Source organism: Alteromonas sp. 07-89-2 (genome assembly GCF_013113925.1).
In the GTDB taxonomy this organism is placed as follows: domain Bacteria; phylum Pseudomonadota; class Gammaproteobacteria; order Enterobacterales; family Alteromonadaceae; genus Alteromonas; species Alteromonas macleodii.
In genome coordinates this window covers 1-57,671 of the sequence record NZ_VTYM01000014.1, presented here as the reverse complement: position 1 = coordinate 57,671, position 57,671 = coordinate 1, and the positions used below count along the sequence as shown (strand labels likewise).

Genomic DNA, 57,671 nt, shown 5'->3' with positions numbered 1-57,671 from the left:
GGTTCGCTTGCACATGTGAATGGCCGTCTTGGTGCTGTAGACCTTCACCGTTAAGTGTGGTTCTACCCGCAGTTGCGCCTAAAAGGAAACCACGTGCTTGGCTATCGCCTGCTGCCCACGCCAAGTCACCAACACGTTGGAAACCAAACATCGAGTAGTAGATGTAGAACGGAATAGTGGTAGCGTTACACGTTGAGTAAGACGTACCCGACGCAACCCACGATGCCATTGCACCTAGCTCGTTAATACCTTCTTGTAATACCTGACCTTTCTTATCTTCGCGATAGTAAGCGACTTGGTCGGCATCTTGAGGTACGTATTTCTGGCCTTCATTAGCGTAAATACCTACCTGACGGAATAAGCCTTCCATACCGAATGTACGGGCTTCATCAGGAATAATTGGCACAATACGCTTACCAATTTTCTTATCTTTCAATAGCGCGTTAAGTACACGTACAAACGTCATGGTTGACGATACTTGACGGTCACCTGAACCTTTTAAGATGGCGTCGAATGCACTTAGCTCAGGAATTTCAAGCTGTTCTTCAGCCTGTTCACGGCGAGAAGGCAAGTAACCGCCTAGAGCTTCACGACGCTCGCGAAGGTACTTCATTTCTTCGCTGTCTTCGTCGAACTTGAAGTATGGCAGGTCAGCAATTTTCTCGTCTGCTACAGGAATATTGAAACGATCGCGGAACGCTTTGATTGAATCAACGTCCATTTTCTTAACGTTGTGCGCTACGTTTTGTGCTTCGCCTGATGCACCTAGACCGAAACCTTTAACCGTTTTAGCAAGGATTACCGTTGGACGACCTTTCGTATCAATGGCTTTTTGGTAAGCCGCGAATACTTTAACTGGATCGTGACCACCACGGTTCAAGCGCCAGATGTCGTCGTCAGACATGTTCGCAACAAGTGCCGCTGTTTCAGGATACTTGTTGAAGAAGTTTTCACGGGTGTACTTGCCGCCTTTGGCTTTACAGTTCTGGTATTCACCGTCTACCGTTTCACCCATAAGCTGAATTAGCTTGCCAGATTTATCACGAGCTAATAGCTCATCCCAGTAGCTACCCCAAATAACTTTCACTACTTCCCAGCCAGCGCCGCGGAACGTACCTTCAAGTTCTTGGATAATTTTGCCGTTACCACGTACAGGTCCGTCTAGACGCTGAAGGTTACAGTTGATAACAAACGTTAGGTTGTCTAGGCCTTCACGAGAAGCAAGACCAATTGCACCCAAGCTCTCTGGCTCATCACACTCACCGTCACCCATGTAGCAGTAAACGCGCTGACCTGAACAGTCTTTGATACCACGGTTAGTTAGGTACTTAAGGAAGCGCGCTGTGTAGATAGCTTGAAGTGGACCAAGACCCATAGATACGGTTGGGAACTGCCAGTAGTCTTTCATCAAGTGAGGGTGTGGGTAAGACGACAGACCATCGCCCGCACACTCTTGACGGAAGTTGTTTAACTGCTCTTCAGTTAGGTTGCCTTCCATATATGAGCGCGCATAAATACCTGGAGAAATATGGCCCTGTGCGAAAATAAAGTCGCCGCCTTGGTTCTCGTTAGGCGCTTTGAAGAAGTGGTTAAAGCCAACATCGTAAAGCATAGCTGATGATGCGAAGCTACCAATATGGCCACCAAGCTCTAGGTCTTTCTTAGATGCACGCAATACAATCATCAATGCGTTCCAACGAATCGCCGCACGGATGCGCGCTTCGATGGTCAAGTCACCAGGCATTTTTGGCTCTTGCGCTGCTGGGATAGTATTGATGTAGGCAGTAGTAGCGTCATACGGTAAATGCGCTCCGCTGCGACGGGCTTTATCAATAAGTTTTTCGAGTAAATAGTGGGCGCGTTCTACGCCTTCCTCTTCTAAAACCGACTCAAGCGCATCAATCCACTCTTTAGTTTCTTGAGGATCTACATCTTGGTGCATCATATCAGACATGGTGCCATCCTATTTTTTGCTTATATAGAAAATCCTCCCTTAGCATTGCCTCTACTCTTAAAGGCGCTAAAAGAAGGAAAACTAAATTACGTTGTACTCACAGTGACCCAATCTGGCTCACCTGCTTTTGCAGTGGCACAGGAAAAACCTGACCGGCCTCTGCGAATGAATAGCTATCTAGCCCTTATCTCAAAAAAGTCAGACTAGTAACTAAATCTCTAATCGTCGCAATGCGCGCTGTACGCGGGTATCGCGTTGATTAATGGTTAATAGCGTTTTTTCAATAAACGCCAAATGCGTATTACATGCCTGACGCGCAGCTTCAGGGTCGCGAGAAGCAATGGCTTCTACAATTTCACGACGCTGCTTAGCAATGTCTTCCACCGCTTCAGGGTGCGCTGCCAACATGTCAAAGTTTCGTTCAATATTGTCCACCAGCATGCTTTGCATGGTGCTCATTACGTGCAACAACACCATATTGTGTGATGCTCTTGCCATAATGATATAAAACTGTCCTAGCGCCTCAGCTTGGGCACGCTTGCTTTCGTGCGCTTTGGGCGTAGGTACGTCGTTCAATGCTTGCTTCAATGCGTTATAATCTTCAGGTTGACCACGAAGTGCCGCATAGTACGCCGCCATCCCTTCAAGCGCATGACGAAATTCAAGCAAATCAAATTGAGTTTCAGGACGCTGGCTGACTAAGTCCATTAGGGGGTCTGTCATGGCAGAATTAAGGTTGCGGTTAACAAACGTACCGCCGCCTTGCTTACGTTCTACCAACCCACGTGCCTGTAAATTACCAATGGCTTCCCTAAGCGAAGGTCGCGATACATCAAATTCAAGCGCAAGCTCTCTCTCTGGCGGTAATTTCTGACCAGCCAATAACGTACCGTCGAGTATCATTGACTCGAGTTGCTCGGTAATCACATCAGAGAGTTTTTTTCGCTGCTGACGCATGCGCGCTTATAATCCTTTTAATTAAACCAGTGCTGCTATAACAGCGGTGAATGTAAAAAATAATCGTGGAAAATTTAATCACAGACACAATTGGTAATACCATTTTACCTATCTAGTTTAAGGCAGATCGATTTCGAGGTAAATACTCCCAAGCATAGCAAAGCCAGAGCAATTTGCTGGGTGTTAAGCTTTATTATTGAAATTGTTAAGAAAAGTAGAAGAACAGCAACTGGTCTGATGAGGGAGAGACTAAGCCAAATACCTAGCGAAGCGTCTGATCTACATACAATTAATTAGTAGACCAAACGCACCATCAACATGAAATGTTAAAAATAATGATTATGCCAAGCTTCCAATAAGGGTCAGCGCCGACGTTATTACAAGCAGAAAAATAACATTACGTTTTGCTAACTTTACAAGCACTTTAGGTTCAACTGCTGCATTTTCAGTCTGCTGCTGTTGTTCATCAGGCGTCAGCACTTCTGCTTTTGCTGAAATTCGAGTCAATACGTCATAGGCAGGAATGTCGAATTGTAAGGCGTGCATTATCCATTCAGGCAATGCACGCGAGAAATGCCCCATCATCAACATACCAAATGCGGTAATGCGAACTGGAATATAATCAAGGGCAAACATCAGCCTGCCTGCCGCGCCTTTCAGTGGATGATTTCCCTCGCATAGTGCTTCAGTGGTGCTTCTACTTAGGCTGTAAAACAACGCACCAGGTGCACCAAATGCAATAAACCACAACATAACAGCTGCATAATGTTGGTAGTTCAGCCACGTAAGATGCTGGCCGAAGCTTTTACCTTCTGCACCCGCAGAACCGTCACTATCAGACTGACTGGCGCAATGACCAAGCTGGTCGGTATACATGCTGCACGCCTGAAGATCGCCCCGCTCTGCAGCGTTTAGAAAGCTTTTATAAATAGCCCTTAATACAGGACAACCTATACAAATGAATAGCACAACACTCTGTTCAATAAACGTTAGAAAGGCACCAAGCAGCCAATATTCAATAACACCTAGCAGAACCGCAGGAAGCAAAAGATAAAAATAGAGCGCCGTCGATGAAGCTTTGCTTCCCTCGTGTTCGCTTTCGCGAAGACTAATAAAACCTTTATCGTGCAAAAAGTCGCGATACACAGCCGCATACTTCTCAATATGCCACTTCGAATCTTTTGTGATCAGCCGCTCTAAGCTGAGAACTAGTAACAAGCTCATTAACATCATAGGCGTTAGGCTTCCTTTTGGTGATGCAGTTTTAAAAGCGAATATTTATTACTACGGCAGTCTGAATTACAGCGTTCCTATAACAAAGGTAAGTGAGATACTCAGCTTTGTATTCAGGCTACTTAATTTTAGGTTATTTAAATACATCAAGCGTACTTACAACGCCCGGCTTCTGGTAGAAAGTCTAAAACTAGCTAACCCCAGATACGTGGTTTCTGTATCTTGCCCAATCAAAGGCTTCGCCTGGGTCGGTTTTACGTCCAGGTGCAATATCATTATGACCTACGATACGCCCTAAAGTGATCCGAGGATAGCAACTTATAATAAAATCAGTGAGTTTCTTCAGTGCTTCATACTGAGCATCGGTGAAAGGCAAGGTGTCGGTTCCCTCCAGTTCAATACCAATTGAATAATCGTTGCAACGATGCTTGCCTTGAAATGACGACAACCCCGCATGCCAAGCGCGCTGATCAAAGGGCACAAATTGCTCAATTTCACCTGTTCGATAAATAACACAGTGAGCAGAAACGCGTAAACCTTCAATTTCTTTATAAAAAGGATGCTCGTCTGGGTTAAGTGTACCGGTAAACAATTGACGAATACCCGACGTACCAAACTGAGATGGCGGCAGCGAAATATTATGAATGACTAAAAGATTAATATCTGTGTCGACAGGGCGTGCATCAAAATGCGGACTGGGGGTGTAGCTAGCGTGATTGTAAAGCACCATAGTGTTTGCTTCGAGAATTGATTTTTTGCGTAAACGCCTACATTGTATAGAACAGTAAGTGTGGCATTGTAGCACTTAAAAAATCAAGCTACCCGTGAGTGTATTGATATTAAAAGGCGATACCACAAGCTATACAAAGCCTGAAAAAGCGGGCTTCATAAAAAGCGCATTGTCACATCACGTTTTAAAAAGGTTTATGCATGAATGAACAACAAGACCCGACAACGTCGACGGGCAAATGGATGGTTGCACTTGCATGGATTTGCGGCTTCGGTTTATTAGTGTTTGTTTTTTCCGATTTATTAGAAAAACAAATAAACCCAAATAGCGAACCCAGCTCAAAGCGAATAGGGTCACAAACCGAAGTTCGCCTTAAGCAAAATCGTCAAGGGCACTTTGTTACAACGGGATACATAAATGGCGAGGAAGTGGTGTTTCTGGTAGATACAGGCGCTACTGATGTCGCGGTGCCAGCACACCTTGCTAACAGACTTCAACTAAAAGCAGGGCGCGAGGGACTAGCCAGCACCGCCAATGGCGTTGTGAGAGTAGCTGAATCTACTATTAATACACTGCGAATTGGTGAAATAGTGGTTCGCGATGTTAAAGCAAACTTAAACCCCGGTATGCAAGATGACCACATACTCTTAGGAATGAGTGTTCTTCGCCAATTAGAGTTTACTCAGCGCGGAGATTGGTTAATATTGCGTACCCTCTAAATAGACAATAGTACAGACCATAGCGATGAAGATGACATCACCAGATATGCAAGCGATACGAGAACAAGTATCTAACGCGCTTATCGAAGATCTTGGCGGCGAACTGAATGCCGCAAACGATATTACCGCAAACCTCATAGATGATAGTGTTAATGCAAAAGCCACAATAATTACACGCGAACCTTGCGTTGTTTGCGGAATTGCTTGGGCTAATCAGGCATTTGCCCTTATTGACGAGTCGGTATCGCTGACATGGCATGTAAAAGACGGCGACAACGTTGAAGCTGACACTGTACTGGTAAGTTTAGAAGGCTCAGCCAAAGCTATTTTAACTGCCGAGCGTACCGCACTTAACTTCTTACAGACGCTTTCAGGAACGGCAACGGTTACTGCATTTTATGCCAAATTTTTAGAAGGCTCTAACACCAAAATTCTTGATACGCGCAAAACACTACCTGGCCTGCGCTACGCGCAAAAATATGCCGTGCGTTGTGGTGGCGGTCAAAACCACCGCGTTGGCCTTTTCGACGCTTTCCTTATTAAAGAAAACCATATTTTTTCATGTGGCAACATAGAAAAAGCAGTAAGCCGAGCCAAATCCATGATGCCGGGCAAACCTGTTGAAGTGGAAGTTGAAAATATAGCTGAACTTGAACAGGCACTTTCAGCTGGTGCGGATATTGTGATGCTTGACAATTTTTCCAACGAACAGATCCAACAGGCAGTAGCGCTTAATAAAGGGCAATGTAAACTAGAAGTATCAGGAAACATTACTGATGAAAGACTGGCATCGCTTGCTCAACTAGGCGTAGATTACATTTCATCTGGCGCGTTAACCAAACACGTTCAGGCTATTGACTTGTCTCTACGTATTAGTTTGTCTTAGTAAACAAACGCGTGAAACGTAACGCGATTACTGCTGTGATTAACACAATGGACGTTTATTCACGCCACAAGGCATTGAACTAAAGCAACGCCAAAAAGTGAACTATTATGCGCGAGTTGATTTTTACTTTTGAGAAAATCAACTCGTTTCAGGCCTTTCGTTTTCCTAAATATTCCTCGGAATCATTGGGTTTCAAGGTAAAGATTAAGAAGCATATTGGCTGTATGATTTGCAATACGGTTACCGCTTCAGTTCGTCGGTCATTTCTCAAAAATACTTTCTGTAAGCGCTTAGCTCCTCGTACATAAGTCATTAACTTTTATACGAAAGTTCAAGCAATAAAGCATGCAAAGGCAAGACTATCCATGTCATACTGAAAAAGCTAGACATAGGTATATTTGCCTATACTTGTCAGCAACAAATAAAATTCTATACTGAGTATCAAGTACCAGGGGCGTTAAAAGGACGACTCGGGTATAAACGTCAATTTGAATTAGATTTAAACTTTACGTGTTATACACGTCCCGGAGAAAAACCATGATGAACATGAATACTAAAAACCAAAAAGGTTTCACCTTAATCGAACTAATGATTGTTGTTGCAATCATCGGTATCCTTGCAGCAATCGCGCTTCCTGCTTATCAGAACTACACGCAAAAAGCGAAATTTACAGAAGTAACTAACGCGACAGCAGCAGCGAAAACTGCAGTAGAAATTTGCGCACAAACTGTTGACGCTACACTAGCAGCGTGTGACGGCGGTACAAGCGGTGTACCGGCAGACGTAACACAATCTGCAACAGTTGTTGGTGTTACAACACTAAACGGTGTAATCGAAGCTGAAGCGTCTGGTAACTCTGGTGTTACTGACGGTACAAACCCTGCTACTTATACACTTACTCCTACAGTAACCGACGGCCGCGTTACTTGGGCTGCAGCATGTGTACCAACAACGCTTTGCTAATCAAAAGCGCATAGACCAATAAAAGAAAAACCCAGTGTTGTAACTGGGTTTTTTTGTTTAACTTCACTTTGGATATTACAAAATGGCTAAGGCGGCTTCGGTATTCACATGGCAAGGAAAAGATCGGCACGGTCAAGCCCGTAAAGGCGAAATTTCCGCTACATCGCTTTCAGAAGCAAAAAACCTACTGCGACGCCAAGGCATTTCCGCAAATAAGGTAAAGAAGCTTGCTAAGCCTTTATTCGGCGGTGCCCAGAAGATTAAACCTGGAGATATTTCCGTCATATCTCGGCAAATCGCTACAATGCTTGCGGCTGGCGTTACGCTAATTCAATCTTTAGAGATGATTTCTCAAGGCCACGCGAACTCTTCGATGCGAAAACTTCTCGGGGAAATAACCGATGAAGTAAAAGCTGGTAACCCACTTTCATCAGCCTTAAGAAAGCACCCTCTTTACTTTGATGATTTGTATTGCGATTTGGTTTACACGGGCGAGCAATCTGGTGCGCTTGAAACCATTTACGACCGTATTGCGACCTACAAAGAGAAAGCCGAAGCACTAAAATCAAAAATCAAAAAAGCGATGTTTTACCCTATCGCGGTTTTGGTTGTTGCTTTTATTGTTACGACCATCCTTCTTATATTTGTTGTGCCACAGTTTGAGGAAATTTTCAGTAGCTTTGGCGCAGAACTCCCCGCTTTCACCCAGTTCGTGTTAGCTATTTCCCGGTTTGTGCAAGACTACGGTATTTTTATCGCCATCGGTATTGGCGGTGCAGGCTTTATGTTTATGCGTACTTACAAGCGAAGCCAAAAGCTGCGTGATTCGGTAGACCGCAAAATCCTAAAGATTCCTGTTATTGGTGAAATTCTTAAGAAAGCCAGTATCGCCCGATTTACCCGAACGTTAGCAACTACTTTTGCAGCAGGTGTTCCGCTAATAGGTGCACTTGAATCTGCGGCCGGAGCCTCGGGTAATGCGGTATATCGCGATGCCATATTATATATGCGCAAAGAGGTGGCAGGCGGTATGCCTATGCATGTTGCTATGCGCGCAACACAAGTCTTTCCTGACATGGTTACGCAAATGATTGCCATTGGTGAAGAGTCTGGAGCCGTCGATGAAATGCTAAGTAAAATTGCTACTATTTACGAAGCTGAAGTTGACGATATGGTAGATGGCCTCACCAGCCTACTTGAACCTATGATCATGGCCGTACTTGGTGTGGTGATTGGTGGCCTTATTGTGGCTATGTATCTTCCTATATTCCAAATGGGTAACGTGGTATAACGTGCCCATTACTTAAAAAGAAACGCTATATAAAAATTAAAAGAACCACACCTAATGGACGCTATAATTTCGCTTAGCCAGCTATACCCCGCTGTTTTTTACTCTCTCATTTTTCTTGTCAGCTTAATGATAGGCAGTTTTTTAAACGTTGTAATTTACCGTTTACCTATCATGATGGAGCGCAGTTGGCAGCAAGAGTATCAAAACTATTTTAGTGAAAGCGATGTTGCTGGAAAAGCGGATGACGATTCAGCTGTGACACAAGAAGTGTTCAACCTTGTAAAGCCTGATAGCACCTGTCCAAGCTGCGGTCACAAAATTCGAGCATGGGAAAACATCCCAGTTATTAGCTACTTATTTCTTAAAGGCAAGTGTGCCAAGTGTAAAGTAGGCATTTCTATTCGCTACCCTCTTGTAGAGCTTTTCACTGCAATTGCGTGTACATTCGCTGCCTATCAATTTGGTGTCACATCGCAAGCACTGTGGGCTGTAGCATTTACCTATGTATTAGTTGCCTTACTGTTCATTGACTTAGACAAAATGTTATTGCCCGACCAGCTAACGCTACCACTTCTTTGGTTAGGTTTGTTGTTAAGTACTCAGCACGTGTTCGTAGGTACGACAGACGCCATTATTGGAGCAGCTGCGGGATACCTAAGTTTATGGTCGGTTTACTGGCTATTTAAATTAGCAACAGGAAAAGAAGGCATGGGCTACGGCGATTTTAAACTACTCGCTGCGCTTGGTGCATATACTGGTTGGCAAGGCCTGCCCGTCATTATTTTGCTATCCTCTTTCGTTGGCGCTGTGGCTGGTGTGTTAATTATGGTATTTCAAAACAAAGGCAAATCGCTGGCAATTCCATTTGGCCCCTATCTTGCCGTAGCAGGATGGCTAACCCTTCTGTTTAAAGACGAAATCATCACCACCTATCTCGAGTATGTGCTGTAATGAGTAAGGTAGCTTCAAATATGAAAAAACAACGCCAAGTTTTTGTAGTGGGTTTAACGGGTGGTATTGGCAGTGGAAAATCTGCTGCAACTGCAATGTTTGAACGCCTCGGAATTGATGTTGTTGATGCAGATGAAGTAGCTAGAGATGTGGTAGCAGTTGGCTCTGAAGGACTAAACCAAATACAAGCGCACTTTGGAAACGGCATCTTGCTTCAAGACGGTAGCTTAAATCGCGCAGCGTTACGTGAAAAAGTCTTCGCTGATAATGAAGAAAAAAAATGGCTTAACGAATTACTTCACCCACTTATTCGGATGCGTATGCAACAGCTTATTGCTGAATCTACTAGTGCGTACACAATCTTGTCTGTGCCCCTTTTGGTGGAAAACAAGCTTGCTGAAATGTGTAACCACGTAGTGGTAGTAGATTGCCCTGAAAGTGTACAGCTAGAACGTGCACTTAAACGCGATGGCAGCGCAGAAGCTACAATAAGAAGTATCATGGCTTCGCAGGCCTCACGTAAAGAAAGAATACATGCTGCTGACGATGTTCTAGATAACAGTACTACGTTACAAGCGTTAGAGTCGCAAGTGTCTGCTCTTCATGAACGATTGTTGGCGCTTTCTACAGCATCATCTTAACTCACCTACAAGGTGCAACCTCGCCTACTGCGTAAAAAGCATAAAGCCTCTCAAAACACTGTTCTTCAACGTTTCATTCGTTTTTTGAAACTTTTTTGACCAATTAACGTCAAAGTATTAATTTGTCGAACAAGTATACTTGGCTTAAACGCTTTGATGCTTTAGGCTTATTGCCATTCGCTGGTCTATAATATTTCAACCGCAAGCTTTCTAAGTCTATGTGTTTTAAGGGGTTCCATGGGTAACGCTGTATTCGAATTTCCACTTAAGGAAAAAGTACGTAATTATTTACGTGTAGAGCAGCTGCTTGGGCAACTTAAAATTACCGCTAAATCAGAGCATACACACCTTCAGCTTGTATTTTTTGAGCAGCTATTCGAATTACTCGACCTCATTGAACGATTAGATCTTCGCTCTGACTTAACTAAAGATCTCGAAGCTCACGAAAAGAATTTAGTGTATTGGTCTAAACACCCCAAAATCGATAGCACTGCGTTAGACCAAGCACTTAAAACGGTACTTAGGTTGAAAGAAAAGCTTAAAACCGATCGTCGATTTGGTAGTGCACTAAAAGACGACAAATTGCTAAGCGCTATTCGCCAGCGTTTTGCTATTCCCGGTGGCGCATGTAGTTTTGATTTACCCAATTTACATTTTTGGCTACAGCAACCATTAGAACAGCGCCAAGAAGAAATTACTCAATGGCTTGAAACGTTGGGTTTACTTGACGATGCTATCGCGGTCAGTCTTTCGTTTATTCGTGAACGTGGACAGTTTGTTAATGTTGTAGCTGACAACGGTTTTTATCAGGGCGCAGCCGAAGATAAAAACGAGCTAATTCGCGTTAAATGTAGTGTAGATGAAGGTTATTACCCTACGCTCAGTGGCAACAAGTATCGCTACGCGCTTCGCTTTATGCAGTTCACACCGAAAGAAGGGCATACCGGTGCAATTGAAAGTAGTATTCAGTTTCACCTAGCCGCCTGTTAAACTATACGCATAAATCTTATTTTCCTGTCTAGAATGAACATTTCGCAATAGCGAGATGTTATGTACGACGTATTTCACTGGAGTAAATAATGGAAGTGAAATGTCCTATTTGTGCCAAGCAAGTTGTTTGGTCACCCGCTAGCGAATTTCGCCCTTTTTGCAGCAAGAAATGTCAGCTTATCGATTTAGGTGAGTGGGCAGCAGAAGATAGAAAAATTGCCGGTAAGCCAGCAGAAGACGCTACGCCAAAACATATAGATGTAGAAGAAATTGAGGCCATGTTGGCGCAGCAGTCAGATGACTTTTTTAAGCACTAAACATTAAACCACTGAGTTTAAACAAAGGTTAAGCTCAGTGGGTGTTTTTGATAAAACAATAGGTTTTGATGAGCCTTAACGCTTTCTAAGTAATCCGGCCGCACCCAAAAGCAACAACCAGAATGCAGCTCCACCACCGCCATTTTCACTGCTGCCGTCATCGCCACCATTGTCGTTCCCGGGCTGCTGATCAATCAGGGTGTTAGGTGTTTTATTCAGCTCACTGTCTGTTACTTCATTACTATCAAGAATATTGATAGCGTAGACGGTAACAAAGTTCTCGTACCCCGGCATAGCGCCACTTGTGCACTGCTCGCTGGTAAAGTTAACCATGGGCGTTCTGCCAAAGTCGTTTAGGCAGCGCGGCAACGCTTGCATGTCTTCCAAAATAGCCATGTCTTCTGTAAACACTTGCCCAAAAACAGTGAAGCCACCGTTTTGAACGTCGAGATTGGCGCTGTTGTCGTTGATATTGAAAAACCATTGATTGGTAGCACTATCGGGGTTACCACCAACCTTAGCCATGGCGATTGTCCCTCTGACATTTGACAGTTCCGGTTCATTTCCCACCGCTGGCTCTGATTCAACAGCAGCATGGCTAAAACCATTTTCGTATTTAAAGCCACCACCTTGCACAACAAAGTCGGTTTCTAGACGGTGAATAATAGTGTCTGTATACGCACCCTCATTAACGTAGCTAAGAAAGTTTTCGACTGTTTTGGGTGTAGTGGTGTCATGCAAGTTAACGCGTATATTGCCTTGCGAGGTAACAAACTCAACGATGGTAGCCTGCGCACAAAAAGAAAAAAGTGCAGTACATGATGCAATTTTTATTAGCTTTTTTATTGGGAATTTCATAGTGTCACTTTGTTAATTGATAATCACAAAGCGCAACATAATAGAGTGGTAAATATGGTAATACTAGTTAGTTTGTTCAAATAACATGTATCGTTTCGCAAAACCCATCATCTTGGGCAATTGCCCAGTATCGCATTTTGCTACAGTCGTTAAATACAGGGTTAGCACTTTATGCAACACGTCTTAATTCACTGGCTTAAATTAATAAGTATCCTTTCTTGCGCCTAGCTCGTAGCTAACCTCCTCGGTAAAAACTTCAGCGGTGAAAGCCGAAATAATGTGTGCCTGAGCAGCATCGCGCCATCAAACAGTAGAGCTTTAGTCGTGTTGCAAGCCAATGTTATGGCTAGTTCATGCGATTTGAAATCTCTTTGAGTCGTATGAGCTGCTGAATAAAAAACGGTAAGGTAACAACTTTCTCACTGTAATCATAAACGTATATCAAGATAGCCAGAATAGTACCAACCTCTGGTACGCTGTCAGTACCGTTAATCGCCAGTAACGGTGTCGCTACTAATAGCGATATAGTGCCAAACCAAATGACACCAAAATTCAATGTCTCCACATCAGACAGCTTTACGTTCCAGCGCATCAGCTTGAGAAAATGACTGCGAACGGCCGTATTCGTTCTTTGTGTCAAAATGTCTACACGTTGCTCAAGTATTTGATTGTACTGAGTATGATACTGGTATTGTTTCTCCCCAGTTATTAGGTACATGGCTATCATCAATAACAATAGACCAAGGCAGGCAAAGAATATCTCAATATTCAGGGTCGCAATAATTGCAAGAGTGCCCACCACACCAATTAAGCTAAGAAAGATACCTGGAATTGAGTGTTCAAAAAACTCGACAAGTTCGGTAAGCAAACTACTTCGTGCGCTGATTTTAGAGACTGATAGCCCCTTTTTACGACCATTGGACACCATTTTTGACGCCGTATCGCTGTATATTCCGCTGTAAACACGGGTGTCATAGAATCGTCTGGCAGAGCCCATAAGCAAGCTGGTTAAACCTAAACCACCTAGCATAGCCAGTCCGTGATATTCGCCTTTAACCAGATCATTGACGGCCCAACCGATTACCAAAGGAAACAGCAAATCTAACAAGGATTCAAACACCACTAAAAGCATTGTGAGTGAGATACGAAACGGGTAGCGCCTATAGATTGCGGTTAATGAGAACAAAGCATTAGTCCTTGCTAGCCACGCCAGCACAAAAACTCTCGAACGCCATTTTGGCAGCATCAGCGTGAGATACATCGTGCTTAGCGACCATTTGCCAAGCAGCAATAAACAGGCCGTCTAACAATGCCATTAGCCAGTCGATAGAAAGATCTTTTCGAATACTTTTTTCTTTTTGACATTGAATGAGCAGATCACGAAGCTCTTCGTCTTGCTTATGATAGAGCTCGTCAAGGCTGGCAATGTCTTCGATGATTGCATCGAGCTTCATGATAAATGTGAGCTCTTTGTGCATAGGCATTACCTTCACGAACATTAAGCGAATGGCATCAAGATAAGATGAAGCCATCTTATCTATTGAAGCGGTGGCCTCGTCGAAAGATTCGACACACTGCTTGGCAACCGCCTCAATCAACTGCTCGCGCGTTTCAAAGTGGCGATACAGCGTTGCTCGACCAACACCTGCTACCTGCGCTACGTCAGAAAGGCTAGCGTTTTTGTTTTCGGCAAGAAGCACCATACCCGCTTGAATCAATGCAATTCTTGAGCGTTCTGAGCGCGCATCTGTGGTTGAAGCCATGAAATCACCTCCGCAATAAAAAATAATTTATGAGACACACTTGTTTCATAAAAACAATACACTTATGATACACATATGTCTCAAAAAGTGTAAAGCAATTTATTTTGGAGAAGGCTGTGATTACAAAGCGTAGATTAGTTCAAGTTTGCGTAGCGGCGTTGTTTATAACGACAGTACTCTGGGTGGTGACAGAAGAACGTGTTGAATCGAGTGAGTCAGCTGGCCAGCAACCCGTATTGAAAGTCAGCACACTTGAATTAACACCGACAGTTTATGGTGTAAAAGAATCCGTTGTTGGCATTACTCAAGCCCGATGGAAAGTTGACTTAATTTCTGCAGTAGAGGGGCGTGTCTTAAATTTAAACAACGATTCGGAACCAGGTAATCAGGTTACACCTGAAACCCTGCTGGTCGCGATTGACGACACAAGCTACAAAGCTCAGTTAGCCAATTCCGATGCTCAGGTAAAGCAAGCACAGTTAGAGTTGGCTCGTTATCAACATGAGCAAACGGTCACTGAGCAAGTCTCTGCTGGTAATAAGCTTACTGCTTTTGGCCGTTTTGAACCTCACATTGAAGCTGCCAAAGCCAACCTGAAAGCAGCAACAAATGCTCGAAACCAAGCCCAACAACGCTTGCTTGAAACCAACATATACCCGTCATTTAACGCAGTTGTATTTGAACGCTGGGTTGTGCCTGGGCAGTGGGTAAATTCCGGAGACAGACTTTTTACACTTATCGCCAGTGACAGTATTGATATCTATGTGGAGCTATCCCCTAGCCAGAAACAGAAATTAGGCGCCCTAGACAAAAAAACTAACATTATTGTTGCCGACCAAAAAGGCCAAGAATGGGATGCCAGTTTGCGCTATGAAATTCCTGCTCATTCAGCGCAAACGAAGCAATCACAGCTGGTGTTATATATTGAAAACCCATACATGAAAGACAAGTCGCTGCTTCCCAATAGTATGGTTTCCGTTACTCTTATCGGCCAGCAAATAGACCATGTTGTGTGTGCACCTTCAACCGTTATGACTCCAGATGGCTACGTATGGATAGTGGAGAACGAGCGTCTGAACAAAGCCCAAATTCAGATCCACGAAGAGTTTGATGGCCGGGTTTGTTTTCAATTTATGCAACAGCCGGAAGTAACTCGAGAGCTAGTGCGTTTTCCGATTAGTACAATGCTGGTGGGTCAGCAAGTCGAGCCAGTGGTTGTCGATAGTCAGGGAATTACGTTATGAAGTGGTTAACCAGCTGGTTTCTCGACAATCCAGTCGCAGCCAACCTTCTAATGGCTTTCATCCTCGTTGCTGGATATTTGACGACGAGTAATATCCGTGTTGAAAGCTTTCCTCAAATTGAGCCTTCGCAGCTTAGCATAACGGTGGTTTACCCAGGGGGAACACCAGAACAAATCGATAGCAGTATAACCCAGCGAATTGAAAACGCCATTAGTGGCGTGGCGGGGATCAAAAGTGTAATGAGCGCGTCCTACGCCGGTTATGCGGAAATTACCGTACGTAAATCGGCAGGAACCGATCTAGACAAACTAGTCGACAATGTGCGGAATCAAGTAGAATCTATTGTAGGATTTCCAGAAAAAGCTGAGCGTCCAAGGATAGTTCCCGACGAATTTGGCAACTTGGCTTCATTTATTATTGTGCATGGTGATGTGGATGAAAGCACTTTGCAACAAGCCACGAATCAAGTGCAGAAGGCGCTGAAAAATCACCCTCAGATCTCAAAAATTACAAATCTGGGCAAGAAGAAAAGCCAACTGTCGATTCGTCCAGACCCACAAAAGCTGCAACACTATGGAGTGTCACCGCATTCATTAGCAGAACAAATCACACAGTGGTCACTTGAATATCGAAGTGGTGAACTAAACACAGAAAGTGGCAGGATCACTTTAAGGGGTGATGGTTTCGCTGATGATCTGACGCGCTTGGCTAACCTACCCATCATCACTTCTGCACAAGGAACGCTAACGCTCCATGATATTGCAGAGGTCACACGTACTCACGAAAAAGATGACAGTATTGTTCGCTTTGCTGGTAAACAAGCCGTAGCGCTAATGATATCGACCAGCAAAAAAGACAACTTACTTAACGTCAGTGATGCGACAAAAGACGTGCTTAGAGATATTCAGCCGCTTTTACCCGACAGCATTGAAACCACTGTGATGGCAGATATGGCACCTTACATCACTGAACAACTAGACCTACTCAGCAATAACGCCATTCAAGGTTTGCTCATCGTATTGGTCATACTAGGTATTTTCTTGGATTTACGTTTGGCTTTCTGGGTTGCGTTAGGCATCCCCGTGTCTCTTGCAGGTGCAGTTTGGTTAATGGACTTACCACAGTTTAATTCCAGCATTAACGACATCACTTTGTTCGGCATGATCTTAGTCCTTGGCATTCTCGTCGATGATGCAGTAGTCGTTGGTGAGAGTATTCACAATGCCCGAAAGACTTACCGCGATCCCAAACAAGCGGCATGGCAGGGCGTTAATGCCGTATCAACGGCAACTACATTCGGTGTGTTAACTACTATTGCCGCTTTTTCGCCGATGCTATGGATAGAAAATGAGCTGGCGAAAACACTCGCTGGATTTTCTGCGGTAGTTATATTTGCGCTAATTTTCTCACTCATTGAAAGCAAGCTGATACTGCCCTCACACCTGAGTTTTGCTTCTCAAGAAAAATCAGCCTCGAATTTGATCAGCCGGTTGTTTGCTGGATTACGCGAATACTGTCAGCAGGGATTGCAGTTGTTTTCACAAAACGTATTTGAACCCACGTTAAAGCTTTCCCTAAGGCATCAATTTACTACTCTGTTACTGTTTAGCTCAATTATGTTGATTGCTTGGGGAGGCCTAGCTAAAGGAACAATTCCAGCGGTCTTTTTTCCTGAGATACCGGGACGGTATGGTACCGCTACTGTCACCATGGACCAAGATGCTTCACCGACGCTAACCAACCGCAATGCAATGCAAATGGAATTAGCGATTACTGCGACCAATGAGAGATTGCAAAACGAGTTTGCATTTGATCAGCCTGTGGTGACCAAAAGTTTGGTTGCCGTGGATGGTGGTAAGAAAATCGAAGCAACTATCGAATTGTCTAAAGCTGCTTTGCAAGGTATCCCAAGTCAATCAATACTCGACGTTTGGAAGCAAGAGACGGGCTACTTAGAAGGTCACTACTCACTTAATTTCACCTTGGCCGATGAACCTGCGGGTGGAACAGCACTAGCCATATCGGCTAATTCAAGAGATATCGCTAAGCAAGTTGCTGACCACCTAATTGAACATCTTAAACCTTTGCCAGGTGTTGAAAATCCTTTCGATGACAGTCAAGCCGGTCATCGACAACTTTCCGTTACCTTAAATGAAAGAGGTCAGCAGCTTGGACTGACTCAAAGGGATCTTGCTGTTCTAGTAGGAGGTGCTTTCGGCGAAATAGAATTACATCGCCTATTGGACGACACAGAAGAAATTTCAGTTGTGGTTGTGTTACCAGAACAGCAACGCAAATCCATTTCGCAGCTTAAGAGCACAGGAGTTGTTTTACCGAACGGTGGATTTGCCAGTTTGGGTGAAGTGAGTGACATACAATACAGTCGCACTCCAGAGGTGCTTTATCGTCGCAATCGCGATGAAGTTATTACCATTCAATGGCGACACAATCGAGATATCAGTTCTCCTGAATCAGTTTGGCAAGCCTTGCAAACTAATGTGGTGCCGGCTCTATTGCTGCAATATCCGGGCGTTAAAGTGACTCCTGTCGGCGAATTCTCAGAGATCACCGAAGTACAGTCTGGTTTCAAAGAAGCGCTATTGATGACTCTATTTCTTATTTATGTATTGTTAGCTATTCCGCTTAAATCGTATTTTCAGCCGTTGATAATTATGTCGGTTATTCCCTTTGGTTTTGCTGGTGCGGTTTTAGGGCATGCGGTAATGGATGTTAGCGTTAGTATTTTGTCTTTATTTGGCATGATGGCGATGACAGGCGTAGTAGTAAATGACTCTCTGGTACTGATGACGCGCTTTAACCAATTACATCGTAAAGGAATGCCACTGTTTGATGCACTTTTTGAGGCTGGCAAAAGCAGAATGAAAGCCATTTTCCTTACCACCGTAACTACCGTGTGTGGTTTACTACCCCTGCTGATGGAAACTTCAGAAACGGCTCAATACCTCAAACCCGCCGCTATATCCTTGGTATTTGGCGAGTTGTTGGCTACACCAATAACGCTTATTCTGATACCCGTATTGCTTGGTTTAGGTAAGAAACTTAAGCTAACTACATCCACCAAACTAACCAATTGAACCCTTAGCGTATTCATGCAGAATAAATGACTTTGTTATCGGTAACCCCAGCATACCTACAAAGCTTGAGTTTAGGGGCTAGAAACGCCAGCGTGTAACACACACGCTGGCCATGACTGGCATAGCGTTGTTACGCTTTTGCCGTGGATAATGCGTTGGCCTCCCAGGCAACGAGCTCTTTTTCTACCTCTGCCATCTTGCTTCGCATGCCGCCCATTGCATCACCAACTAATGCAGCGTGAACTGGCGGGTTATCGGTTTCAATTAGTGCCAAAATGGCATCGGCCCCTTTTGCTGGGTCGTTTGGCTGTTTGCCCTGCAGGTTGCCTATAAAATTGCGAAACTGACCTGCAGGTGTTGACGCATAGTCGTCTATTATCGCGTCGGTGTAGTTTAGTGAACCGCCTGCAAATTCAGTGTGGAATACACCTATTGTTAACACCGTTGTGTAAATATTAAAAGGCTGCAGCTCTTTCGCTAGCGTTTCCCCTAAAATGTCGGTGGCAGCCTTCGCAGCGGTGTACACACCTAAACCGGGAACGCCAATGAATCCGCCTATGGCTGAGAACTGAAGAATGCGACCCGAGCGCTGTTTTCGCATGAGTGGCAACACTGCACGAATAAGGCTTAATCCACCGAAAAAGTTAACGTCGAATACCTTTCTTGCCTCGTCGTCAGAGGTTTCCTCTATGGCACCAACTGTGCCTACCCCAGCATTATTTGCCAATACATCAATACGGCCAAATTTTGCTATCACTTTATCTACTCCCGTTTGAATTGCGGCATTGCTGGTAATGTCCATCACAATGCCCAACGCCTTCCCGGGGTACGTTTTTTCAAAGTCAGCGGCCTGCTCAGGCTTTCTGAATGTACCTGCAACACGTGCTCCCGCATTCAATAAACGCTCGGCCAACACCTTACCTAAACCTGAAGATACGCCCGTAACCAGTACTACTTTGTCTTGAATTGAATATGTCATCATTATTTCCTCATGTCGTTTTAGAAGCGTCGTGCTTTGCTGCTTCGCTAAGTTCATATTCAGTGTATGTGTTGCAAATCTCTTTGTGCAGATGTAAAAATAGCCAATTAGTGTTGCATAATTAGCAACGCACGTAGTGGTGTTAGGAGCGCAAACATGAGCAGTCACAACCCGTTCGGTGATATTGCATTGTTTCTTCGGGTAGTAGAGCTAGGGTCCATTCGCGCCGCTGCTCGCGAGGCAGGGCTTGAGCCATCTAGCGTATCGCGTAAAGTAGCGGCACTGGAGCGCCGACTTAAAAGCCAGCTTTTAGATCGAACACAGGCTAAAAGCCATCCTACCGACGCAGGCGAGCGTTATTACCAGCAAATGCGGCTGCTACTTCCGCAAATCGAAGCCGTCGAGCTGGGGGTGTCGGGTGAAGCCGCAGTACCTAAGGGCTTACTGCGTATAAATGCACCTATCGACTTTGGGCAGCGGTATGTCACCCAGTGGCTATTAGAATTTCGCAAACGTTATCCCAAGGTTGATGTTCAGCTTACGCTGTCGAGCCAGTTTGTTGACCTCATCACAGAAGGCATTGATGTAGCAATTCGTGTGGGGCAATTAAAAGACTCTGCTTTAAAAGCGAGGAAGTTGGCAGATGTACCTCGCGTACTGGTAGCTTCCCCCGACTATCTTGCTTCTCGCGGCACACCCATGAGCCCCTCTGAGCTGACGCAACACGAGCATATCTTCTTTTCGCCAGCCAATCGCCAGCAGCCTTTACATTTAACAGGGCCAAATGGCAGCACTCATCAAATTGAACGTTACGGCGGCGTTACTATCAACGCTGTACATTCTGTGGTGCGCGCAGTTGAAGATGGTTTTGGAATTCATGCAGGGCCGCGCTGGGCCTTTTACGATGCGCTGCAACGTGGGACCGTGGTGGAGTTGCTCCCAAACTACCAGCAACTTGTCATGCCAATGCATGCGCTGTGGAGCCCGGCAGTTATGCAGCCTGCACGGGTGCGAGCATTTATCGATTTTATAAAAGACGCAGCACTTGATGTTAAAGGGCTGTCATTTCAGTGAGTCGCCACTTTAACTTAACGGTTACTTCGCTTTTATTGAAAGCTCTGATAGTAAGCCATCTAATTCGCAAGCACTCATACAGTGTCCTTGCTCCCACAGTTCGCCCAGGCGCTGCATTAAATGCTCCATCTGCGCTTTTTGGTGCGACAGTGTTTTTAGCAAATGATTAATTTCAGCAGCACGATCTCTTAAGTGAGACATAACTTGCTGATGATCTAACCCTTCGCCACTTGCAAACAACCCAGGCAAATCATCAAGTGAAAAGCCAAGGCTTGTTGCAAACTTTATCATCTTCAGGCGCTCTACCGATTGGGAATCGTATTTGCGATACCCTTTCGCCGTCCTATCAGCCGCCGGCATAAGCCCTTTTTGCTCGTAAAACCGGATGGTGCTTGTTGGAAGACCAACCGTCTCAGCAAGTTGACCAATACGCATAATCTGTTCTTTTCAAATTTAACCTTGACCTTAAAGTTAACTTAAAGCTTATAGTAATTACAACATTATTTAAGTCTTTCGGAGAGCACCCTATGGCATCTGTTGTTTTTACACCGTTTACGTTACCGAACGGTAACACTATAAAAAATCGTCTTGCCAAAGCAGCAATGGAAGAAAACATGGCTCAAACAAACCAACTACCAGGGCAAGCATTACGCACCCTCTACCGTACATGGGCTGAGGGTGGCGTTGGCTTAATTATCACTGGCAACGTGATGGTAGACCACATGGCCATGACAGGTCCTGGAGGCCTTGCTTTAGAATCATCTACGCCATTAGCGCCATTCGAAGAACTTGCCAATGAAGCGAAAAGAAACAACACTCGCTTATGGATGCAAATAAACCATCCAGGACGTCAGGTGTTCAGAAAAATGGGTGGTAAAGTACTTTCACCGTCTGATATACCGTTAGATATGGGAAAGCACTCTGGCTTATTCGGGCAACCGAAAGCGATGTCAGAAGATGAAATAAACGATGTGATAACGCGCTTCGTAACAACAGCGAGGCTAGCGCAAAAGGCAGGTTACCACGGTGTACAGATACATGCTGCTCATGGGTATTTATTGGCTCAGTTTTTATCACCTCTTACCAATAAACGAACAGACAAGTGGGGAGGTACGTTAGAAAACAGAGCACGCTTGCTTCTTGAAATTACTGAACAAATACAGCAACACTGCGGTAACGACTTTGACATTGCTGTAAAGCTTAATTCTGCTGACTTTCAACGAGGCGGATTCGATGTACAAGATGCCCTGCAGGTGGTCAGGTTACTCGAAACGTTACACGTTGACATGATTGAACTGTCCGGAGGGAGTTATGAGTCCCCTGCCATGCAAGGTCGAACCGCAGACAATAGAACGCTTTCTCGTGAAGCGTACTTTCTTGAATTTGCCGCGCAAATTGCAGATGCAACCACACTTCCAATAATGACAACAGGCGGCATAAGAAGACTACCCATTGCTGAGAATGTAATTAATAGTGGGGTTCAAATGGTTGGCATTGCTAGCGCATTGGCTATAACACCCGACCTTCCAAACCAATGGCAAAGAATACCTCTTTTAGAAGGTGTCATTCCCATTGTTAATTGGAAAGACAAAACGCTAGCGGGTTTAGCGACAATGGCACAGGTGAAACGCCAGCTACGCAGAATTGGTAAAGGAAAAAAACCTGTTTCAAGTGCCAGCCCGATACTTTCGCTGATAATAGATCAATTCAGGTCCGCAAAATTGACCAAGCGTTATCGCCAACAATATTCGAGCGAAGTTTCTGAATAATAGTGTGAAATACCCTTTAAAGCTATTTGCGCCAACCGCAGTCTAATGTAGTATTTCTTCATCAATCAATGACTGCAGCACATCAGCATAGCCTTCGCATGGTTTAGCAATGTGTCTGGTTAACGATTTCATTTTCAGTGCATATCAATATTGATGTGCACTCGCTTCGAAGGGAAACCCAATGTTTGAATCAATCGCGCTTTTTGGTGGTACTCACGGTAATGAAACCAGTGGCATTCAGCTAATCAGAAACTGGCAACAATATGGAATGCCTGCGCGATTTAACACTTTGAACATATCGTTAAATATTGCAAACGAAGCGGCGCTCGCTGCCAATGTTCGTTTTGTTGAAGAAGACTTAAACCGACAATTTACATTAGAACGCCTAGAAAGTTCAGCGGCTTCCAAAGAAGCCATACTCGCTAAATCAATAAACGATAAGTTCGGACCAAAAGGCAATTCACAGACAGATTTTGTCATTGATATTCACAACACTACTAGCGAGATGGGCGCTACCCTTATCATTCTTGAAGCCGATGAATTTCATATTCAATTAGCTCGATACGTTAAGCAGCAAATGCCAGAAGCGAATATTTTGGTAGAAGATGAAAAAGCTTTTCTAGAACATGGCTATCTTTGCACCACAGGTAAAAAAGGCGTAATGATAGAAGTGGGTGGCCAGCCACAAGGCGTGTTGCGAGAAGATGTTTATCTGTTAACCCAGACTATGGCTGAAGCCATTTTGGATTTCTGTATGGCCTATAACAATGGTCAAATCGACGCTGAAACATTGCCAAAGTGTGAAGCGTTTCGCTTAGGCGACAATGTGTCTTTTCCATTAAATGAAAATGGCCATCGAACCGCAATGATTCACCACGCACTTCAGGACAGCGACTTCAAACCGCTGTTACCAGGCATGCCTGTTTTTAGAACATTTGATGGTAAAGATATTTTGTGGGAAGGCGAAAGCGAAACCTACCCGCACTTTATTAATGAGGCGGCGTACTTCAAGCTAGATGTGGCGTTTGCAACGTCTGAGCGCATTGAACTATAGCGAGGCTCAAGACGCGGGAAAGCGTGAATTAAAAAAAATGGCCACATGTAATGTGGCCATTTTTTATTGCTGTAATGCTTTAATTATTGGGACATTTGCCTCTGGAAAATCTGACGCATTAAGTGCATCAACATTTACCCAGCGAGACTGTTGCCCCTCTTTGCCATGAGGTTCGCCAGTAAAATCGTTCACTCGATGAACGTCTAGCTTAACTTGCTTGTCGCCATAGTCGTGAGTAATGACTATAACGGGTTCGCTGTGGTTGGCGTTAATCCCCACCTCTTCAGCAAGCTCTCGCTTTAATGCTTGAAGAACAGTTTCACCGCTTTCCACCTTTCCACCTGGAAATTCCCACTTCCCGCCTTGATGAACGTCATCAGGGCGAAGGGTGATGAAAATTTCATTGCCGCGGGCGATAACACCCACAGCAACATGTACGACTTTCATTACTTAAGCTTACCGTGACACTGCTTATACTTTTTGCCCGAACCACAAGGACATGGGTCGTTACGGCCTACTTTAGCGCCTTCACGAACCTGAGGGCGTACTGCATCGCTTGCGGTTTCTGGCGCAGCATTCGCCTCTTCATGTTCAAAGTTTTTAGGCACGTCATCCGCTTGACGACGCTGCTCTTCTACTTTTTGAACATCTTCTTCGGCTTGTACTTTAACGCGTGCAAGAATAGTAATTACTTCAACCTTCAGCGCTTCAAGCATTTGCGAGAACAAGGCAAATGACTCACGCTTGTACTCTTGCTTAGGGTTTTTCTGAGCATAACCGCGTAAGTGAATACCTTGGCGTAGATGATCCATCGCTGCCAAATGCTCTTTCCAATGGCTGTCTAGGTTTTGAAGCATCACCGCCTTTTCGAACTGACGTAATACCTGCTCGCCAACGACTGCTTCTTTTTCTTTATAGGCAGAGATCACTTCATTTAAAATACGTTCACGAAGCTTTTCTTCATACAGCTTATCGTCGTTTTCAAGCCACGTTTTAATAGGCATGTCTACCGCGAAGTCTGCGCGCATACGCTCTTCTAGGCCACTTACGTCCCACATTTCTTCCAGAGACTGTGGCGGAATGTATTCGTCAACAACACTTGAAATAACGTCTTCACGAATAGCGGCGATAGTTTCGCTAATATCCCCTTCATCAAGAAGTTCGTTACGCTGTTCGTAAATAACTTTACGCTGATCGTTAGCCACGTCATCGTATTCAAGCAACTGCTTACGAATATCGAAGTTGCGACCTTCCACCTTGCGCTGCGCGTTTTCAATGGCACGTGTAACCCATGGATGCTCGATGGCTTCACCGCGTTCCATACCCAAACGCTTCATCATGTTGCCCATTTTTTCAGAAGCGAAAATGCGCATAAGTGCATCGTCTAACGACAGATAGAAACGGCTGGAACCCGGGTCACCTTGACGACCAGAACGGCCGCGAAGCTGGTTATCAATACGGCGAGATTCGTGACGCTCAGTACCAATGATATGTAAACCACCTGAGGCAAGCACAGCGTCATGGCTTTCTTTCCATTCAGCTTTGATCTTCTCGATTTGCGCTTCAGTTGGATTTTCAATCTTCTCTACTTCTGCCTGCCAGTTACCACCTAACACGATATCGGTACCACGACCTGCCATGTTAGTCGCAATCGTAACCGCGCCTGGCTTACCAGCCTGAGCGACGATATCTGCTTCGTGTTCGTGGAACTTAGCGTTAAGCACTTTATGAGGAATTTTCGACTTCTTAAGAATGCGAGAAATGAGTTCTGAATTCTCGATAGACACAGTACCCACAAGCGTAGGTTGACCGCGTTTAACGCACTCTTTAATGTCTTCAACAATGGCTTCGTATTTTTCTTCTGCCGTTAGGTAGATGAGGTCAGCCATATCTTTACGCTGCATGGGACGGTTTGTTGGGATAACTACCGTTTCTAAGCCGTAAATATGGTTAAATTCGAAGGCTTCTGTATCTGCTGTACCTGTCATACCCGCAAGCTTGTTATACAAGCGGAAATAATTCTGGAAGGTAATTGACGCAAGGGTTTGGTTTTCGTTTTGAATACGTACCCCTTCTTTCGCTTCTACAGCTTGGTGTAAACCTTCGGACCAGCGACGGCCTTCCATCGTACGACCCGTATGCTCGTCAACAATAACGATTTGGTCTTCTTTAACGATGTAGTCTACGTCTTTAGCAAATAACTTGTGTGCACGAAGCGCAGCGTTAATATGATGAAGCAGTGAAATATTACCTGCAGCAAACAGCGACTCGCCTTCAGGTAGCATGCCCTCTTGTTGAAGAATTTCCTCAACGTGAATTTGACCTCGCTCGGTAAGATGAATTTGTTTTGCCTTAAGGTCAATCGTGTAGTCACCATCGCCCTCTTGACCTTCTTCATCTTCTTTTTCTTGCTGAACAAGTTTAGGAATAATGGTGTTGATGCGGCGATACAGCTCTGAGCTATCTTCGGCCTGACCAGAAATAATAAGTGGTGTACGGGCTTCGTCGATAAGAATTGAGTCTACCTCATCCACTACCGCATAGTTAAGCGGGCGCTGTACGCGGTCTTGTGGGCTAAATGCCATATTGTCACGAAGGTAGTCAAAACCAAATTCGTTGTTCGTACCATAGGTTACGTCAGCTTGATAAGCTTCACGCTTTTGCTGCGGCGACATACCAGGCACGTTACAGCCCACACGCATACCTAGGTAAGTAAATAACTGGTTACTCCACTCAGCATCACGACGAGCAAGGTAATCGTTCACAGTAACAACGTGAACCCCTTTGCCAGACAAAGCATTAAGGTAAGTTGGCAAGGTAGCAGTAAGCGTCTTACCTTCACCCGTGCGCATTTCTGAAATTTTACCTTGGTGAAGTACTTGACCACCTAGCATCTGAACGTCGAAGTGACGCATGCCGTATACGCGTTTACTTGCTTCACGCACAGTAGCGAAGGCTTCTACAAGAATATCGTCAAGGGTTTCACCCTTTTCAATACGCGCTTTAAATTCGTCTGTCTTAGCCTTTAGCGCCTCATCGGAAAGCTTTTCAAATTCTGCTTCCAGTGCATTGATGGCATCTACGTTTTTGCGTAATTTTTTTAATAGTCGGTCGTTTCTACTACCGAATACTTTTCGAAGGATGCTTGAAAACATTAGCTTTATTATTCCACTACTTGTCGAGGCGCCGCACAATGTGCACAGCTAAATTAAACGTATAAAACACAACGGTAACCACGTTGTGTTTTGCGATGTTCTAAAATTATGCTTCTTCGTTTTTGATGACTTTTAATAAGTAAAGACACCGTCTACGAGAATTACCTGGCTGCTACCTACGCTACTTTTTGTAGACAAAAGGCAGAGGATCGACTTGTTTTCCGTTTCTTATTACTTCGTAGTGAACATGAACGCCAGTTGAGCGCCCAGTATTGCCCATTTTAGCGATAGGTTCCCCTTTGGTTACCACGTCGCCTATTGAGACAGTAAGGGTGTCGTTATGCCCATAGCGGGTAACAAAACCATCACCGTGATCAATTTCTACAAGTTGGCCATAGCCGTAGCGATCACCAGCCCAGGTCACAATACCTGCGGCAGTTGCCACTACGTTTTCCCCTGCCTTACCAGCGAAATCTAGCCCTTTGTGCATAGTTGGTTCGCCGGTAAACGGGTCGGCCCGCATACCATAATAAGAAGACAACCACCCTGACTCTATCGGACGACCAGATAATTGGCTCTGTTCGTGGATATGGTGACCCCTGACCAAACTTTCAAGCATAGACAACTGTTGAGACTTCAAATCGAGTGATTGCTCTAGTTTGGCTATTTCGTGAAGGATGGGATCGTCTTGAAGGTTATCCGGTATCGATACCGGTACGAAAGCGTCCAGGTCAGCCGCTGACATACCTAATTCTGTTGCGATTTGCTTACCTTTCTCGTCCAGCAATGTAGCCTGCGCAGATAACTCTGCGACGTGAGAAAGCAAAGCTTGTAATTTGACCGTTGTTTGCTGTTTTAACGCTTCAACGTCTTTTTGTCGTTCGTTGACTTCAGTCTGTGCCAAACGAACTCGTGCAATATCTTCTGATACCGATTCTGTTGAACGGCTCGACACTAGCATAAAAATAGACGAGAGCACGGTTGCGCTCACAAGCGTACGGACACTAATACTGTGCCTATAGCGTTTATTTTTACCAGCGAGTGTAATTGTTAGTTTCATACCACGAAGAAAATTGCTGTTTCACGCCACTCTTTTCATACCACTTCATACCACGATGAATGTGTTTTTAGCCAAAGGCGACAACCTTCGACCTATCGTTTTTATGTCACATGGGTGAAATTTATATTAATTATTCGGCTACTGTATCATTTATTTCAGTAATTGCCATACGAAAAAAAGCCGCCCGTAAGGCGGCTTTTTAAAATTCTTACGCTAATGCGGGCTGAGCATAACGAATTGGTGCTGTTTCCTGCGAGTCGTAGGTTACGAACTCCCAACACTCTTTTTGCGCAAGTACTGCATTTAATAGCTTGTTATTCAGACCATGGCCTGTTTTGTACGCACGCAATTCACCAATTAGACTATGGCCACCAAGGTATAAGTCACCGATAGCATCCAAAATCTTATGCTTTAAGAACTCATCGTCGTAGCGCAATCCTTCAGGGTTGAGTACGCGGAATTCGTCCAACGCCACTGCGTTTTCCATGCTGCCACCCAACGCTAGGTTGTTAGCATTCATGTACTCTAAGTCGCGCATAAAACCAAAAGTTCGTGCACGGCTAACTTCGCTTACATATGAGCATGAATCAAAATCCATCACCATATGCTGACGAGTCTGACTGATCACTGGGTGATCGAAGTCAATTTGGAAATCAACGCGGAAACCGTCATAAGGCACTAATTCGGCCCACTTATCGCCATCTTCTACACGAACTGGCTTTTTAATACGAATAAATTGCTTAGGCGCGTTTAGCTCTTCGATACCGGCAGATTGAAGCAAGAATACGAACGGGCTAGCACTTCCGTCCATAATTGGCAGCTCGTTACTGTCTACTTCAACAATAATATTGTCGATACCTAAACCTGCAAGCGCAGACGCTAAGTGTTCTACCGTTTGGATAGTCACACCGTCTTCGTTATTCAGGCACGTACACAGCATGGTATTACCTACCGCGTTCGCACGCGAAGGTATGTCAACATGTGGTTCAAGGTCAACACGCCTAAACACGATACCCGTGTTTGCTGGCGCAGGTCGGAGAGTCATTGTGACCTTTTCCCCTTTATGAAGCCCAATTCCGGTCTCTTGTACCGATTGCTTGATTGTACGTTGTCTAATCATCTGCTTAAGCTTTTACCTATTAAAAAAAGCGGGCGCGAATTATAGTGAGTTATTACTCACATGTCAAAAAACACCCGTTCTGACGGATTTAACTCTGTCAGATTACGTATTTAATCAACCTATCCACGCGAAATTTTTCACGTTGTATAAATACACCTTACTAGGTGAGACATCACAAACGCGAAATAATTCCCTTCCGTTTCAGGCAGCTAAATTAGTCTGCCTGCTTACGAAGAAATGCAGGAATATCTAAATATTCCAAATCATTTTCTGGCTGTGCACTGTCGTCGGCCTTCAGCGCCTGATTGCCCTCTGTACCGCCTACTGCAGAACGTGGTTCACTTGATTGCGTGTTACCGTATTCTTTTGCAGGCTGTGTTAGACGAGAGCCTTCAGAGCTTACTAGCGAAATGTCAGGCTTGCGCTCTGCGCCAATACCGGTTGCAACAACCGTTACGCGAAGCTCGTCTGTCATTTCCATATCGATCACTGTACCCACAACCACTGTGGCATTCTCTGAGGCAAACGCTTTAACGGCGTTACCAACAGTCTCAAACTCGTCGATGGCGAAATCTGGACCCGCAGTGATATTTACAAGAATACCGCGCGCGCCTGACAAGTCGATATCTTCAAGAAGCGGACTGGCAATCGCGGCTTCAGCAGCTTCTTCAGCACGGTCTGGACCGCTTGCAGCGCCACTACCCATCATCGCTTTACCCATCTCAGACATAACGGTACGTACGTCTGCGAAGTCAACGTTGATTAGACCAGGACGGGTAATCAGTTCAGCAATACCTTGAACTGCACCGCGTAATACGTCATTTGCAGCGCTAAACGCTTGAAGAAGCGGCGTGCCTGGACCCATTACTTTTAACAGCTTTTCATTAGGAATGGTAATTAGCGAGTCAACGTTGTTAGACAACTCAACAATGCCCTGTTCCGCAAACGAGGTGCGTTTTTTACCTTCAAATGGAAATGGCTTGGTAACTACCGCTACCGTAAGAATGCCCATTTCACGAGCAATTTTTGCCACTTCTGGCGCTGCGCCCGTTCCTGTACCACCGCCCATACCGGCAGTAATGAAAACCATGTCTGCACCGTCTAGCGCCTGACGAATGGTTTCTCTATCTTCTTGTGCTGCTTCTCGACCAATGTTCGGATCAGCACCCGCACCTAACCCTTTTGTTACACTTGAGCCAATTTGAAGTGTAACGTCTGCACTTGAGCTGCGAAGCACCTGTGCATCGGTGTTAACTGCAATAAATTCTACGCCTTCAATGCTTTGAGACACCATGTGCTCAACGGCATTGCCGCCGCCGCCACCGACACCGATGACTTTGATTACGGCTTCTTCGCCGTGACTATCCATTAATTCGAACATACTTACTCTCCGGTTGTACGTCTTTTAAACACTACGCCAGGTCATTCCCTTAGGCTAATTGCTTCCTGCTAGCCTTGATGCCGTAGCTATAGCGCCCCCAAAATAAAATTAAAATTCACCTTTAAACCAGCTTTGCACTCGATGAAATAAGCTTTCACCGGTCTTCTGCGTACTGGACTTCTTATTGTCAGATTGTACTTTGCCATATTGCAGCAGTCCTACGACTGTCGCAAATCCAGCGTCATCAACATATTCGGACAAGCCTTTTACGTTGATGGGTTTGCCCACGCGCACGGGCATCTGGAAAAGTTCTTCGGCAAATTCCACGGCACCTTCCATCTTAGCGGTACCGCCTGTAAGCACAAGGCCTGCAGCGATTTGCTCTTCCAGACCGCTGGCACGAATTTCATCATGTACCAGCTCAAAAAGCTCTTGATAGCGAGGTTCAATCACCTCAGCTAACGTATGACGAGACATCACTCTAGCTGGGCGTCCGCCCACGCTAGGCACTTCAATGCTGTCTTCCATACTCACCATATCCTTCAATGCACAGGCGTAATTCACCTTAATTTCTTCTGCATTGCTGATAGGCGTTCTAAATATTTTAGCAATGTCGCTGGTAATTTGATTACCCGCAACCGGTATTACCGCCGTGTGACGAATAGCGCCATCGGTGTAGATAACCATATCCATAGTACCACCACCGATATCAACCACACATACGCCAAGCTCGCGCTCGTCGTCAGTCAGTACCGCATAACTTGATGCCAACGCTGAAAAGATCAGCTGATCGGCATTAAGTTCACAACGCTCAACACATTTCACCATGTTTTTCGCCATATCGTCGGCACAGGTAATAATGTGAGCATCCGCTTCCATTCTTACTCCTGACATACCAATAGGGTTCTTAATCCCTTCCTGCACATCAATAGTAAATTCTTGTGGTAACACGTGTAGTAGACGACGTTCCGCTGCAATAGGCACACTGCGCGCTGCATGAATAACGTTATCTACGTCTTCTTGTGTTACTTCCTGATTGTTAATCGGTACCATGCCATTTTCATTTTGGCACTTAACGTGTCGTCCCGAGATAGACATAAAAACTGAAGACACACGGCAATCTGCCATTAACTCCATCTCGTTTACTGCACGCTGGACCGATTTCACCACCAGGTTCAAATCGTTAACGCCGCCCTTATCCATGCCTTTCGATGCATGGGTGCCCACGCCAACAATACTGATTTGATCATCTTCTAGTAATTCACCCACAACAGCTTTTACTTGGCTGGTGCCGATATCTAGTCCTACAATCAAATTGCGTTCAGCAGGTTTTGACATGGTTTCCTTAACTCTCTTCATCTGTGGCGCTGTCGTCTTTCCATCCGACTGCTACGCCCGTGTCATAGCGAAGGTCGACGTATTTCACCGCCTTCTCTTGTTGCGCCAGAAGTGGATAAACATCAATAAAGCGTTGTAGCCTATCGATAAACTCCTGGCGTCCTAAATTCAATTTAATGCCGTTTTTCAACTGCACTTGCCATGCAAATCGCTCGCTTAAGGACAGCTCGTCTAACGTCATATCCGTCGTCGCAATCAACGCGTGCATGGCGTTGTAGCCTTCAAGGGCGGTTTTTTCGCTGCCACCCGGGCCGTAAAGACGCGGTAAGTCTAACTTCACGCCTTCGTCGTTAAACGTATCGCCATAAGGGTTTAACAACAAATCTTCATTCCATTGCGCAACTGGCTGCTGCTCAACCAAATAAATTTTTAACGTATTTGGCCACTTCTTTCTTACTGACGCGCGATAAACCCAAGGCTGCGCTTCAACAAGCTCAAATACTTCGTTGACGTCAAGCGCGAAAAAGCTTCCAGGCTGCGCCTTACGTATTAACCGCTCTAGCTTGGTAATATCGATGTGCTGATAATCACCAGAAAAATCGATAACCTGTACCGGCATTTGCTGTTCGTCTTGCAAATACTGGTTTGCTTTAAGCCCACCAAACACTAATCCTGCAATAACAAACAGTAAGAAAGCGACGCCGCCCCACACTGCCGTTTTACTTTTGCCGCTCTTTGCAGAAGCGGGCTTACCTTGATTAGTGTTGGTATCAGCCACGTTTACGCCTTGTTTGCAACGTCATCAAAACTGGTAGAAAGAATACTTAATACCAGTTCATCAAAAGTTAATCCTGCAACTTTGGCTGCCTTAGGCACCAAACTTTTTTCTGTCATGCCAGGCACTGTGTTCGCCTCTAGCAAATAAAACTGCCTTTGGTTGTCCTGCATAACGTCAATTCTACCCCAGCCGCTGCCAGAAATAGCATCAAAAGCACGGGATGCTAGTTTTGCTAGCTGTGCTTCTTGCTCTTCAGACAAGCCGCTTGGGCAATAATATTCTGTTGTATTATCCTGATATTTCGCAGCATAATCATAGAATGTATGTGGAGTGGACATGCGAATAGACGGCAACGCCTGTCCCTGCAATACAGAAACAGTGAATTCGGGGCCATCTATATACTGCTCTAACAGGACTTGATTATCATATTTAAAGGCGTCCTGAATGGCAGTTTCGAGCTGTTTAGCGCTTGTCACTCTCGCCATGCCAATACTCGACCCTTCTCTGGCCGGTTTTACCATGACTTCATTCCCCAATTTATCCATTATAGCGCTGCACTTACCAGCTTCAAAGTGCCTTTTATCAGCAATTTCATATTTTGCAGTGGGTAAGCCTAAACTTTGCCACACTTGCTTAGTATGAATTTTGTCCATTGCCAGCGCAGAACCTAAAACTCGGCTTCCCGTGTAGGGGATTTTTAGGAACTGAAGGGCTCCTTGCATAGAGCCATCTTCACCACCGCGACCGTGCAGCATAATGAGCGCTCTATCGACGTTAAGGTCGATAAGGTCGGTCAGAGGTCGCTCTGCTGGGTCAAACGCAAACGCATCTACGCCTTGTCGTAACAATGCATTTAACACCGCATTGCCCGAATTAAGCGATACTTCCCGTTCAGCAGAGTCACCGCCGAGCAGCACAGCTACTTTGCCATACTCGTTCGGCGAGTGGGTTTTCTGTGAGTGAATACTTACTGAAGGTGTAAACATCTTATTTCCCTTCCTTTGCAAGTGTGATCGGCTCTAGCGCGTGACGAGCTAAGAGCTTAGCAATTTGTCCGATGTTGCCCGCCCCTTGGGTCATAACGATGTCGCCATCTTGCATGATATTCGCCAAAATAGCTGGTAAGGCGTCTTTGTCACCTACGTACACAGGCTCTATTTGACCGCGCTGACGAATGGAACGGCATAGCGCTTTACTGTCAGCACCTTCAATAGGTTGTTCACTGGCAGCATATACATCCAGAAGCAACAGTGCATCAACGCTCGACAGTACCTCAACAAAGTCTTCGTAAAGGTCGCGGGTGCGCGTAAAGCGATGTGGCTGGTAAACCATAACCAAGCGCTTATCAGGCCAGTTTGCACGAGCCGCAGCGATAGTCGCCCTTACTTCGGTTGGGTGGTGACCATAGTCATCGACTAAACACACCTCTCCCTTACTGGTAGTAAACGTACCTAGCTGCTCGAAACGACGACCTATGCCGCCAAAACTAGCTAGTGCGCGAATGATAGCGTCGTCATCTACACCTTCATCCGTTGCTACAGCGATAGCGGCAAGGGCATTAAGCACGTTGTGGTTACCGGTGAGGTTCAGCGTTATATCTAACGGTTCGCGTTCTGGGCGAATAACCGTAAAATTCGCTTTACCGAATGACAGTGAAACATTTTCTGCGCGATAGTCATTGTGAGATTCAAAACCGTAGGTCAGAATACTTCGGCCTATACGAGGGCGAATCTCTTGAATATTTGCATCGTCACCGCACACGATGGCCTGCCCGTAAAAGGGAAGGTTCGACAAGAAATCAACAAAGGTATCTTTCACCTTTGAGAAATCGCCACCATAAGTATCCATATGGTCGGCTTCAATATTGGTCACCACGGAAACCATCGGCTGCAAATGAAGGAAGGACGCATCGCTCTCGTCAGCCTCTGCGATTAGATAACGGCTTTTGCCTAGTCGCGCATTCGTACCAGCGCTGTTAAGCAAACCACCGATAACAAACGTAGGATCATACTCCGCTTCTGCGAAAATCGTTGAAATCAAACTGGTTGTAGTCGTTTTGCCGTGGGTACCCGCCACCGCAATACCGTGGCGGAATCGCATCAATTCTGCCAGCATTTCTGCACGGCGAATAATCGGAATGCGCTTTTCACGAGCCACGATAATCTCTGGGTTTTGCTCGTTGATGGCGCTAGACACCACAATAACGTCCATGCCTTCAACATTTTCCGCACGGTGGCCTATTTTCACATCAGCACCTAATTCGCTTAGCCGCTGTGTCATTGGCCCTTCTTGAATGTCAGAGCCAGCAATGGCATAACCTTCGTTTAATAATACTTCGGCAATACCACCCATACCGGCACCGCCGATACCAATAAAGAATATATTTTTAACCCTGCGCATTTGCGGGCTTTCAAATGGGGTTTTAAAAACCATTAGTCCCCTACTCCTACCACGCTTTTAACGTGGCTTACTACATTTTCCGTGGCATGAGTGCTTGCACATGTTTTCGCTACCGCACCCATTCTTAAGCAGTCTTCAGGGTGTTTTAACCACTGACGCACCGCCTGCCCCAAATTTTCTTTCAATACAGATTGAGCAATCATTAGTGCCGCATTTTGCTTAACTAACGATTGCGCATTTTTTGTTTGGTGATCGTCTACCGCAAAAGGTAGCGGTACGAAAATCGCCGCGCGTCCGGCAGCCGCAACTTCACTTACCGTAAGCGCTCCGGCTCTGCAGACAATAAAATTTGCCCATTCGTACGCTGCCGCCATATCATCGATAAAGTCGCTGACATCGATTTTCGACATATCTGCGCCCACCGACGAGTAGGCTTTAATGACACCTTCACTGTTGCCTTTACCGCACTGGTGTTTTATTGATAAACCTTCTAGCACCCCGCAAGTCTCCGGCACGGTTTCATTGAGAATTTGTGCGCCTAAACTGCCGCCTACAACAAGTAAATTAAGGCCTTGTTTATGCTCTGTGGTGTTTTCACGAGCGTCTGCGTCAATGTCTACAGATTTGGGCTTCACCTGCCAAATTTCATCACGAACAGGATTGCCCACAGTATGCACCTTAGTAGCGCCACCTGAAAATTGTTCTTTGGCATCGTCAAAGCCCAGAAGCACGCGACTTGCGAATTTACTAAGAAGCTTATTGGTCATGCCTGCCGCTGCATTTTGTTCATGCACAATAACGGGAATACCTAAGCTTTTTGCAGCAACCCCACCAGGGCCGCTAGCGTAACCGCCAAACCCAACAACGATATCAGGTTGAAGGCGCTTTATAATTCGCCTTGCAGAAAATAAGCTTTTAACTAACGCAACAGCACCTTGAAGACGTGCCGTAACACCTTTGCCACGAAGCCCTTTTACCGGAATAAAGTGAATAGGTATGTCGTGCTTAGGCACAACTTGCGCTTCCATCCGCTCGGCGGTGCCTAGCCAATGAATGTCCCAACCTTCCTTTCGAAGCGCGTTTGCCACTGCAAGGCCTGGGAAAACATGCCCGCCTGTACCGCCAGCCATAATTAAGCAACGCTTAGCCATTATCAGCCTCCTGCGCTACCCGCGCGAGTATAGCTTTAATGCCAGCTTTTCCTTCGTCTTCTGCACTTGATGTTTTGGCGCTAGGTTTAGCTTCAACCGTCGCTGTAGAAAAATCCGCTTCATCGGCCCCGCTCTCTACACTTGCCTCACCTTCAGCTTGTGACGCTTTAGTTTGCGACTCGCTTGTAGGAATAGGCTTTTTACGGCGGGCCTTGCTCTTACCGGATTTGCTGTCGCACCGGCCAATCGCCTGTACGCCATCAACCCGTAATTCAAAATCGATACGAAGTAATATGGCTACTGCTACTGACATGATGATAAGTGACGAGCCGCCGTAGCTAACTAACGGCAGTGTTAACCCTTTGGTTGGCAGGATACCCGCGCTTGCACCAATATTTACCGCCGTCTGGAAACTGAACCAGATGCCTATGCTGTAAGCCATGTAACCATCAAACGCTCGCCCTTTTTCAAGTGCCTTATTTCCAATGCTCAGCGCACGCAACACCATCCACAAAATTAGGCCGAGTACGGCAAGCACACCAACAAAGCCTAACTCTTCCGCTAAGATGGCCATAACAAAGTCAGTGTGTGCTTCGGGTAAGAATTCCAGTTTTTGCAAACTATTGCCTAGGCCTTGCCCAAACCAGTTACCGCGGCCATAGGCCATTAAAGACTGGGTTAGCTGATAACCAGCGCCAAACGGATCAGCCCAAGGGTCTAAAAAGGAGGTAACCCGTTTCATTCGGTATTCTTCAAACACGATAAGCGCTACAACCGCCAATATGCCTGCAAACACCAGTGCGAAGAACTGCCAAAGTCGTGCACCCGCTAAAAACAGCAAGCCAATCGTGGTTGCAAACATCACAACGACGGTACCTAAGTCTGGCTGTAGCAGTAATAGCATCGCTAACGCAAAGAACACGACAAGGGGTTTAATAAATCCTTTTAGATTTTCGGTCACTTCTTCGTAGCGGCGAACCAGATAACCCGCCAAATAGGCAAAGAAAAAGAGCTTAGCAGGCTCGGCAGCTTGAATGGTTATAGGCCCAATCGCCAACCAACGGGTACTCCCGTTCACCGTTCGACCGACAAGCAATACTGCTACGAGCAGCGCAATCGCCGCGAGTAACAGGTACGGGTTAGTGGTACGCCAAAACTGCATCGGCAGTTGAAGGGTTATCATTGCAGCCGTCAAGGCACACGCAATATAAATACCGTGGCGAATAGCAAAATAGAAGGGGTTGTCGTGCAGCCTATCGGCCACCGGCATCGACGCCGAGGTGACGATAATAATGCCAATACTCATTAGCGCGAGCGCAATTAAGATAAGCGTCACGTCATAGGGGTGCGTTGCCGAAGGTTGTCCGTCGTGCTTCGCGGCAAATAACGCGCTAAGTTTGGTAGAGGCAGCAATCATGATGTGGCCTCCACAGCATCGTCGCTCTTACTGTGTAGATTAAGTAGGTCGTGTACATCTTGTTTAAACACGTCACCGCGATGCATATAGTTCTTAAACATATCTAAACTTGCACACGCAGGCGAAAGCAGCACAACATCACCAGGGGCAGCAAGTCTTGTTGCTGCTTTTACGGCGTCTTTCATCGTTGCCACACGAGTTGTATGCGCAAAACTCTTTTCAAACAGGTGTGCATCTTTGCCCAAAGCAAACACGTGCGATACATATTTAGTTAGATAAGGCGAGAGGCTGGCTATATCAGCGCCTTTAGCGTCACCACCTGCAATAAGAATGAGCTTCCCTTGTATAGTCGGGGCTAACCCTTCAAGGGCAGCTACCGTGGCGCCAATGTTGGTTGCTTTAGAATCGTCGATATAGCGGATGTCGTTTACACGGGCTATTTCCACACAACGATGTGGTGCAGCTTTAAAACTGTGTAGATGTTTAACAGCGAGCGCTGGCGAAACACCTAGCTGAAGGCAGATACCCAATGCAGCCATGATGTTTAGTACGTTGTGCATGCCCGCCAAATGAATATCGCTAAGGGCAATAAGCTTTTCGTCTTTAAACGTTATATATAGACTTTGTTCATTGTCACGAGCACTATCGTCACCGTCAAAAGACGCAATCGCAAACCCTGTGGTCGACTCTCCCAGTCCATATTCAACGATATTTTTTGACGCTAGCGACTCTTCATTAGACGCGGCATTAGATTCGCCATCAGATACTGCATTTGATGCAGCAATCCCCTTAGCATCGGTAATAAGCTGCTCGTAAGGTGCTACAAACTCACCGTCTCGCCACACAACCGCAGATTTCGCGTTATCAAAAATGCGATGCTTGGCATCGATATAGGCTTCAAGGGTACCGTGACGGTCTAGGTGATCATCGGAAATATTAAGGACAGTAGCAGCTTCGAGCACCAAGCTAGACGTTGTTTCAAGTTGAAAACTTGATAACTCCATCACCACTACATCTGCATCACTTTGAAGCGCTTCAAGCACAGGGCGACCTACGTTACCCGCTTCAATACTTTTTACGCCGCACTTTTTGAGCAGATGGTTCACTAATAAAGTAACCGTGGTTTTACCGTTAGAGCCGGTGATACCTACTACGCGCTTAGCTGGCGTAGCATCACTCGTGGAGGCATTTAAACGGGCAAACAATTCCACGTCGCCGATCACCTCAACACCACACTTTTGCGCTAAAGCCACTTGTTCAATATCAAGAGCAAGCCCCGGGCTTAACACCAAGGTGTCTACACCATCAAAGTAATCCTCGCTTAGAGCAGTGCAAGTGACCTTCTCTGCCATAAACGCGTGCATGTCAGTATCAATATCAGAATCAGGGTCGGTAACTAGAGTAAAATTAGCACGGGTATCAAATGCTTTAACCGTTGCCTGCTTTTGCAACAAAAAGCGCACGCAAGCCTGACCTGTAACACCTAGGCCACCGACTACATAACTATGCTCACGTACGTTATACGACATTACGATTTATCTCTTTACCACTTATCTAAGTTTAAGGGTAGCTAAACCCACTAAAACCAAAATGATTGAAATGATCCAAAAACGCACTATTACGCGCGGCTCTGGCCAGCCCTTCAATTCATAGTGATGGTGAATAGGCGCCATACGAAAAATACGCTGGCCACGCAATTTGTAAGAACCTACCTGAAGGATGACCGACAGGGTTTCCATAACAAAAACACCACCCATGATGATTAACACGAGTTCTTGGCGCACTAATACAGCTAACACACCTAGTGTGCCGCCTAGCGCTAGTGAGCCAACGTCACCCATAAATACTTGTGCCGGATACGTGTTAAACCATAAAAAGCCTAAGCCTGCACCGACCATGGCGGTACACACAATCACCAGTTCGCTGGTAAGCGGAATATGAGGAATATTCAGGTATTCAGCAAAGTTCGCATTACCTGTCACATAGGCGAAAATGGCAAATGCGCCTGCCACCAATATAGTGGGCACAATGGCAAGTCCATCCAATCCATCGGTAAGGTTTACCGCGTTACTTGTGCCTACAATGGCAAAGTAGGTAATAATGATGAAGAACGCACCTAACTGCGGGAACACTTCTTTGAAGAAAGGCACCAGTAGTGAGGTTTCAGCGCTTATTGTTGCACTGCTGTATAGATAGAATGCGACGCCTAACGCAACCACAGATTGCCAGAAATATTTCCAACGGGCGATAAGCCCCTTCGAATCTTTGCGGATCACTTTTCTGTAGTCGTCAACAAACCCAATAATACCGTAGGCCACAACCACGGTAAGGGTTACCAACACATAACGGTTAGTCAGGTCAGCCCAAAGCAGGCCGCTTACTACAATTGCTGCGAGTATAAGTAACCCGCCCATAGTGGGTGTGCCTGATTTTGACAAATGGCTTTGCGGGCCATCGTCTCGTACGGTTTGACCAATTTGCATACGCTGTAAATAACGAATCATCTTAGGGCCAATAAGAATGGCAATAAGTAATGCGGTCAGCGTGCTTAAAATTGCACGAAGGGTAAGGTATGAAAATACGTTAAACCCTGAATCGAACTGTGTCAGCCAGTCGGCTAGCCAAATTAACATGCTATTCGCTCCCGACGGCTATCGTGCTTTCCCAGCGCAGAGGCCTCTACCGCCTCTACCACACGTTCCATTCTGGAACTGCGTGAACCTTTAACTAAAATTGAAATATCGCGCTGCTGCACTAACAAATCACTCTCCATTGCGGCCAACAAACTTTCAACATCGCTGAAATGGCCACCATTTTCATTAAACACAGCACTGGCTGATTGACTCAAAACACCCATGGTATACAGGTAATTAATTCCTTTTTGTTTAGCGTATTCCCCCACCTGCTCGTGGTAAAAACGCGCTTTTTCACCCAACTCTTTCATGTCGCCTAGAACAAGAACGCGGATACCTGAAAAGCTACTTAGCGTATCAATTGCCGCATTAACAGAAGCCACATTGGCGTTGTAGGTGTCATCTAACAGGCGAACCTGTTCGGTAAGCTGCTTTACATTTAAGCGACCACTAACTTGCTTCATGGCAAGTAAGCCGTCGCGCACGTTTTCTAGTGTGGCGCCAACTTGCAGCGTTAATGCCGCAGCAACAAGGGCATTCCCCACGTTGTGAACGCCAGGAATAGTAAGCTGAATAGACATATCTCCTTGCGGGCAAACCAAGTGGAATGCGGCGCACCCATCTAGCCCAATGGTGATATCTTCTGCTCTAAAATCAGCATCGTTTTTCTGCTGGGGCGAAAACGTTAGCGTTTTGGTCTGTTTAAGTTTGCCTTGCCAAAATTCGGAAAACTGGCTATCAACATTGACTACCGCCACGCCGTCACTGCCTAAGCCTTTAAAAATTTCACTTTTGGCGCGCGCTACACCTAGCAAACTTCCAAAGCCTTCTAGATGAGAAGCGGCGGCGTTTACGATAGTCGCGACGTCCGGCTTAACAAGGTTCGTGGTATAGGCGATTTCACCAATGTGATTTGCGCCTAACTCCATCACTGCATATTCATGCTGAGGTTCAAGGCGTAGGAGGGTTAGCGGCACACCGATATCATTATTGAAGTTACCGTTTGTGGCTAATACATTGCCTCTTCGCTCCAAAATAGCGGCACACATTTCCTTTACGGTGGTTTTGCCACTGCTTCCGGTAATCGCAATCGTTTTGGGTGCCACATAAGCTTTTACTGCCGCACCTAATAGACCAAGTGCTTCTTTGGTATCTTCAACCATGATGACAGGTAACGAGGTTGCTGCGTCTTCACTGGCAATAACCGCACTTGCTCCCGCTTTCTCCGCCGTTGAAATAAAATCATGGCCGTTAAAATTCGGACCTTTCAAGGCCAAGTAAACTGCGCCATCTTCTAGGGTGCGGGTATCGGTACTTACTGCAGACACTTCAACGTCAGCAGCGCCTTTCAATAATTTTCCATTAACCTTTTCGGCTATCCATGACAGCGTTGTTGTTATCATTTGCTGTACTCCTGTTGCAGTCGCGCCACAACTGCACGTTCGTTATAGTTAGTCTTTTTGTCACCGATAATTTGGTAATCTTCATGGCCTTTTCCGGCCACGATGATGATGTCGCTTTCATGCGCATGCTCAAGGCAATGACGAATAGCTTGCTCGCGATCAGGTATAGACACTGCCAGTTCACGGTTTTTCAAACCCGCAATGATATCCTCGGCGATAGATTCAGGGCTTTCACTGCGACTGTTATCTGTGGTGATAACAATAGCGTCAGCACCAACCTCGGCAGCCTGCCCCATTAACGGTCGCTTGCCTTTGTCTCTGTCCCCGCCGCAGCCAAACACACACCACACTTTGCCCGTTGTATGGAATTTGGCGCTTAACAGCACTTTCTCCAGAGCGTCTGGCGTATGCGCGTAGTCCACCACTAGGTTCGCCGCACCCGTTACAGGGAAAACTTCCATTCGCCCGGGTACAGGCGTGATTGCATTTACCGCGTTAACCACGTCATCAAAACGCTCACCTTCAGCGAGTAACGTACCTATAGCACTCAATACATTACTGATATTGAACTTTCCGAATAGTGGCAGCGAAATAGCAGCGCTTCCCCACGAACTCACCAGTTCAAAGCTACATCCACCTGCATGATAAGAAGCATTTGTGGCGAAACAATGGCGACTTTGAGGATTGTTATGCTCTCGCAAGTATTCACTTTCACCGCTTCCATCCAGACCACTTTCGTCTATACCTGTCCAGATGCGTGTAATCGACTTATCTGCTGCACCATCCCACTTCTTACTTTCATCATCATTAGCGTTTAATACCACAGCCTTTAAACCTGGCTGCTGAAGCAGCAAGCGCTTGGCTTTGCCGTACTCTTCCATGGTGCCGTGGTAATCGAGATGATCTCGAGTAAGGTTGGTGAAAACAGCGATATCGGTTTTTACTGTACCAAGCCGCCCTTGAACCAATGCGTGAGAACTTGCTTCGAAGGCCGTATGGCGCACTTCACTTTGCACAAAGTCTGCCAACAAATATTGCATACGTATGGCATCGGGCGTAGTGTTCGCTGCCGGCGTGTTCGACCACTGGGTTTCATCGCCTTCAAACACACTACTCCCTAGAGTTCCGATGCTTGCACTACGTGTACCTAACGCATCCTTAAGCTGGGTAAGCAATTGAACTGTAGAGGTTTTTCCGTTTGTCCCTGTCACTGCTACTGTCGTCATTTTCTGAGCAGGGTAGTCGTAAAATGCAGCAGCTAATGCAGAGAGCATTTGTGGTAATTCATACAGCGAGATAATGACGCTGTGGTCACGCATTTCCATCTGACCATGGGCACTACTGTCTTCAGTTTGCGCCAGAATTACACGGGCCCCTAAACTTATTGCCTGGGGTATAAAATCTCGACCATCACGTTCGTGGCCCTTAATTGCCAAGAACGCTAAGCGTGTATTCACTTCTCGGCTGTCTAGCGTTAAACCTTCAATGCGGATATCTGGGGCGTCTACACCAAATTTCGCCAATAAAGCTTTTATACTTTGAATAAAGGCACTAACTACCACTTTGACCTCCTTTCAATAAGCGGCTAGATGTAACCTGCTTGTCATCGGGCGTAACGTTTAACATGTGCAATGCGCCACCCATAATTGATGAAAAGACAGGTGCAGCGGTATCCCCCGCGTGATACAAATCACCGCCGGGTTCGTTGATCAATACAATAGTTACTAGCCTGGGGTCAGACACAGGTGCGATACCGGCGAAAATGTTGACGTACTCTTCGCCGTACCCGCCAGCCACCGCTTTTCGGCTTGTTCCTGTTTTCCCAGCAACGCGATAACCTGGTACCGACGCTTTTGTTGCTGTGCCGCCACGCTGGGTTACGCTTTCCATCATTTGAACAATAGCGTTAGCGTTTTCTTCGCTGATCACCCGCTCAGATTGAGCCTGCCATGAAGGTTGCTCTGGCGACTTGATGACATTAAGCGGTGTTTTAATACCGCCGTTCGCCAACGTTGCGTAAAGACGCCCCAACTGTGCAGTGGTAACCGAAATGCCGTATCCAAATGACAGCGTGGCTAGCTCAAATTCAGACCAGCGGCTGCGCTCATGAAAGATACCGCTACTCTCACCCGCCATATTAAGCCCGGTATCGCTCATTAAGCCCATATTGTAATAGGTATCCAGCAGGAACTGTTTAGGCACAGAAAGCGCCAGCTTCGACGTTCCCATATTTGAGGAATGCTGAATAATTTCTTCTAGCGTTAGTTCGCCGTAGTTGCGCGAATCTTTTACTAAGCTGCCGCCTAATCGCATCCATCCTGGATGAGTGTTTACTGAGTCTTCAGGCTCCACTTCACCGAACTCTAATGCAGTAAGGACGGCCAGCGGTTTTAGCGCCGAGCCTGGTTCGAACGCATCGGTAATAACCCTGTTACGCATTCTGTGCGCAGAAATATCGCTTCTGTCATTCGGATTGAACGACGGTGCATTCACCATGGCTAACACATCACCGCTTTTTACATCGATGACAATGGCGGAAGCCGAGCTTGATTGGTAATAAATCATGGCTTCTTTAATTTCTTTATAAGCAAGTGCCTGAATACGCTGATCAATAGTCAGCTGCAGGTCGCCGGCTTTTTCGCCTGATTTTGTTTCTAAGATCTCTACCTGACGGCCTTTCGCATCGCGGCGTATTTTACGAGAACCCGGCGTGCCCGTTAGCCACTCGTTATACATGCGCTCCAAGCCTTCAACGCCCGTGTCGTCAACATCGGTTACGCCGATTAACTGCGCTGAAACTTCACCTGTAGGATAGTAGCGGCGGCTTTCACGGCGAAGATAAATGCCTGGAATGTCCAGTTTATCAACGTACTCTGCCATGGCAGGCGACACCTGACGCTGCAAGTAAACAAAGCGGCGTTTGGGGTTTGCCACTTTTTCTTTGAGTTCATTGACGTCTTGGCGCAGTACATCTGCCAGCGCTTCCCAACGGCGTTCTTCCTCGAAGCCGTTGTTTTCATGGATAACCTTAGGGTCTGCGTAAATGGCCCGAACAGGAACACTTACCGCCAGTTCGACACCATTTCTGTCGGTAATAAGCCCGCGATAGGTTGGCATATCACGGGTTCTTAGCGTGCGGTTGTCACCCTGTTGAATTAACTCGTCTGGCTCAATAACTTGAATATAGGCTGCACGGGCGGCTAGCACGCCGAAAACCAGCATGATTACCACAAGTACAACGACAAAACGCCAATGCACTAAACTTGGCGTTACATTTTGCTTTGCACCGGTCTTTTTACGCTTACGAGAAAGTGCTGTTGTACTCATTTCAACTTCACCACTACTTCATCGTCTGCGGTTGGACGGTACATTTCTAACTGTTTTTCAACCAGGTTTTCTATGCGGTTGTGCTCGGTCAACGCACGTTGCTCAAGCACTAGGTTTCGCCATTCAACATCCAGCTCATCTTTCTCTTGCATAAGGTCTTCAAGGGCAATGACCTGCTGTCTGTTGTGATGACTGCTTAGTGTCACTGCCATGGCACTTGTGATAACCATTAAATACAACAAAACCCGCAACTTGTTGCGGGTCAAATCTGAAACAATTATTAGCAGTAATTTAAAATTAGTGCTGGCCTTGTCTGGCGCGGCTTTGGTCATAACTTTTCTGCCACACGTAATACCGAACTGCGAGAGCGAACGTTGTTCGCAATCTCCTGTTCTGAAGGTTTTATCGCTTTGCCCAAGGCTTTTAACACTTTATCTGCATCTATTTCAGCCTGAGTAATCGGTAAGTTGTGCGGTACTGATTTCCCTTTACTTTGATCCTTAATGAAGCGTTTTACTAAACGGTCTTCAAGAGAGTGAAACGAAATAACGGCAAGACGTCCTTCTTTCGCCAACACCTGTGTCGCGGCTTTAAGGCCTACGCGAAGTTGCTCAAGTTCCGCATTGATATAAATGCGAATACCTTGGAATGCACGGGTTGCCGGATGTTTAAACTTATCCTTTACAGGAACCGCTTCGTCGATAATTTTGGCTAGCTGAGCTGTGCGCGTAATGGGTGTTTCTTTTCGCGTGTTTACAATGGCATGGGCTATGCGTTTGCCGAACTTCTCTTCGCCAAACTCTTTAATAACCTGCGTAATGTCTTGTTCTTCGGCGTTAGCCAACCAGTCTGCAGCACTTTGTCCACGTGAGGTGTCCATACGCATATCCAGCGGGCCGTCACGAAGGAAGCTAAAACCACGCTCGGCATCATCTAGCTGAGGTGAAGACACCCCCAAATCCATAAGCACACCGTCAATCTTACCGGTTAGTCCCAGCGCTTCGATTTCTTCTGCCATATCACCAAATGGTGAGTGGATAATGCTAAAACGCTTATCATCGGCGAAACGTTCTGCCGCTTTGATTGCTTGCGGATCACGGTCAAAGGCGATGAGACGCCCGTGTTCACCCAATGCATCCAAAATATGTGCTGAGTGCCCCCCACGGCCAAAAGTGGCGTCAATGTAGATACCGTTCGGTTTAATCGCTAGGGCTTCAATGCATTCATCAAGCAATACTGAAATATGTTTAAATTCGCTAGGCTGCGTCATAGAGAAAAGTCCTGTAATCGTTCGGTAAGTTCAAATTCGCCTTTGCGTTCGGTGTCTATATCAGCTTCAACTTGTTGTGCCCAAATATCGGCATCCCAAATTTCGAATTTGTTTAACTGACCAACTAACATGACTTCTTTTGAGAGTTTTGCGAAACTTCGCAGTGGAGTAGGAACAAGAATGCGCCCGCTTTTATCCATCTCACCTTCTGAAGCATAACCTAGTAGCAATCGCTGCAAGCGACGCTCGGCTGGGATCATGCTTGAAAGTTTAGAGAGTTTAAGCTCAATCTCTTCCCATTCGGGAAGTGGGTAAAGTAGCAAACAACTTTGTTGTGTATCGACTGTGCAGACCAGTTGTCCCTGACAATCATCCAGCAGCGACTGACGATACTTCGTCGGTATAGCCAGTCTGCCTTTTGTATCCAGATTGATTGCGTTAGCGCCGCGGAACATTCCCCTAGCCTTTTATTATTTGCTCTTGGTTTTCTTGTTTTTTGAGTACTAATCTGCAAAGTGATGATGATTTGATCCACAATTCGCCACATTTACCCACTGAGATACAGTTTAGGTATCAATGATCCCCACTGTCAAGTAGAAAAAAGGCGTGAAGGCCGCATAAATACTGGGTTTAAACTGTTTGGATATACAGTGCTTTTAGGAAGTGTATGATTAGGCGTGTAAAAAAGATTAAAAAATATTCAGGTGAGAAAAAATAAAGGTGTAATTAATCGATGAACTGCTGTCTTTGACTGTAAATAAGCGGCGAGATCTCACGATTATGTTTAACGCTGTTTTCAGCGGTATTGCGCGTATGCTGAGTCGTAATTCAAACAGCTGCGCCACATCAGCACGTTAAAAAACGAGTGAGCTAACCCGACTAGTGCTAACTCACTGCATTTACATCAACGCGTGCTAACGCATAGCGATGATCAAGGTGTCCTAACTTAGAAACGATAGGATGCTGAAAGTGAAGCAACGTCACTGCTTTCTTCCCCATCAATATCCGTTTCATAGCTTGCTGATATTGAAAACTGTTCATTAACCCAGTAATCAAGCGCAACACCTGCGGTTTTTACATTATCGAACCCATCTGGTGCATTGGTATAGCTATAGCTTCCCTGAACGCTCAAACCTGGAGTGAAGAAATATCTGGCGCTGCCTGATAGAACGTCAATATCGTCTGCTACGTACTGAGCAGTAAAGTCCCAGCCTGTTCCCCCATTCCCTACCGTGGTATAACGTGTAAATACAAGTGGTGAAGTCTCATTTTCACTTTCGCTGTAACTTTCCGTACCATTATTAAAGTCGTAAGTGGCACGCTGATAGATGACACCTGCACCAATTTGCCATTGACGGGATAAGTTAAATCCTACCTTTAGGTCAATATTGGTATAGTCTTCGTCACCGAATTCGTCGTCAAATTTACTGTGAGCGCCTTCTATGGCAAGCATCCACGTATCGTCAAGGTAAAAAGTACTGCCTAAATTAAATACGTCAATACCATCTAAATTGGCGTAACCACCAGATAAACTCGATACACGCTGAAGATAAGGGTTGATAAGGTAAGCGCCGCTGTTTCCGCTAACTTCTTCAAGGTAGCGCACATATCTTGCACCGTAGAGGTTGTCATCTAACCCTTCAAAATCGACAGCAGTTACCTGTACTTCGTTTTGTGTAGCTGCATGTGCTGCTGAGACTGTAAATACTGAAGCCGTGATAAGTGATAGTGCAGTTAGCGTAGTTTTTAACTTATTAGTGTTAGTGTTCATGTCTTTTGTCCTTAAAAAATGTGTTGAGAACGAGATGTAAGATAAGACATTAAAACTTAACGGTTTCTGAACGAAACATGACGAAGTCTGAACGAGTGCAAAAGACATAAAAAAACCCGCTGTTAAGCGGGTTTTTGGTATTCAGAATTGGGAAGCTATTAAGCTTTTGGTGCCGCTTCAGCGTCAGCTTTAACCGCTGAAAGTTGCATGCTGCGAATTGGGTTCGCGGTGTCATTAGAAAGCTCAACAAGGCGGTTAAGCTGGCCAACAGACATCATAACTGCATAGATAGCGCCTAGGAAGCCTTGCTTATGTAGCTCAAGCACCTGCTCTTCAGGTAGCTCAAGAAGCTTCTTCTCGTTGATGCTCATCATGCCAGTAACGTTGCGCTGCTTACCGTCTTGGTAAGTAAGACGAATTTGAATTGGGTCAAGAAGGTCTAATTCCACAACTTTAGCAACAAAACGCTGAGTTAGCATCTCGCTGTTCGCAAGGTCTGCCAAAAACTTCTGACGGCTATCAAGGAATTCACTGGCTTCACCGGCTTCAGTAAACAAAGGCTGGCCTTCGTCAGAAATAAGATCAGAGTTTTCGTCAATGAAAACACCAAGCTTGTCGCCGTCTGGACGTACGTCGAACGGGTAGCGAAGAATATTCATTGGCACGTGAGGGCCTTTCCAGCTGTCGCCAGTTAGGAAAAGGTTTTGACCTTGTTCCATACCAAGCATAGTCACAACATGGTGGCGCTGGGTGTTATTGTCTTCGATAAATACTAGCGGCATAGTGGCTGCTAGTTGAGCAAACTCACGGATTGATGCTGCTGCAAGGTGTGTACCTTTCGCAAAGCTGAAAGATGTATTTACCGCAACCTTTAGGTCTTTATGCTTTTCTTTATCTAGCGGTACAAAATTAATAGCCATATTTATTTCTCATACTTGTTAGCTGTGGCCCCGGCTTGATTATGTGAGAAGAGCGGGTGCCACTAAAAAATTACGTCGGCCGCGCTGATGCATAGTAGTCATCGATAATTGGCGGAGCGCTTGGGAGTATCCCGTATTCGCGCAATGAAGTCACGCAGTCTTCACCATAACAAGTTTTAAATTTTTATTGCAATGTAAACTTGAAGTAAACAAGCACAAGCGCTCTAAAAATGAGCAATATCGACTAATTTAGGGCTTAGCGAGAGCTAATCTGGGGTAAATGCATAGCAAGTAAAAGCCTATTGTCGCAGTGCGCATTATCCTTTAGTCTCGTATTGCTATTAAGTTAGCGGTTGTTGACCTAAGCGATAAAAAAACAAAATAAGGATTTTCTATGAAGGGGCGCTTCCCACTCTCATCTTGCGCATTACTTATCTCTGCGCTTTTTGCTTCACACTCTGTACTTGCTGAGACCTCTACTTATTCAGCATCTGAAAAAGCTATCAAGATCGCACAAGAAACTATTATTGTTGATGGACACATTGATGTTCCTTATCGCGTAAAGGAAAAGTGGGTTGATGTCACTAAAGCCACGCAGGACGGCGACTTCGACTACCCTCGTGCAGTATCTGGTGGTTTGAACGCCCCTTTTATGAGTATTTACGTGCCTGCTAGTTTAGACAACTCTCCAGAATCTACGCAGCTTGCCCATGAGCTCATCGATTCAGTAGAAGCCATTGTTGCCCGCGCACCTGATAAATTTGCCATTGCTAAAAGCCCTTCTGACGTAAAAGCCCAATTTGAAAAAGGGTTAATTTCACTGCCAATGGGTATGGAAAATGGTTCTCCTATTCAAGGTGACTTGGCGAATCTAACGGATTTTTACGAGCGCGGGATTCGCTACATCACCCTTGCTCATAGTCAAGCTAACCACATTTCTGACTCTTCGTATGACCTGCGTAGAAAATGGAAAGGCCTTAGCCCGTTTGGCAAAACTTTAGTGGGCGAGATGAACAACATCGGCATCATGCTAGATATTTCCCATGTGTCTGACGACGCCTTTTATCAGGTTATTGAGTTAACAAAGGTGCCAGTCATAGCATCACATTCTTCGCTGCGCCGCTTTACCCCCGGTTTTGAGCGCAACATGGACGACGAGATGATCAAAAAACTCGGCGAAAATGGTGGTGTGATTATGATTAACTTTGGTTCTAGTTTTGTATCTAAAGAAGCTGGCAAGTGGCGTAGTGGCCTTACTGCAGCGCGCAAAGCCTTGGTTGAAAAAGAAGGCGAAGACAGCCCTAAGCTAGAGAACTTTGAAGAGAATTATCGCAAAGAAGTGCCATACCCTTATTCAACCCTTGATGAAGTGCTTGACCATATCGATCACGTGGTAAAACTGATTGGCGTTGATCATGTAGGCATTGGTTCAGACTATGACGGTGTAGGTGACTCATTACCTATTGGCCTTAAAGACGTGGCGAGTTTTCCAAACCTAGTACAAGGATTGCTGGATAGAGGTTATAGCCGTAGCGACATTGAAAAGATATTGAGCGGAAACCTTTTGCGCGTATGGCAACAAGTTGAGGAATATGCGAAAGAGCATGCGGAAGGTTATGCGAAAGATCAGGCGGCAGCGCACTAATCGCGCAATGCTTTAAAAATAAAGCGCAGGGAAGCGTGTTATCGCTTCCCCATGCTTTATCTACTCTACTACACTTTCAACTCTATTATTTTTTGCGTGACACAATTAGGTAAAACGCGCTTGGCAATACCAACAGCGTTAATACCAGTGCACTCGCCATACCGCCTACCATAGGCGCCGCAATGCGCTGCATCACCTCACTACCTGTTCCAGTGGCATAAAGCACAGGTAATAAGCCCACAATAATAGAAAGCGACGTCATCATAACAGGGCGAAGCCTTGCCGAGGCGGCATGGACAATAGCCGTTTTAACAAGCGCATCTTTTTTAATGTTGCCATTTTCTGTTGCGTGCTTAGTAAGTGCATCTGATACATATTGGTTTAGATAGACCAGCATGATAACGCCTATTTCTACCGCTACGCCGGCTAAGGCAATAAACCCTACGCCTACCGCCACCGACAGATTAAAATTAAGAAGGTAAAGCAACCATACACTGCCCACCAGCGCCAACGGTAAGGTAGCAAGTATGAGTGCCACATCGCGAAGGCGTTTAAATGCCAGATAAAGCAAAAGGCAGATAATGGCTAACGTTAGCGGTATAACCAGCGACAGTTTTGCTTTCGCGCGCTCAAGATAAGCAAACTGCCCCGCCCACATGATGGAGTATCCAGTGGGTAAATCAAGGTGCTCTGACAAATGGCGTTTCGCGCTATCTACATAACCCCCTAAGTCAATACCTGTGGCCGAGTCTGACGAGATATCAATATATACCCACCCATTTAATCGGGCATTTTCGCTTTTAATCCCCGCCGGCCCGTCGTCAATACGCACAGTTGCCACATCTCCAAGGGTAATGTGAACACCGCTTGGCGTGACGAAAGGCATGGATGCTAAAGATTCAGGCGTATCGCGGTAGTGCTGTAAAAAACGCATGGCGATAGGAAAACGCTCACGCCCTTCCACTGACTGCGTAACCACTTTGCCGCCCACTGCCGAGCCTACAATACTGTGAACATCGTCTATCGTCATGCCATAACGCGCCGCCAACTGCCTGTCGATATCGATATAAACGTAGCGGCCACCTACCACCCGCTCAGCGTAAACTGATGCTGTGTTGGGCAGGTCTTTAAGCTGTGTCTCTATATCCTTTCCGATGGCTTCAATGCCTGCAAGGTCAGGCCCCGCAATCTTGATCCCAACAGGGGTTTTTATCCCGGTTGCCAACATGTCGATACGGGTTTTAATTGGCATTACCCACGCATTGGTCAGCCCAGGAAATTGCACCAGAGCGTTAAGCTCTTCTTTGAGCTTTTCAGTGGTCATGCCCTCCCTCCACTGCGCTTTCGGTTTAAGCTGAATGAAGGTTTCAATCATCGTCAATGGTGCAGGGTCTGTGGCCGTATCTGCGCGTCCAATTTTCCCGAATACCGTTTCAACCTCGGGCAAGGTTGCAATAAGCTTGTCCGTCTGCTGTAAAAGCTCTCTGGCTTTACCCACTGAAATACCCGGGTAGGTTGTAGGCATATACATCAAATCGCCTTCGTCCAGTTCGGGCATAAATTCACTACCTAGTTGGCTTAACGGCCAGTACATGGAAAGCAACAAGCAAAATGCCCCCGCCAAAGTGAGCAGTGGGTAGTTAAGCAACCGCGTCAGCAATGGTTGATATACGCGCTCTAAAGCTCTATTTACTGGGTTCTGGGCTTCAGATCGTATTTTTCCGCGTACAAAATAACCCGCCAGCACAGGTACCAAGGTAATTGCCAGCGCCGCAGCTGCTGCCATGGCATAGGTTTTGGTAAAGGCAAGAGGCGCAAAAAGACGCCCTTCTTGTGCTTCTAACGCAAAAACAGGAATAAAGGATACCGTTATAATTAGGAGCGCAAAGAATAAAGCTGGGCCAACTTCGGTGGTCGACTTAATCACCAGTTCCCAACGTTTGGCTGCCGAAAGCTTTGCAGATGTTGGCGCAAAGGTTGGTATAGATGTTCGCGACTGGGCGCTCCCTGACCCAACCTGACTTGCTGAATCCCTTTGACTCGCTGAATCCCTTTGACTCGCTGAGGCTCCCTGACTTGATGAAACAGCATGCTGATGAATGTGCTTGTGTAAATTTTCAACCACAACAATAGCGCCATCCACCATTGCACCAATAGCGATAGCAATGCCACCTAAAGACATGATGTTGGCATTAAGTCCCTGCAGCTTCATTACGATAAACGCGGCGAGAATACCAATAGGCAAACTGATTAGCGCAACCATAGATGAACGTAAGTGAAACAAGAAGATAGCGCACACCAAACCGACAACCAGTAATTCCTCCACCAACTTATTGGAGAGGGTATCGACGGACTTATCAATAAGGGTGGAGCGGTCGTAAACGGGGACTATGTTCACCCCTTCCGGCAAGCTCGCTTTTAGTGAATCCAGCTTAGCTTTAACCGCATCGATAGTGGATTTTGCGTTTTCACCATAGCGCATCACTATAATGCCACCCACGGTTTCGCCATTCCCGTTTAGTTCAGCAATACCGCGGCGCATCAACGGGCTTTCTACCACTTGAGCTACATCGTTAATCGTTATGCTAACGCCGTCTTTGATAACGCCTGTGGGCAACGCCAATATGTCATCAATGCCCTGAATGTAGCTTTGCGCGCTAACCATGTACTCTGCCTCGGCCATTTCAATAACCGAAGCGCCTGACGCGCGGTTACCCCGTTTAAGGGCAATTTCTATCATGGATGGCTGAATGTTGTAGGCACGTAATTTTTCAGGGTCGACAATAACTTGGTATTGTTTAACCATCCCTCCAACAGACGCCACTTCAGATACGCCTTCAACTGACTGAAGCTCAAACTTCAAGAACCAGTCTTGCAACGCCCTTAGCTCACCAGCATCTAGCGCATTTGGCTGACTAGCATCGTTCTCCAACGCATAAATGTAAACCCAACCTACCCCTGTCGCATCTGGACCTAACTGAGGTGTCACGCCTTCTGGAAGTTGCGAAGACGCTTGGCTTAGGTATTCCAGAACGCGGCTTCGAGCCCAGTACATGTCTGTATCGTCATCAAAGATTATATATACGTAGGCATCGCCGAAGAATGAATACCCTCGCACCGTCTGTGCGCCAGGTACTGACATTAGCGCAGAGGTGAGAGGAAACGTCACCTGATCTTCCACCACTTGCGGCGACTGACCGGGATAGTTTACTTTCACTATGACCTGGACATCAGATAAATCAGGGATAGCATCAACGGGGGTGTTTTTCACCGCCCAGACACCCGCAATACTGAGCATAATAGCGCTCAGCAATACCAGTATTCTATTGTTTACCGACCAGCGAATTACCGATTCAATCATGGTGCATATGCTCCTTATGATTTATCGATTTTTGTTCTGCCGACTTGTGAACCATTGACTTATGAACGATCGACTCGTGAGCATCGCTTTGCTCTCCATCGCCCTTCAGGTTGCTCGTATCATGTTTATGATTGCTGTGTTCTGTGCCATGAACCATGCCCTTGTCCATTGCATGTTCACTGCGCTTTCGCATATCGATAACCGTGAATTCTTCGCCAGTCACAAAGGTGAACATGATGTTGTCACCTTCTTTGAACTGAGATAAGTCAATATGCTTTGATACCGAAAATGACATTGTCGCAGGTCCCCGTCCCCATTTTTCAATCGGCCCGCGAGCGATCACTAACTTTGCGTCATTCGAAGCGCCATTCGTTTCGGTGTCAGCCGGCAATGCAATTGCCTCAATAGTACCTGTTGTCGTGGCCTGATGATCGGGCGCTTTCATTCGCTCAAAGTCACTGCTTTTCGACGACTCTGAATCAATCAAAAATTGTGCTGATACCACCACATCATCCTCTGGCAGCAAGCCTTCGACGACTTCAAAATGTGTACTATCGCTTTGCCCCAGCGTTACCCGTACCGACTTAAAGTTGCCATCGCCATCACTGAGTACCACTTTTGCGCCCTCAGCCGTGCGAATAACGGCACTGCGAGGAACCAGTAACGCTGCCTTGCGTTGAGTAGGCTTTATTCCAACGTGGGCAAACATATTGGGCTTTAACGTGTGGTTGTTATTGTTTAGCGGTATGCGCACTTTCAGGGTTCGCGTTGTTTCCGACAAAGACGGATAAATATACTCTACGTGACTTTCCCATTTAGCACCGGACCCATGGTCCATTTCGTCGAGGGTAATCACAGCGCCATTATGAGGCGCTATGATTTGCGCGTACTTTTCAGGCACCTCTGCAATCACCCACACCGTATCTAGCTGTGCGATGCTCATCAAGGTTGTCCCGGGCTGAACGTAAAACCCCTCCCGAATATTCAGCGCTTCTACCACACCGCTTTGCGGCGCGTTAAATGTGACGGTTTGTGTTACTCGTCTAGTTTTTTGCAATGCTTCAATAACGCTCGTTGATAGCCCCAGTGTTCTTAGGCGCTCGGCTGCGCCATCAATTAAACGTGCGTCGCCTCGCTTAAGGGCTAAAACGTATTCTTCTTGTGCGCTAACTAATTCTGGCGAATACAGGGTATAAAGTGCCTGTCCTTCTTCTACTTGCTCACCTTGAGATTTAATGAAAAGCCTGTCGACCCAACCTGATACTCTAGGGTGGATGTGCACAATGCTATCTTCATCGTAAGCAACGTTGCCCACTGCCGTTACGGTCTGTTGTAGTGTTCCAATGGTAACGGGCGCGACTTTAACACCTATATTGTGCTGTACATTTGGCGGAATCATTACGGTACCAGGCGTACGCTCATTACTTTTCGCAGATGTTGCTTCGTCATTGGCGTATACTGGCACCAAGTCCATTCCCATCGGTGACTTTCCCGGTTTGTCACGGCGATAGCTGTCATCCATAGGCGCTACCCAATATAAAGGGGCTTTATCATCAGTTTCGTCGCTAAGGGCACTTTCGCCATTTCCGTGTTTTGATGAATCAGACAACAATAGTGAAGCCAAGCCGAACGCTAATAGGCCGCCAAATAGCAGACCTACTAGCAAACCTTTTATTAGCGTGCTTTTTGTATCTGGAGCAGGGTGAGTTGAAGATGTCATATTAACTACTCTTTATTCGAAAAAATGGGCGTGAGTGGGCAGGTACAAATAAGCAAGTGACGCCAATGTTCTGGCGCGCTCGATGTCGATTTTGAGTAAATCATCCTGTACCTGTACTTGCTTGAGATTGGCATTGACAACATCACCGATATCACCGGTGTCTGTGGTATAAGCTGTCAGTTCAGCTTCAGAAAGTTGCCGTGTTTCACCAATTAACGCCGTTTCATAAAGCGCTTTGCGCTCACTGAGCGCTGACAAGCGTGATTTAAGCACCTCTGCATTCGCGGCAAGCTCGTTCACTTTCAAGCGGAAGTCCGTTTCAGACGCACTCATTTTGGAAGCCGCTGCGGCTATTGAAGCGTCTTGACGAGATTTATTGAAAAACGGAAGGTCTACTTGAACACCCAATGACACAAAATCAGCTCGGCTTGCGCCATTTTGTGCATCTTGTCTGTATCCATAACTTGCTTCAAATGCCCACTGAGACTTAGTTTGCTCTCGCGCTATGTTCACATTTTGCGCTTCTATCTGGGTCTGAATTTGAAGCAGCATAGCCTCAGGATGATGCTGTAGTATTGAAAAAGGCTCACTGTTCTCAATAACCGTTAAGAACGAAGAAAGGCTGAGGTTGCTGTCGTTTAAGATAGCATCGAGCTCGATACGCGTTGGATAAGAAGGCGTTGATTGAGCCAGCGGTGCGCTTACAGAGTCATCTAGCGGCGCACCAAACCATTTTGAAAGTGCCGATCTCGCTTCATTTTTTTGCTGGTAGGCCTGCACATATTTGTCGTCTAGTGACAACAATGCCAAGCGCACTTGCAGTATGTCTTGTTGCGCCGCTGCACCAACGCCTTGGCTGTATCTGGAGTCAGTAAAATCGAGTAGCTGTGTAAGCAATGATTTCTCTTTGTCCAATAATTCAATGCGACGTGTTGCATAGACCCAATCTAACCAGGTAAGGGTAACCTCACGTTTAAGCCACGCCTTTCTCGCTTGGCTCTCTACCGACATTTGATCAGCCATAACCTGATACTTTTGCTGGCTGTAGAGGTTTTCATCGCCTCGCGGTAACTGCTGCTTCAAACCAACTTTAAATTGCGTCATAGGCTCTTGGTCAAATGCGAAGCCGTCGGTAGGCAAGTTTTGTACAGAAGCTGAAACCTGAGGATTTGCCCAATATGATGACGCTTCAGCTTCTGCATTAAAGCGATCCTTTCGATGCGCATTCCCTTTAAGCAAAGGGTCGTATTGAATAGCTAACTGCAGCGCTTGTTCCAGGCTTAGGGTCTGCGCGACAACGGGCTTATTAGCCATCAAAAAAGAAGAAAGCACAAAAATTAAGGCGAACAAGGCGCTTACTTTACAAGGTCTGTCAGCGCTTTCGTTCACTTTTTTAGGTACCGAATAGTTGCTCATGTATAACATCACTTTTCAGGTGTAAGGCGTGTTGACGTTGCCTCGCTCTTCGCTAAATTCGACAAAGGGAATTAGCAAAAAGGCTTACCACGCGTTACATAGATAAAAGATTAGAGACATCTCAAAACGACAAGACGACGTCGTGACATAAAAACGTCTCTGCTGCGAAACAAATCCGCGAGATAGATCTATGCTGTGAAAAGTGACTTAGGTGGGCGAAACTGCCCGAAGTGAGGAGATGAGCGCTGCCCCAGTATAGGTGCAGTGGCAGCCATTCTGGCTACCGATATTTCGGTTTCAACGGTAGGCTGAATGAGCGCACTCGCGCTAAGATTAAAACAGTGATCGGCTGGGCAATTACATTCATCCTTGCAGCAAGACATGTCGCTCATCTGTGATGCTTTCACGCTATTCACGCCTGCATCGCTAACTTGGACGCCGTCGAACTGAGCGGGTTTGCTCTTGCTGTTTTTAGCACTTAAATCCGCATGTTGTGATGACAATTCTTGGTGCTGACAATGTGTATTAGCAGACTCAGGCATTCGAACCTGATGGTTAGCATGAGCAGCATCCGACTGCGGTGTCATCACCGACATTGAATGGGCATGTTCGTATGAATGTTCGATAGATACAGCGCTACCTGACGACACAAGGGCCATCAATAAGAACAGTGTAAGGATAAACGAACTTGCATTCGCCGACCTATACCGTTTGCGCGTTAAACTAATCCGAAACTTTCTCAAATACTGTACTCAAAATATTGCTGTCTATTGTGCAACGAAATAATAGCGTGATGTAACCAAGCAGTAAAGCCAGCCGTTAATGTCGCTAAGCTAGGGCCTGTATATGGTCTCCCCCATTATTGCAAGAGTAAACATGCTGTTTTGACTAAAATGGTTTGCGTCCGTATATCCGGCTTCTCGTTGAAGTATTTTCA

At 45.9% G+C, this 57,671-nt stretch carries 48 protein-coding genes (1 of these 48 running past the window's edge); 14 read left to right on the top strand and 34 right to left on the bottom strand.

Annotation, left to right across the window (positions count from 1 at the left end; translation table 11 throughout):
- The 4 genes from aceE to ampD form a co-directional block, all read right to left on the bottom strand.
- Positions 1-1,954, bottom strand: partial view of a pyruvate dehydrogenase (acetyl-transferring), homodimeric type gene (aceE, locus tag F0261_RS11035; protein WP_039232184.1) — the 5' portion only. Its footprint begins 722 nt before the window's first position; 1,954 of the gene's 2,676 nt are visible here — the first part of the coding sequence; the start codon lies at positions 1,952-1,954; its stop codon lies beyond the left edge, outside the window.
- 210 nt (positions 1,955-2,164) lie between these two features.
- Complete coding sequence (gene pdhR / locus F0261_RS11030; RefSeq protein ID WP_014950397.1) at positions 2,165-2,911, bottom strand: pyruvate dehydrogenase complex transcriptional repressor PdhR; 747 nt, start codon at positions 2,909-2,911, stop codon at positions 2,165-2,167.
- 339 nt (positions 2,912-3,250) lie between these two features.
- Positions 3,251-4,144 carry a beta-lactamase regulator AmpE gene (gene ampE / locus F0261_RS11025; RefSeq protein WP_171337985.1) on the bottom strand — a complete coding sequence of 298 codons (894 nt, stop codon included), beginning with the start codon at positions 4,142-4,144 and terminating at the stop codon, positions 3,251-3,253.
- 190 nt (positions 4,145-4,334) lie between these two features.
- Positions 4,335-4,874, bottom strand: a complete 540-nt coding sequence (gene ampD, locus F0261_RS11020; RefSeq protein ID WP_171337984.1) for a 1,6-anhydro-N-acetylmuramyl-L-alanine amidase AmpD — start codon at positions 4,872-4,874, stop codon at positions 4,335-4,337.
- A 200-nt stretch (positions 4,875-5,074) separates the two neighbouring features.
- On the opposite strand from ampD, the gene F0261_RS11015 reads away from it, so the two are divergent.
- From F0261_RS11015 to yacG, 8 genes are all read left to right on the top strand, one after another.
- On the top strand, positions 5,075-5,593 hold the full coding sequence (locus F0261_RS11015; protein WP_171337983.1) for a TIGR02281 family clan AA aspartic protease: 519 nt from the start codon (positions 5,075-5,077) through the stop codon (positions 5,591-5,593).
- Between the two features lie 31 nt (positions 5,594-5,624).
- Positions 5,625-6,479: a carboxylating nicotinate-nucleotide diphosphorylase gene (gene nadC, locus F0261_RS11010; RefSeq protein ID WP_171338002.1), complete on the top strand. Its 855-nt coding sequence runs from the start codon at positions 5,625-5,627 to the stop codon at positions 6,477-6,479.
- 537 nt (positions 6,480-7,016) lie between these two features.
- Complete coding sequence (locus F0261_RS11005) at positions 7,017-7,442, top strand: prepilin-type N-terminal cleavage/methylation domain-containing protein (RefSeq protein WP_159577815.1); 426 nt, start codon at positions 7,017-7,019, stop codon at positions 7,440-7,442.
- 82 nt (positions 7,443-7,524) lie between these two features.
- Positions 7,525-8,733: a type II secretion system F family protein gene (locus F0261_RS11000; protein WP_171337982.1), complete on the top strand. Its 1,209-nt coding sequence runs from the start codon at positions 7,525-7,527 to the stop codon at positions 8,731-8,733.
- A gap of 54 nt (positions 8,734-8,787) precedes the next feature.
- Complete coding sequence (locus F0261_RS10995; RefSeq protein ID WP_171337981.1) at positions 8,788-9,684, top strand: A24 family peptidase; 897 nt, start codon at positions 8,788-8,790, stop codon at positions 9,682-9,684.
- 20 nt (positions 9,685-9,704) lie between these two features.
- A complete protein-coding gene (gene coaE, locus F0261_RS10990; protein ID WP_171337980.1) occupies positions 9,705-10,325 on the top strand; it encodes a dephospho-CoA kinase in 621 nt (206 codons plus the stop codon).
- 237 nt (positions 10,326-10,562) lie between these two features.
- Positions 10,563-11,315: a cell division protein ZapD gene (gene zapD / locus F0261_RS10985; protein WP_171337979.1), complete on the top strand. Its 753-nt coding sequence runs from the start codon at positions 10,563-10,565 to the stop codon at positions 11,313-11,315.
- Positions 11,316-11,404: 89 nt separating this feature from the next.
- On the top strand, positions 11,405-11,632 hold the full coding sequence (gene yacG / locus F0261_RS10980; RefSeq protein ID WP_171337978.1) for a DNA gyrase inhibitor YacG: 228 nt from the start codon (positions 11,405-11,407) through the stop codon (positions 11,630-11,632).
- Positions 11,633-11,707: 75 nt separating this feature from the next.
- Here yacG and F0261_RS10975 read toward each other — a convergent pair whose 3' ends face one another.
- The 3 genes from F0261_RS10975 to F0261_RS10965 form a co-directional block, all read right to left on the bottom strand.
- Positions 11,708-12,490 carry a peptidylprolyl isomerase gene (locus F0261_RS10975; RefSeq protein WP_171337977.1) on the bottom strand — a complete coding sequence of 261 codons (783 nt, stop codon included), beginning with the start codon at positions 12,488-12,490 and terminating at the stop codon, positions 11,708-11,710.
- A gap of 346 nt (positions 12,491-12,836) precedes the next feature.
- Positions 12,837-13,676, bottom strand: a complete 840-nt coding sequence (locus F0261_RS10970) for an ABC transporter six-transmembrane domain-containing protein (protein WP_171337976.1) — start codon at positions 13,674-13,676, stop codon at positions 12,837-12,839.
- Positions 13,677-13,680: 4 nt separating this feature from the next.
- Positions 13,681-14,253 (bottom strand): TetR/AcrR family transcriptional regulator, encoded by a 573-nt coding sequence (locus F0261_RS10965; RefSeq protein ID WP_171337975.1) that lies wholly within the window; start codon positions 14,251-14,253, stop codon positions 13,681-13,683.
- A 116-nt stretch (positions 14,254-14,369) separates the two neighbouring features.
- On the opposite strand from F0261_RS10965, the gene F0261_RS20225 reads away from it, so the two are divergent.
- Positions 14,370-15,497, top strand: a complete 1,128-nt coding sequence (locus F0261_RS20225; RefSeq protein ID WP_171337974.1) for an efflux RND transporter periplasmic adaptor subunit — start codon at positions 14,370-14,372, stop codon at positions 15,495-15,497.
- On the top strand, positions 15,494-18,592 hold the full coding sequence (locus F0261_RS10955; RefSeq protein WP_171337973.1) for an efflux RND transporter permease subunit: 3,099 nt from the start codon (positions 15,494-15,496) through the stop codon (positions 18,590-18,592). Before F0261_RS20225 ends, F0261_RS10955 begins: the two co-directional genes overlap by 4 nt.
- A gap of 130 nt (positions 18,593-18,722) precedes the next feature.
- On the opposite strand, the gene F0261_RS10950 is transcribed toward F0261_RS10955, so the two are convergent.
- Positions 18,723-19,574, bottom strand: coding sequence for an SDR family NAD(P)-dependent oxidoreductase (locus F0261_RS10950; RefSeq protein WP_216600784.1), 852 nt, complete (start codon positions 19,572-19,574; stop codon positions 18,723-18,725).
- Positions 19,575-19,727: 153 nt separating this feature from the next.
- On the opposite strand from F0261_RS10950, the gene F0261_RS10945 reads away from it, so the two are divergent.
- Entirely contained in the window at positions 19,728-20,645 is a 918-nt protein-coding gene (locus F0261_RS10945; protein ID WP_171337972.1) for a LysR family transcriptional regulator, read from the top strand.
- Between the two features lie 21 nt (positions 20,646-20,666).
- Here the strand turns inward: F0261_RS10945 and F0261_RS10940 are convergent, their stop codons facing one another.
- Positions 20,667-21,080, bottom strand: coding sequence for a MerR family transcriptional regulator (locus tag F0261_RS10940; RefSeq protein ID WP_171337971.1), 414 nt, complete (start codon positions 21,078-21,080; stop codon positions 20,667-20,669).
- Between the two features lie 92 nt (positions 21,081-21,172).
- Between F0261_RS10940 and F0261_RS10935 the strand changes: the two genes are divergently transcribed.
- On the top strand, positions 21,173-22,414 hold the full coding sequence (locus F0261_RS10935) for an NADH:flavin oxidoreductase/NADH oxidase family protein (RefSeq protein ID WP_171337970.1): 1,242 nt from the start codon (positions 21,173-21,175) through the stop codon (positions 22,412-22,414).
- A 181-nt stretch (positions 22,415-22,595) separates the two neighbouring features.
- Positions 22,596-23,468 (top strand): aspartoacylase, encoded by an 873-nt coding sequence (locus tag F0261_RS10930; RefSeq protein WP_171337969.1) that lies wholly within the window; start codon positions 22,596-22,598, stop codon positions 23,466-23,468.
- 63 nt (positions 23,469-23,531) lie between these two features.
- Here F0261_RS10930 and mutT read toward each other — a convergent pair whose 3' ends face one another.
- The 21 genes from mutT to F0261_RS10825 all read right to left on the bottom strand — a co-directional run bounded on the left by mutT (position 23,532) and on the right by F0261_RS10825 (position 48,592).
- Positions 23,532-23,915, bottom strand: a complete 384-nt coding sequence (mutT, locus tag F0261_RS10925; protein ID WP_171337968.1) for an 8-oxo-dGTP diphosphatase MutT — start codon at positions 23,913-23,915, stop codon at positions 23,532-23,534.
- Positions 23,915-26,623, bottom strand: a complete 2,709-nt coding sequence (secA, locus tag F0261_RS10920; RefSeq protein WP_171337967.1) for a preprotein translocase subunit SecA — start codon at positions 26,621-26,623, stop codon at positions 23,915-23,917. Before secA ends, mutT begins: the two co-directional genes overlap by 1 nt.
- Before the next feature lie 181 nt (positions 26,624-26,804).
- Positions 26,805-27,683 (bottom strand): M23 family metallopeptidase, encoded by an 879-nt coding sequence (locus tag F0261_RS10915; protein WP_014950422.1) that lies wholly within the window; start codon positions 27,681-27,683, stop codon positions 26,805-26,807.
- A 208-nt stretch (positions 27,684-27,891) separates the two neighbouring features.
- Positions 27,892-28,803 carry a UDP-3-O-acyl-N-acetylglucosamine deacetylase gene (lpxC, locus tag F0261_RS10910; protein ID WP_014980041.1) on the bottom strand — a complete coding sequence of 304 codons (912 nt, stop codon included), beginning with the start codon at positions 28,801-28,803 and terminating at the stop codon, positions 27,892-27,894.
- Positions 28,804-29,017: 214 nt separating this feature from the next.
- On the bottom strand, positions 29,018-30,184 hold the full coding sequence (gene ftsZ / locus F0261_RS10905; protein WP_014980042.1) for a cell division protein FtsZ: 1,167 nt from the start codon (positions 30,182-30,184) through the stop codon (positions 29,018-29,020).
- Between the two features lie 108 nt (positions 30,185-30,292).
- Positions 30,293-31,522 (bottom strand): cell division protein FtsA, encoded by a 1,230-nt coding sequence (gene ftsA / locus F0261_RS10900; RefSeq protein ID WP_014980043.1) that lies wholly within the window; start codon positions 31,520-31,522, stop codon positions 30,293-30,295.
- Positions 31,523-31,529: 7 nt separating this feature from the next.
- Positions 31,530-32,300 carry a cell division protein FtsQ/DivIB gene (locus tag F0261_RS10895; RefSeq protein WP_014977223.1) on the bottom strand — a complete coding sequence of 257 codons (771 nt, stop codon included), beginning with the start codon at positions 32,298-32,300 and terminating at the stop codon, positions 31,530-31,532.
- A gap of 2 nt (positions 32,301-32,302) precedes the next feature.
- The gene (locus F0261_RS10890) at positions 32,303-33,286 is read right to left on the bottom strand and encodes a D-alanine--D-alanine ligase (protein WP_014950427.1); all 984 of its coding nucleotides are present in this window, start codon (positions 33,284-33,286) and stop codon (positions 32,303-32,305) included.
- A 1-nt stretch (position 33,287) separates the two neighbouring features.
- Positions 33,288-34,733, bottom strand: a complete 1,446-nt coding sequence (gene murC, locus F0261_RS10885) for a UDP-N-acetylmuramate--L-alanine ligase (RefSeq protein WP_171337966.1) — start codon at positions 34,731-34,733, stop codon at positions 33,288-33,290.
- Positions 34,733-35,851, bottom strand: coding sequence for an undecaprenyldiphospho-muramoylpentapeptide beta-N-acetylglucosaminyltransferase (gene murG, locus F0261_RS10880; protein ID WP_171337965.1), 1,119 nt, complete (start codon positions 35,849-35,851; stop codon positions 34,733-34,735). The genes murC and murG overlap by 1 nt, the downstream gene beginning before the upstream one ends.
- Positions 35,844-37,268: a cell division protein FtsW gene (gene ftsW, locus F0261_RS10875; protein ID WP_171337964.1), complete on the bottom strand. Its 1,425-nt coding sequence runs from the start codon at positions 37,266-37,268 to the stop codon at positions 35,844-35,846. Before ftsW ends, murG begins: the two co-directional genes overlap by 8 nt.
- The gene (gene murD / locus F0261_RS10870; protein WP_171337963.1) at positions 37,265-38,797 is read right to left on the bottom strand and encodes a UDP-N-acetylmuramoyl-L-alanine--D-glutamate ligase; all 1,533 of its coding nucleotides are present in this window, start codon (positions 38,795-38,797) and stop codon (positions 37,265-37,267) included. The genes ftsW and murD overlap by 4 nt, the downstream gene beginning before the upstream one ends.
- A 21-nt stretch (positions 38,798-38,818) precedes the next feature.
- Positions 38,819-39,901: a phospho-N-acetylmuramoyl-pentapeptide-transferase gene (gene mraY, locus F0261_RS10865; RefSeq protein ID WP_014950432.1), complete on the bottom strand. Its 1,083-nt coding sequence runs from the start codon at positions 39,899-39,901 to the stop codon at positions 38,819-38,821.
- Positions 39,895-41,304 carry a UDP-N-acetylmuramoyl-tripeptide--D-alanyl-D-alanine ligase gene (murF, locus tag F0261_RS10860; RefSeq protein ID WP_171337962.1) on the bottom strand — a complete coding sequence of 470 codons (1,410 nt, stop codon included), beginning with the start codon at positions 41,302-41,304 and terminating at the stop codon, positions 39,895-39,897. Before murF ends, mraY begins: the two co-directional genes overlap by 7 nt.
- Entirely contained in the window at positions 41,301-42,866 is a 1,566-nt protein-coding gene (locus F0261_RS10855) for a UDP-N-acetylmuramoyl-L-alanyl-D-glutamate--2,6-diaminopimelate ligase (RefSeq protein ID WP_171337961.1), read from the bottom strand. The genes murF and F0261_RS10855 overlap by 4 nt, the downstream gene beginning before the upstream one ends.
- Entirely contained in the window at positions 42,856-44,631 is a 1,776-nt protein-coding gene (locus F0261_RS10850) for a penicillin-binding protein 2 (protein ID WP_171337960.1), read from the bottom strand. Before F0261_RS10850 ends, F0261_RS10855 begins: the two co-directional genes overlap by 11 nt.
- Positions 44,628-44,963, bottom strand: coding sequence for a cell division protein FtsL (gene ftsL / locus F0261_RS10845; RefSeq protein WP_014950436.1), 336 nt, complete (start codon positions 44,961-44,963; stop codon positions 44,628-44,630). The genes F0261_RS10850 and ftsL overlap by 4 nt, the downstream gene beginning before the upstream one ends.
- A complete protein-coding gene (gene rsmH, locus F0261_RS10840; protein WP_014950437.1) occupies positions 44,960-45,901 on the bottom strand; it encodes a 16S rRNA (cytosine(1402)-N(4))-methyltransferase RsmH in 942 nt (313 codons plus the stop codon). The genes ftsL and rsmH overlap by 4 nt, the downstream gene beginning before the upstream one ends.
- Complete coding sequence (gene mraZ / locus F0261_RS10835) at positions 45,898-46,356, bottom strand: division/cell wall cluster transcriptional repressor MraZ (protein WP_012519465.1); 459 nt, start codon at positions 46,354-46,356, stop codon at positions 45,898-45,900. The genes rsmH and mraZ overlap by 4 nt, the downstream gene beginning before the upstream one ends.
- Positions 46,357-46,847: 491 nt before the next feature.
- Positions 46,848-47,672 carry a DUF5777 family beta-barrel protein gene (locus tag F0261_RS10830; protein ID WP_171337959.1) on the bottom strand — a complete coding sequence of 275 codons (825 nt, stop codon included), beginning with the start codon at positions 47,670-47,672 and terminating at the stop codon, positions 46,848-46,850.
- Between the two features lie 158 nt (positions 47,673-47,830).
- Positions 47,831-48,592 (bottom strand): SapC family protein, encoded by a 762-nt coding sequence (locus tag F0261_RS10825; RefSeq protein WP_171337958.1) that lies wholly within the window; start codon positions 48,590-48,592, stop codon positions 47,831-47,833.
- Positions 48,593-48,986: 394 nt separating this feature from the next.
- Here F0261_RS10825 and F0261_RS10820 point away from each other — a divergent pair, with 394 nt between their 5' ends.
- Positions 48,987-50,237, top strand: a complete 1,251-nt coding sequence (locus F0261_RS10820) for a dipeptidase (RefSeq protein WP_171337957.1) — start codon at positions 48,987-48,989, stop codon at positions 50,235-50,237.
- 85 nt (positions 50,238-50,322) lie between these two features.
- Here the strand turns inward: F0261_RS10820 and F0261_RS10815 are convergent, their stop codons facing one another.
- The 4 genes from F0261_RS10815 to F0261_RS10800 form a co-directional block, all read right to left on the bottom strand.
- Positions 50,323-53,598: an efflux RND transporter permease subunit gene (locus F0261_RS10815; RefSeq protein WP_171337956.1), complete on the bottom strand. Its 3,276-nt coding sequence runs from the start codon at positions 53,596-53,598 to the stop codon at positions 50,323-50,325.
- Positions 53,591-55,318, bottom strand: a complete 1,728-nt coding sequence (locus tag F0261_RS10810; RefSeq protein WP_171337955.1) for an efflux RND transporter periplasmic adaptor subunit — start codon at positions 55,316-55,318, stop codon at positions 53,591-53,593. The genes F0261_RS10815 and F0261_RS10810 overlap by 8 nt, the downstream gene beginning before the upstream one ends.
- Before the next feature lie 12 nt (positions 55,319-55,330).
- Positions 55,331-56,734: a TolC family protein gene (locus tag F0261_RS10805; protein ID WP_171337954.1), complete on the bottom strand. Its 1,404-nt coding sequence runs from the start codon at positions 56,732-56,734 to the stop codon at positions 55,331-55,333.
- Positions 56,735-56,922: 188 nt separating this feature from the next.
- Positions 56,923-57,393 (bottom strand): hypothetical protein, encoded by a 471-nt coding sequence (locus tag F0261_RS10800; RefSeq protein WP_207198695.1) that lies wholly within the window; start codon positions 57,391-57,393, stop codon positions 56,923-56,925.
- Positions 57,394-57,671: the final 278 nt, after the last annotated feature.

Coding starts and splice junctions, on each gene's coding strand:
- ftsW (WP_171337964.1), bottom strand. CDS start 37,268: ATGATTGCTGCCTCTACCAAACTTAGCGCGTTATTTGCCGCGAAGCAC.
- F0261_RS10940 (WP_171337971.1), bottom strand. CDS start 21,080: ATGCGTATTGGTCAACTTGCTGAGACGGTTGGTCTTCCAACAAGCACC.
- ftsL (WP_014950436.1), bottom strand. CDS start 44,963: ATGACCAAAGCCGCGCCAGACAAGGCCAGCACTAATTTTAAATTACTG.
- coaE (WP_171337980.1), top strand. CDS start 9,705: ATGAAAAAACAACGCCAAGTTTTTGTAGTGGGTTTAACGGGTGGTATT.
- F0261_RS11015 (WP_171337983.1), top strand. CDS start 5,075: ATGAATGAACAACAAGACCCGACAACGTCGACGGGCAAATGGATGGTT.
- murF (WP_171337962.1), bottom strand. CDS start 41,304: ATGATAACAACAACGCTGTCATGGATAGCCGAAAAGGTTAATGGAAAA.
- F0261_RS10800 (WP_207198695.1), bottom strand. CDS start 57,393: ATGGCCCTTGTGTCGTCAGGTAGCGCTGTATCTATCGAACATTCATAC.
- murG (WP_171337965.1), bottom strand. CDS start 35,851: ATGGCTAAGCGTTGCTTAATTATGGCTGGCGGTACAGGCGGGCATGTT.
- F0261_RS11000 (WP_171337982.1), top strand. CDS start 7,525: ATGGCTAAGGCGGCTTCGGTATTCACATGGCAAGGAAAAGATCGGCAC.
- yacG (WP_171337978.1), top strand. CDS start 11,405: ATGGAAGTGAAATGTCCTATTTGTGCCAAGCAAGTTGTTTGGTCACCC.
- mraY (WP_014950432.1), bottom strand. CDS start 39,901: ATGTTAATTTGGCTAGCCGACTGGCTGACACAGTTCGATTCAGGGTTT.
- rsmH (WP_014950437.1), bottom strand. CDS start 45,901: ATGACGCAGCCTAGCGAATTTAAACATATTTCAGTATTGCTTGATGAA.
- pdhR (WP_014950397.1), bottom strand. CDS start 2,911: ATGCGTCAGCAGCGAAAAAAACTCTCTGATGTGATTACCGAGCAACTC.
- F0261_RS10830 (WP_171337959.1), bottom strand. CDS start 47,672: ATGAACACTAACACTAATAAGTTAAAAACTACGCTAACTGCACTATCA.
- lpxC (WP_014980041.1), bottom strand. CDS start 28,803: ATGATTAGACAACGTACAATCAAGCAATCGGTACAAGAGACCGGAATT.
- F0261_RS10850 (WP_171337960.1), bottom strand. CDS start 44,631: ATGAGTACAACAGCACTTTCTCGTAAGCGTAAAAAGACCGGTGCAAAG.
- F0261_RS10810 (WP_171337955.1), bottom strand. CDS start 55,318: ATGACATCTTCAACTCACCCTGCTCCAGATACAAAAAGCACGCTAATA.
- F0261_RS10930 (WP_171337969.1), top strand. CDS start 22,596: ATGTTTGAATCAATCGCGCTTTTTGGTGGTACTCACGGTAATGAAACC.
- mraZ (WP_012519465.1), bottom strand. CDS start 46,356: ATGTTCCGCGGCGCTAACGCAATCAATCTGGATACAAAAGGCAGACTG.
- ampD (WP_171337984.1), bottom strand. CDS start 4,874: ATGGTGCTTTACAATCACGCTAGCTACACCCCCAGTCCGCATTTTGAT.
- F0261_RS10820 (WP_171337957.1), top strand. CDS start 48,987: ATGAAGGGGCGCTTCCCACTCTCATCTTGCGCATTACTTATCTCTGCG.
- secA (WP_171337967.1), bottom strand. CDS start 26,623: ATGTTTTCAAGCATCCTTCGAAAAGTATTCGGTAGTAGAAACGACCGA.
- F0261_RS10950 (WP_216600784.1), bottom strand. CDS start 19,574: ATGATGACATATTCAATTCAAGACAAAGTAGTACTGGTTACGGGCGTA.
- zapD (WP_171337979.1), top strand. CDS start 10,563: ATGGGTAACGCTGTATTCGAATTTCCACTTAAGGAAAAAGTACGTAAT.
- F0261_RS10890 (WP_014950427.1), bottom strand. CDS start 33,286: ATGTTTACACCTTCAGTAAGTATTCACTCACAGAAAACCCACTCGCCG.
- F0261_RS10965 (WP_171337975.1), bottom strand. CDS start 14,253: ATGGCTTCAACCACAGATGCGCGCTCAGAACGCTCAAGAATTGCATTG.
- ftsA (WP_014980043.1), bottom strand. CDS start 31,522: ATGTCAAAACCTGCTGAACGCAATTTGATTGTAGGACTAGATATCGGC.
- F0261_RS10935 (WP_171337970.1), top strand. CDS start 21,173: ATGGCATCTGTTGTTTTTACACCGTTTACGTTACCGAACGGTAACACT.
- mutT (WP_171337968.1), bottom strand. CDS start 23,915: ATGAAAGTCGTACATGTTGCTGTGGGTGTTATCGCCCGCGGCAATGAA.
- ampE (WP_171337985.1), bottom strand. CDS start 4,144: ATGATGTTAATGAGCTTGTTACTAGTTCTCAGCTTAGAGCGGCTGATC.
- ftsZ (WP_014980042.1), bottom strand. CDS start 30,184: ATGTTCGAATTAATGGATAGTCACGGCGAAGAAGCCGTAATCAAAGTC.
- F0261_RS10915 (WP_014950422.1), bottom strand. CDS start 27,683: ATGAAACTAACAATTACACTCGCTGGTAAAAATAAACGCTATAGGCAC.
- murC (WP_171337966.1), bottom strand. CDS start 34,733: ATGGTTTTTAAAACCCCATTTGAAAGCCCGCAAATGCGCAGGGTTAAA.
- nadC (WP_171338002.1), top strand. CDS start 5,625: ATGACATCACCAGATATGCAAGCGATACGAGAACAAGTATCTAACGCG.
- murD (WP_171337963.1), bottom strand. CDS start 38,797: ATGTCGTATAACGTACGTGAGCATAGTTATGTAGTCGGTGGCCTAGGT.
- F0261_RS10825 (WP_171337958.1), bottom strand. CDS start 48,592: ATGGCTATTAATTTTGTACCGCTAGATAAAGAAAAGCATAAAGACCTA.
- F0261_RS10805 (WP_171337954.1), bottom strand. CDS start 56,734: ATGAGCAACTATTCGGTACCTAAAAAAGTGAACGAAAGCGCTGACAGA.
- F0261_RS10815 (WP_171337956.1), bottom strand. CDS start 53,598: ATGATTGAATCGGTAATTCGCTGGTCGGTAAACAATAGAATACTGGTA.
- F0261_RS10975 (WP_171337977.1), bottom strand. CDS start 12,490: ATGAAATTCCCAATAAAAAAGCTAATAAAAATTGCATCATGTACTGCA.
- F0261_RS10945 (WP_171337972.1), top strand. CDS start 19,728: ATGAGCAGTCACAACCCGTTCGGTGATATTGCATTGTTTCTTCGGGTA.
- F0261_RS11005 (WP_159577815.1), top strand. CDS start 7,017: ATGATGAACATGAATACTAAAAACCAAAAAGGTTTCACCTTAATCGAA.
- F0261_RS10955 (WP_171337973.1), top strand. CDS start 15,494: ATGAAGTGGTTAACCAGCTGGTTTCTCGACAATCCAGTCGCAGCCAAC.
- F0261_RS10995 (WP_171337981.1), top strand. CDS start 8,788: ATGGACGCTATAATTTCGCTTAGCCAGCTATACCCCGCTGTTTTTTAC.